The organism is Pseudomonas sp. A125 (genome assembly GCF_055409485.1).
This window is the reverse complement of the sequence record NZ_JBUZVP010000023.1, coordinates 55,731-112,530: the sequence shown is the minus strand read 5'-3', so window position 1 is coordinate 112,530 and position 56,800 is coordinate 55,731. Positions and strand designations below refer to the sequence as shown.

Genomic DNA, 56,800 nt, shown 5'->3' with positions numbered 1-56,800 from the left:
AATCGAATGTAGTTCGATAAAAAATACATCCCTATCCCTCCATATCTATCTCGAATCGCAATATACCCGGCGAGGATCCCCTATGTCCGCACAACAGAAGAAACCCCAATTCATCCATGGCCAGCAGAGCATGGGCCTGCCATTCCAGAAAGAGCTGGTGGTGGACCTATTCGCCGGCGGCGGCGGTGCAAGCACCGGTATTGCCCGGGCGTACCGGGAGCCTGACGTGGCAGTGAACCACAATCCAATCGCCCTGGCAGTGCACCGCGCCAATCACCCACAGACGGCGCACTACGTTGCTGACGTGTTCGAAGTGGACCCGGTCATGGCCACCGGCGGGCAGCCCGTCGGCATTCTATGGGCTTCGCCGGACTGCCGCCACCACAGCAAGGCCAAAGGCGGAGCGCCGCGTGACCGTGGAGTGCGCGGGCTGGCCTGGGTCGTTGTTCGCTGGGCGCATGCCATCCGGCCTCGCCTGATGTTCCTGGAGAACGTCGAAGAGTTTTGCGACTGGGGCCCAATCGACGAACACGGCCAGCCGAACAAGGCCGAGCGCGGGCGTACCTTCAAGTCATTCATTGCTGCGCTCAGTACCGGCCTGCCGGCGGATCACCCGGACATGCCGGAGGTTCTGCAATCGATCGGTGATTTCGTGCCGGTGGAAAGCCTGGTCCGGGGCCTGGGATACAACGTCGAATGGCGGGAGCGGATCGCGGCAAACGCCGGCGCTCCAACCATCCGCAAGCGCCTGTACTTGGTGGCTCGCAGCGACGGTCTGCCGATTGTTTGGCCTGAGCCCGTGCGCCACAAGAAACCCACGCCGAAACAGCTGCCGTGGCGCACGGCCGCCGAGTGCATTGACTGGAGCAACCTGGGCAAGACGATCTTCCGGGACAGGCCAATGGCGCTGAACACCCGCCGCCGTGTGGCCAAGGGTATGTGGCGCCACGTCATCACCAGCGAGAAGCCATTCATTGTGCCGATGCGCGGGACGTCGGACGCACACACCAGCACACACGGCGTGGACGAGTCGGTTTCGACCATCAGCGCCGGCGGCACCCATCACGCACTCGTGCAGCCCGTGGCGGCGCCGTTCCTCACCGAATGCGCCAATGGGTCATCGCAGCGTAACTTCGACGTGCAGGAAGCGCTGCACACTCAGGTCGCCCAGGTGAAGGGTGGTCATTTCGCGATGGCGGCGTGTCACCTGACGCACCTCACGCACCACGGAGAGCGCAGCGGCTACTCACCGGACGAGTCGGCGCGCACGGTCACCGGAGCCAATCGCGGCGAGCAAGCGCTGGTTGCCGCGTCGATGGTGACGTTGCGTAAGGGCTCGGTAGGGGCTGACGTTGCTGGACCACTGGCCGTGGTCGCCACCAGCACTGGCCACCACGCGGTGACGGCTGCGTTCTTCAAGCAGGCGTATGGCGGATTTTACAAAGGTGACGGCCGATCGGGATACAAACCGACATCCACCATCTGCCAGTCAGGGGCCAACCAGCGCCTGACCACTGCATACCTGGTGAAGTACTACGGGTGTGACAAAGGCGGTGTTTCGCTGACAGAGCCGATGCACACGCTGCCGACAAAAGACCGCGTTGCCCTGGTCGAAGTGGTGCAGGTGCCGGATACGTTGACGCCAGAGCAAATGGAAGGCGCCCGCCGCTGCGCCGCCTTCATGCATGAGCATCTGCCTGAGCATTTCAAGGAGCCCGCCGAGATCATCATGCTCGGCGGTTATGTGCTGGTCGACATCACCTTGCGAATGCTACAACCGCCAGAGCTGAAAGCAGCACAGGGCTTCGACAAGGACTACATCATTGACCGCGGCCTGTTCGTTGATCCTGCCACCGATGCCGAGCAGTGGTTGCCGATCAACAAGACGAATCAGGTCAGGCTGATCGGGAACAGTGTATGTCCCGACGAGGCCGCAGCCTTGGTCAGCGCAAACGCAGCAGACATCATTGAACTGTACCGACGACTGGCTGCATGAAGCATTTATAGCCTCCGAACCAATTATTTTATAAATCCGTGTTTGTTAACGATGTAAGAATTAGACCTACCCTCTTCGTAGTGAACCAGGCTAAATGTTTGGGTGTTTGCCAGCCCACTTCTCGTCCTATATTCGACAACAACATTCAAGTCTTCCCATTCCGGAAGATTTCTAAATCGGACAAAACTTTTAGACCCATTAATTAATGGATCAATATCACTACGCCTAATTCCGCCACTTTGCGAATAAAGCTTAATGCATACTGACTCACAGTACTCACCTGAATTAACAACATCAAAATCAATACAAAACTCCTCCCCAATCAAACCAGCATAACCTACATCCAAGTGCAACAAGGGCTCAAGAGACCGCTCGTAATTTCTCAAACTTTCCCGTTGAGCTAAAACAAGCTCACCTTGTTGAGTTACTGAATTACTAAGTTCTTTTGCCTGAAGTCTCAGAGCATCAGTTCCTTGGCGAAGCTCAATTCCTTGTTGAAAAAAACCTAGTACAAGCCAGAGTATCGTGACCGGCCCAAACGCACCCGCTAAAAAATCACCAACCTCGTTCAAATTCATGGTTTGGAGCTCCTGGATTCGATCTCCCATAAGCCACCAAGCAAACCATGCGTACATCAAAGTAAGAGCAATCCCAATAACTGCTAACACCCGGCCCATAACCAACTCCTTCCGTTGAATAACGCCTAAGCTTACTTGGAACACCGGACGCCTGAAATTCTGCTCTGATTGACCGCATCAACGCAATGCTCCGCAGATAACCTCCCTCCCACTTCACAGTCAGCCGCTATAGCGGCAAGGACGAAGTCATGCCTGAAGAAATTGCAATCAGCCTCAATCGCGCGGCGCGGGATGTAGTCGTCGAGCGCCAACGCCAGGTTTCAGCCGAAGGCTATTCGCTGTATCGCGATGACCTCTACGTAAAGGGCGAGCTCGCAGAAGCCGGCGCGACCTACGCAAACCTTGCCGGAAGGCCAACCACTCGGAGTACGGCATGGCCATGGGGATGGGATACGTTCAAGCCAAGCTCGGATCGTCGTCGCGACATGGTCAAGGCGGCGGCTCTACTGCTGGCAGAGATTGAGCGCCTGGATCGTGTCGGCCTGATAAAACACTGGCCGGTGAGGAGGGACGAACACGGAATGTTCCAGCACCCCGACATGCCGGACTTCGAAGAGGGTGATAACGACAAGTGCAAGGCTTGGATCGCCGAGCAGGGCCTGACAGTTCAAATGGTCAGCCTTGAATATGCAGACGAAGCGATCGCCGACCGCTACTTCGAGTCTCACGACCCTGATTGCAGCTACTGGGAGCCAGATCGCCCAGAAGGTGAGGGCTGGTTTTGCCTGGCCATCCACGACACCGACGACGGTCCAGTCTGCTGGTGGGCACGCCGCGAGGTGACGCCATGATCGCCACCCTCTGGTTCGCCTACGTCTTCATCTACAAGGGGCCGAGGCCATGAATGCCAACGGCAAATAGTCGGGAAACCGTCAGTTCGACACGTTGAACATACGGGCTCATCACAATAGGAGTACATCATGAAAAACTTTGCAGAAGCAGTCATCGCCATTGCCCCTGTGGCCAGCCGCAAGTCTAGAAATCGCTTCCTCCGCGACTACGACAGATGGACTAACCGCCTGCTTATGCGGCGCCTCATCAACCTTCACGAGCGTCAGGATCTGCGTAAGCAAATCGCAGAGGCCTATTTAGCCTCCTTGATGTAACAACCCCTCCTACATCCTGCCGCCTAGCGGCAGGCCCACCTTCTGCCGCCCCGCGCGGCAAGGAAACACCATGTACTCAATAAAACTCACCCTGACCATGCTGGGCGTATTGCTGTACGTCTCAGTCACCGCCTGCTGGTTCTTCTGGCTTGCCCCGTGCCTGCTCATGGACGGCGAAACGGCCGACATCCTCTACACGTTCACCGGCACTTGCGCCTGGGCGTTGATCACCTTCGGCCTGGTCATTCACATCATCAAGACAGCGCGGCCCACTGCGGCCGACGGGAGGTAAACATGGAAGCAGAGATCCTGTCGGATGACGAGCTCGCCGACCTGACTGGTTACAAGCACCGTTCGCACCAGCGCAAATGGTTGAAAGACCGGAACTGGGTATTCATCGAGAGCCGTGGCGGCCGCCCTCTGGTGGGCCGGATGTTCGCGCGAATGAAGCTGGGCATGGTGAACGCCACAATCGCAGACCCAAACCCGCCGCCGGCGCGCCCGGCTTGGACGCCTGACTTCTCCAGAGTGAACTGATATGCGCCCCCGTAATACTGAATACCGCCACCTCCCGCCGCGCATGTACCAGCGCACCAGGAAGCGTAAGAACGGCACTACCTGGACCGCGTTCTACTACAGGGATGCCACCGGCAAAGACATCCCCCTTGGTAAGGACCTGGACAAGGCTCGACTCAAATGGGCAGAACTGGAGGCTAAAGATAAGCCTGGCGACCTAACGATCATGAAGGGAATTTTTGACCGCTATGTTCGGGACGTCATTCCGAAAAAGGGCGCTCGGACACAGACCGATAACCTGGCAGAGCTCAAACAACTCAGGCCGACGTTCGATAGCGCGCCCATCGACTCGATCACGCCAGCTAACATCGCCGGCTATCGCGATGCCCGAACGGCCAAGGTTCGAGCCAACAGGGAGATCGCCCTTCTGTCACATGTGTTCAATATGGCTCGCGAGTGGGGGCTCACCGAGCGGGAGAACCCTTGCCAGGGCGTAAGGAAAAATAAAGAAGTCCCACGCGACTACTACGCCAACGCGGTGGTTTGGGATGCGGTTTACGGGATGGCAGAGCCTGAACTGAAGGAAGCTATGGATCTTGGCTACTTAACCGGCCAGCGGCCAGCTGACGTGATCATCATGCGCAGCGATGACACTGAGGGTGATTACTTTCTGGTCACGCAAGGGAAAACCGGGCAGAAGCTGAGGATCCTGATGCGCACAGAATCGGGGGAGAACAGTCTTGGGAAATTGGTCAGGGAGATAACTGAAAGAAATGTCGGACATCCATCCAAGTACCTGCTGATCAACAGACATGGAAAGCGGATGACGAAAGGGATGTTGCGCTTGCGCTGGGACAAGGCAAGGGAGAAGGCTCGACTGAAGGCAATCGACCAGGGCGACCCACTGCTTGCAGCCAAGATCGCCGGATTTCAGTTTCGGGATATTCGGCCTAAAGCGGCGTCGGAAATCCTCGATATCGGAGACGCAAGCCTGCTGCTGGGGCACAGCAAGCAGGAAATCACGAAGAGGGTTTACAGGAGGGTCGGCGCGACCGCGAAGCCGTCAAAGTAGGAAAGTTATGGAACACTCCCACAATAGTAATGGAACGCCTGCGGAAACCGTCGACGAAATCCCCGTACCCCGGAAACGCAAAAGCCCCGCTTTCGCGGGGCTCTCGTGTGAATCTTGGCGGGAAACCAGGGATTCGAACCCTGGGAACGCTATTAACGTTCGCCGGTTTTCAAGACCGGTGCATTCAACCACTCTGCCAATTTCCCTTGTGCAACACAGGATTAGCGTAGCCCATCGTGTGTCAGCGGGCGCCATAATACCCGAATGAAACACACTGTCAAACTCTCGCCATAGCTTGTTACAGAGCGTCTGTTATGATCCTTGCGACTGAATGTTTCAAAACTGAAGGAGTGTCGCCATGCGCGAACAGAATTACGCAGTGAATGGAAACGCGCAGGCAGAGCAGCTAGAGGTTAGCCGCGTCCTGCGCAATACATACGGCTTACTCGCTCTCACCCTCGCTTTCAGCGGCGTGATGGCCTTCGTAGCCCAGCAGATGCGCGTCGGCTACCCGAATATCTTTGTGGTGCTGATCGGCTTCTACGGTCTTTTCTTCCTGACCAACAAACTGCGCGACTCGGCCTGGGGCCTGGTGTCGGCGTTTGCCTTGACCGGTTTCATGGGCTTTATCCTCGGCCCGATCCTTAACCGTTACCTGGGCATGGCCGGCGGCGCGGAAGTGGTCAGCTCGGCATTTGCCATGACCGCCCTGGTGTTTGGCGGCCTGTCGGCCTACGTGCTGATCTCCCGCAAGGACATGAGCTTCCTGGGCGGTTTCATCACCGCTGGTTTCTTCGTGTTGCTGGCTGCCGTGCTGGCAGGCATGTTCTTCCAGATCAGCGGCCTGCAACTGGCGATCAGCGCCGGTTTCGTGCTGTTCTCGTCGGCCTGCATCCTGTTCCAAACCAGCGCGATCATCCAGGGTGGCGAACGTAACTACATCATGGCGACCATCAGCCTGTATGTATCGATCTACAACCTGTTTATCAGCCTGTTGCAGATCTTCGGCATCATGGGCCGCGACGACTGATCGCAGCCGCATGCAAAAAGCCCGCTTCGGCGGGCTTTTTGTTGCCTGCGGCTTTATCATTGCCCCAGGTTTTGCCTTCAGAGTGTTCCATGAAGTTCGCGATTGCGCTTTTTTCCGCCGCCCATGCGCCCTCCTCGCGCCGTGCCTTGTTGTTCACCCAGGCCGCGCTGGCCGGCGGGCATGAAATTGTGCGGCTGTTTTTTTATCAGGACGGCGTGTACAGCGCGTCCACCAACATTGTTGCGCCGCAGGATGAGCAGGACATTGCCCGCCAGTGGCGCGAGCTGGTCAGTGAGCATCAGCTCGATGGCGTGGTGTGCATTGCCGCGGCCTTGCGCCGTGGGGTGCTGAATGCCGAAGAGGCCAGCCGCTATCAGCGCGGCGCGGTTAACCTGGAAGCGCCGTGGGTGCTGTCCGGGCTTGGGCAGTTGCATGACGCCGCCCAGGCCGCCGACCGTTTGATCTGCTTCGGAGGGCCGTGACATGTCCAAATCCTTGCTGGTGATCAGTCGACAGGCGCCGTGGTCCGGCCCCAGTGCTCGTGAAGCGCTGGATATCGTGTTGGCTGGCGGCGCATTTGATTTACCAATTGGCCTGTTGTTTCTGGATGACGGCGTGTTTCAACTCGCCGCGAGCCAGGACGCCAAGGCTGTGCAACAAAAAGACCTCAGCGCCAACCTTCAAGCCCTGGAGTTGTTTGGCGTTGAAGATGTGTTTGCCTGCAGCCACAGCCTCACCGTGCGCGGCCTGACCGCCTCCGGCAACGCGCAACCGCTGAACAGCGCGCAGATCTCACAGATGATTGACCGTTACGACCAGGTGATTACCCTCTGATGTCGACTTTGCATGTGGTGTCCCACTCCCCGTTTACCGATAGTCGGCTGGACAGCTGCCTGCGCATCTGTGGCGCCCGGGACGCGATCCTGCTGTGCGGCGACGGCGCCTACGCCGTGCAAGCCGCCAGCGCAGCCTGCCAGGCCCTGCAAGCCAAGGGCTTGAAGGTGTTTGTGCTGGCCGAAGACAGCCAGGCGCGCAATATTGCAGTGCCTGGCTGGGCCGCCAGTGTCGATTACCCGGCATTTGTGCAGCTGTCGATCGACTATGACAAGGTCAATACCTGGCTATGAACACCCTGACCGTAGGCGAACGCACCCTCGAACTGGACAAGGACGGCTACCTCATCGACCTGAGCGACTGGTCCAGCGACGTAGCCAACGCCCTCGCCAGCGCAGAAGGCCTGGCCCTGACCCCGGAACACTGGGAAATTCTCGAACTGCTGCGGTGCTTCTACAGCGAATTCCAGCTGTCGCCCGCCACGCGCCCGCTGATCAAGTACACCGCCTTGAAGCTGGGCCCGGAAAAGGGCAACAGCCTGCACCTCAACCGACTGTTCAAAGGCACTCCCGCCAAACTCGCCGCCAAGCTGGCGGGCCTGCCCAGGCCGACGAATTGCTTATGACTGATTTTGCCCCCTTGATCACTGAAACTCCCGCCGAACACCCGTTTGCGCCGTTCGTGCGCATCCTTGGCAAAGGCAAGCGCGGCGCCCGCAACCTCACCCGTGAGGAAGCCCGGGAAGCCATGGGCATGCTGCTGGACGAGAAGGTCGAAGACACCCAGCTTGGCGCTTTCCTGATGCTCTTGCGGCACAAGGAAGAAAGCCCGGAAGAACTCGCGGGTTTTACCGAAGCCGTACGCGAGCGCTTGAATGCACCGTCACTCAAAGTGGACATCGACTGGCCTACCTACGCCGGTAAAAAACGCCACCTGCCGTGGTACCTGCTGGCCGCCAAGTGCCTGGCACAGAACGGCGTGCGCATCTTGATGCACGGCGGCGGCGCGCACACGGCGGGCCGGCTCTATACCGAGCAACTGCTGGAAGGCCTGCATATTCCGTTGTGCCGCAACTGGCAACAGGTCGAGGCCGCGCTTGAACAGGGAAACCTGGCGTTTATCCCGCTGGGTGACTGGGCGCCGCAACTGCAGCGCATGATCGACCTGCGCAACACGTTGGGCCTGCGTTCGCCGATCCACTCCCTGGCGCGCATCCTCAACCCGCTGAGTGCCCGTTGCGGCTTGCAAAGCATCTTCCACCCGGGCTACCAGGGCGTGCATCGTGATGCCAGCGGCCTGCTTGGCGACAACGCCATCGTGGTCAAGGGCGACGGCGGCGAGATCGAGATCAACCCCGACACCATCAGCCATCTGTATGGCACCACCGGCGGCGAAAGCTGGGATGAAGAATGGCCTGCCCTTTCCGCCCAGCGCCACGTCAAGCCCGCCGCGCTTGAGCCCGAACATCTGAAGGCGCTGTGGCGCGGCGACGTGCAGGACAGCTACCCGCAACTGGCGCTGATCGCCACCATGGCCCTGGCCTTGCGCGGCCTCGGCAACCCGCGTGAGCAGGCGTTTGAATTGGCCCAGCAATACTGGGACGCCCGGGACAAATCGATTTAGTCGATCATTAACCCCCAGCCTTTGCGCTTTTTGTTCGAACTCAGACCTTTAGACTGCACTCCAACGCTTATTAGCCAAGGAGTCAGTCATGGGTTTGCTGATCGAAGGACGCTGGCATGACCAGTGGTACGAAAGTAGCGCAGACGGCGCCTTCCAACGGGAACAGGCGCAACGCCGCAACTGGGTAACCGCCGATGGCGAGCCCGGCCCAACCGGAGAAGGCGGTTTCAAGGCCGAAGCCGGCCGCTATCACCTGTACGTCTCCCTCGCCTGTCCCTGGGCACACCGCACATTGATCCTGCGCAAGCTCAAAGGCCTGGAAAGTCTGATCGATGTGTCTGTTGTCAGCTGGTTGATGCTGGAAAACGGCTGGACGTTCGACAAGGCCCATGGCTCCAGCGGCGACAAACTCGACGATTTCACCTACATGCACCAGCGCTATACCGCCGATACCGCCAGCTACACCGGCCGCGTCACGGTGCCGGTGCTGTGGGACAAGAAGCTCAAGCGGATTGTCAGCAATGAGTCGGCAGAGATTATCCGCATGTTCAACAGCGCGTTTAATGAACTGACCGGCAATCAGCTGGATTTCTATCCCGAAGCACTGCGCTCGAGCATCGACGCATTGAACGACCGGATCTATCCCGCCGTGAACAACGGCGTGTACCGCGCAGGCTTTGCGACCTCGCAAAAGGCTTATGAAGCGGCTTTTGACGACGTGTTTGCCGAACTGGATCACCTTGAGCAGCACTTGGGTGAGCATCGCTATTTAGCGGGGGAATACCTGACGGAAGCCGATGTAAGGCTTTTCACCACGGCGATCCGCTTTGATGCTGTGTACTACAGCCACTTCAAATGCAACCTGCGGCGGATTGCGGATTATCCGAATTTGTCGAATTGGCTGAGGGAGCTGTACCAGTGGCCGGGGATTGCCGAGACGGTGGATTTTGCCCACATCAAGGGACACTACTACGCCAGTCACCGTACGATTAACCCGACGGGGATCGTGCCGAAGGGGCCTTTGCAGACGTTTGAGGCGGAGCATGACCGCGCGAGACTGAGCGGAAAAGGCATCTTGAGCTGACAAACCCTGTGGCGAGGGAGCTTGCTCCCGCTGGGCTGCGCAGCGGCCCCAAAATCCTGGGAGCGCTTCGCACTCCAGCGGGAGCAAGCTCCCTCGCCACAGCAAGCTCCCTCGCCACAGGAACAGTCTTGCCACAGGAGAGGTGTCAGACTTCGGACTGAGCGCCTTCAAACCACTTCAGCTTCTCACGCAACTGCACCACTTCTCCCACAATCACCAGTGTCGGTGCATGAACTTCATGCTCCGCCACCATGCGCGGCAGGTCAGCCAACGTGCCGGTAAACACCCGCTGGTTGGACGTAGTGCCTTGCTGGATCAACGCCGCCGGCGTATCCGCCGAACGACCATGCTTGATCAGCTGTTCACAGATGATCGGTAACCCGATCAACCCCATGTAGAACACCAGGGTTTGCGAAGGCCCCACCAGGTCACTCCACGGCAGGTCCGACGTCCCGTCCTTCAAGTGCCCGGTAATGAAGCGAACCGATTGCGCATAGTCGCGGTGGGTCAGCGGAATACCGGCATACGCCGCGCAACCACTGGCCGCCGTAATACCCGGCACCACCTGGAACGGGATGCCATGGGCCGCCAGCTCTTCGATCTCTTCACCACCACGCCCAAAGATGAACGGATCGCCACCCTTGAGCCGCAATACACGCTTGCCTTGCTTGGCCAGGTCCACCAGTTGTTGGTTGATCTGGTCTTGCGGCACGGCATGGTCGGCGCGACGCTTGCCAACATACACACGCTCGGCATCACGACGGCACAGCTCAAGAATCGCCGGTGCCACCAGGCGGTCGTAGAGCACCACATCCGCCTGTTGCATCAAGCGTAAAGCGCGGAAGGTCAGCAGGTCGGGATCACCCGGGCCTGCACCCACCAAATAGACCTCGCCCGGTGCATGCGGCGGCGCGCCGTTGATTTTCTCGACCAGCAAACGCTCGGCTTCATCGCCCTGCCCGGCCAATTGCCGATCAGCAATCGGGCCTTGAAACACTTCTTCCCAGAATGCACGGCGCTGCTGCACCTGCGGGAACAAGCCTTTGACCTGGCTACGAAAGCGCGCTGCCAACCCGGCCAGTTGGCCGTAGGTCGACGGAATCCAGGTTTCCAGCTTGGCGCGGATCAAGCGTGCCAGCACCGGCGCATCGCCGCCGCTGGACACTGCGATGACCAACGGCGAACGGTCGACAATCGCCGGGAAGATCACGCTGCACAAGGCCGGCGCATCCACCACATTGACCGGCACGCAACGGCGCCGCGCATCACTGGACACTTGGGCGTTCAGTGGCTCGTCGTCGGTTGCGGCGATGATCAGGGTGCAACCGTCGAGGTCGGCCTCCTGATAACCGCGCAAAATCAGTTCACCGCCACTGCCCTGTACCAGTTCACGCAACTGGTCTTCAACCTGGGGAGCAACCACCCGCAACAACGCGCCGGCGTCGGCCAGCAGCCGGGATTTGCGCAAGGCAATCTCCCCGCCACCGACGACCAACACACGACTGCCGCGCAGGTTATGAAACAGCGGCAGAAATTCCATTTAGCCGATGACCTCAACGCCCGCCATGTACGGCTTGAGCACGTCAGGTACGCGGATCGAGCCGTCAGCCTGCTGGTAGTTTTCCAGCACGGCCACCAGGGTGCGACCTACCGCCAGGCCCGAACCGTTGAGGGTGTGGACCAGCTCAGGCTTACCGGTTTCCGGGTTACGGAAACGCGCCTGCATGCGGCGGGCCTGGAAATCACCGCAGTTGGAGCACGACGAAATTTCGCGGTATTTGTCCTGGCTCGGCACCCACACTTCCAGGTCGTAGGTCTTCACGGCGCTGAACCCCATGTCGCCGGTGCACAGCGCCAGGACGCGGTACGGCAGCTCCAGCAATTGCAGGACGCGTTCGGCGTTGGCGGTCAGGCCTTCGAGCGCTTCCATCGACGTCGACGGCTCGACAACCTGCACCATCTCGACCTTGTCGAACTGGTGCTGGCGGATCATGCCGCGGGTATCGCGACCCGATGCACCAGCTTCACTGCGAAAGCACGGCGAGTGGGCGACAAACTTGATCGGCAGTTGCTTGGCATCGAGGATTTCCCCGGCCACGATGTTGGTCAGTGACACTTCGGCGGTCGGGATCAGGTACAGATCGGCTTCGCCATCGCGGCTGATCTTGAACAGGTCTTCCTCGAACTTCGGCAACTGGCTGGTGCCCATCAACGCCGGCGCCTGAACCAGGTACGGGGTGTAGGCCTCTTCGTAACCGTGCTCGCCGGTGTGCAGGTTGATCATGAACTGCGCCAGGGCGCGGTGCATGCGTGCGATCGGGCCACGCAGCAAGGCAAAGCGCGCGCCGGACATCTTGGCGGCCGTTTCAAAATCCAGGCCGCCGGTCAATTCGCCCAGGGCAACGTGGTCCTTGATCTCGAAATCAAAGGCTTTTGGCGTGCCCCAACGACGGACTTCGACGTTGCCGTCTTCGTCTTCGCCGATCGGTACAGATTCGTGCGGCAGGTTCGGGATACCCAGCAGGATCGAATCCAGTTCGGTCTGGATCGCGTCCAGCTCGACTTTGCCGGAAGCCAGCTCACCCGCCATACGCTCGACGTCCGCCATCAACGGCGCGATGTCTTCGCCGCGCTGCTTGGCCTGACCGATGGATTTGGAACGCGCATTACGTTCAGCCTGCAGTGCTTCGGTGCGGGTCTGGACGGTCTTGCGCTGTTCTTCCAGCGCTTCGATGCGCGCAACATCCAGGCTGAAGCCTCGGGATGCCAGGCGGTCCGCTACGTCCTGAAGGTTGCTACGTAACAGTTTGGAATCGAGCATGTCGGTCTCTCGTTTATCAAAGTTTGGTCAAGGACAGGCCAGCCCAGGTGGCGAGCAGCCCGCCGAACACGCTGATGGCCAGGTACCCGAAGGCGACCGGTGCCTGCCCGCTTTCGAGCAGGCGTAGCGTGTCCAGTGAAAAGGATGAAAAGGTTGTCAGACCGCCTACAAAGCCGACAATCAAGCCGGCACGAATCTCAATCGGTACTTCCGGGCGAATCAGAAACCAGCCGTACAACAAGCCGATAATCAAACACCCCACCAGATTGACTGCCAGGGTCGCCGCATAAAAATGCTTCGGCCAGTTGGCGCTGACCCAGGTGCTGGTGGCGAAACGCAATAATGTACCAGCGATGCCGGCCACGGACACGGCAAGAATCGTTCTAAGCACTACTTTCTCCGCTGTTTCGGGCTGAGCCGATCAAGTTGGGCGAGGTGATTCAGCTTTTCGCCGATCTTCAGCTCCAGGCCGCGGGGCACCGGCTGGTAGAACGGCTGCGGCTCAAGGTCATCCGGGAAGTAATCTTCGCCAGCGGCATAGGCGTCTGGCTCATCGTGGGCGTAGCGGTATTCATCGCCATAGCCGAGCTGCTTCATCAGCTTGGTAGGCGCATTGCGCAGGTGCAGCGGCACTTCCAGCGAACCATGCTCGGCGGCGGCACGCAGGGCGGACTTAAAGCCCATGTACACCGCGTTGCTCTTCGGCGCGCAGGCCAGGTACGTGATGGCCTGGGCCACCGCCAACTCGCCTTCCGGGCTGCCCAGGCGTTCCTGCACGTCCCAGGCGGCCAGGCACAGGCTCAATGCGCGCGGGTCGGCGTTGCCGATGTCTTCGCTGGCCATACGCACCACGCGCCGGGCCAGGTACAGCGGGTCGCAACCACCGTCGATCATGCGTGCAAACCAGTACAGCGCGCCGTCGGGGTTGGAGCCGCGCACCGACTTGTGCAGCGCGGAAATCTGGTCATAGAACGCCTCGCCGCCCTTGTCGAAACGCCGGCGGGTGTCGCCCAGCAGGCTTTGCAGCAAATCGACACCGATCTCGCTGCCGTCTTCTGCCAGGTCAGAAGCGTTCTCCAGCAGGTTGAGGAAACGTCGACCATCACCGTCGGCAGCGGTTAGAAGAATCTTGAAACCTTCCTCGCTGACGCTCAACTGGCGCTTACCCAAACCCTTGTCTTCGCTCAACGCGCGCTGCAACAGCTTTTGCATCGCCGCTTCATCAAGGCTTTTGAGCACATAGACACGCGCCCGGGACAGCAAGGCGTTGTTCAGTTCAAAGGACGGGTTTTCGGTGGTAGCGCCAATAAAGATCAGCGTGCCGTCTTCGACATACGGCAAAAACGCATCCTGCTGCGACTTGTTGAAGCGATGCACTTCGTCGACAAACAAGATGGTGCGCTTGCCGTATTGCCCAGCCTGCTGCTTGGCGATTTCTACCGCCTGGCGGATCTCCTTGACCCCGGCCAGCACCGCAGAAACCGTTTCGAAGTGTGCATCCGAGACTTTCGCCAGCAGCCGCGCCAGGGTAGTTTTACCCACCCCCGGCGGCCCCCAGAAAATCATCGAGTGCAGCGCACCCTGCTCCAGGGCTTCGCGCAAAGGCTTGCCGCGAGCGAGCAGGTGTTCCTGCCCGACGTACTCGTCCAGGTTGGTCGAGCGCAGGCGCGCCGCCAGAGGCTGAGCAATCGGGTCACTTCGAAACAGGTCCATGGGCAGCGTTTGAAACCTCTGGGCAGTTTATTCCTGGATCACGTCGGCACCCTTGGGGATGTCGAACTTGAACTTGGACGCCGGCACCGGCTGGTTGGCCTTGACCCCGGAGAACAGGATGTCGGTACGCTGGCCGACACTGTCGATCAGGCGCATGTTGTTGATCACACCGTTGCCAAACGATAGGTTCAGGCTGTCAAACAGCGTGTCCTTGGACTTCGGCTTGAGCGTGAACTCGATCACATTGCTGGTCTGCTTGGAGGTGATTTCGAAGCTGTCGTTGATTTTTGACACGTCGCCCGACAGCAGCAATGCCGGCGTCTGGTTCAGGCGCGGATCCAGCTTCTTGATCGTGGCCTGCTCCAGGTCCGGGTCCCACAGGGTGACTTTCTGGCCGTCGGATACGATGGTCTGCTCGGCCTTCCCTTCCGTGTGCCAATAGAACAGCCCCGGGCGCTGTACGGCCATTTCACCTTCGGTCTGCTGCAACTGGGTGCCGCCGGCATCCAGGGTCAACTGGGAGAAGCGCGCGGTCAGGGTCTTGGATTTGTCCAGCAGGTTGGTCAGGCTCGCAACGGAAGCCGGGTCAGCGTGAGCCGAAACAGCAGTCAGGGCCAGTGCCGGCAACAACAGCATGCGGATAAGACGCATGGGAGTCCTCTTAGATTCGTTTGCAAGGCGTGCCGCGTGTTGCCACGCGGCACGTAATCAGTCACGCATCTGCGCAGGCGCTATGACTTCGCGCGAGCCGTTGGTGTTCATCGAGGTGACCACGCCGGCCATTTCCATGGCTTCGATCATGCGCGCGGCACGGTTGTAGCCAATCTTCAGCTTGCGCTGTACAGCGGAGATCGAGGCGCGGCGGCTCTCAAGCACGAACTGCACCGCTTCGTCGTAGAGCGCATCGGTCTCGGCATCATCGTCGCCACCGCCGCTGCCACCGTCGAAGCCGCTGCCGGCCTCTTCGACGCCTGCAAGGATGTCGTCGTTGTATTCCGGGGCGCCGCGCAGTTTCCAGGCTTCCACCACACGGTGCACTTCATCGTCGGAGACGAAGGCGCCGTGAACACGGATCGGCAGGCTGGTACCCGGCGGCATGTAGAGCATGTCACCATGGCCCAGCAGTTGCTCGGCACCGCCCTGGTCGATGATGGTACGGGAGTCGATCTTGCTCGACACCTGGAACGCCATACGGGTGGGGATGTTGGCCTTGATCAGGCCGGTGATCACGTCCACCGATGGGCGCTGGGTAGCCAGGATCAAGTGGATACCGGCGGCCCGTGCCTTCTGGGCGATACGGGCGATCAGCTCTTCGACCTTCTTGCCGACGATCATCATCATGTCGGCAAACTCGTCGACCACCACCACGATGGTCGGCAGCTTGGTCAACAGCGGCGCTTCGTCGTGAATGCTTTCGCGCTTGTACAGCGGGTCGGTCAGCGGTGTGCCGGCGTCCTGGGCTTCCTTGACCTTGGCGTTAAAGCCCGACAGGTTACGTACGCCCATCTTCGCCATCAATTTGTAGCGCCGTTCCATCTCGGCCACGCTCCAGCGCAGCGCGTTGGCGGCGTCCTTCATGTCGGTCACCACCGGGCACAGCAGGTGCGGGATGCCTTCGTAGATCGACAGCTCAAGCATTTTCGGGTCGATCATGATCAGCTTGGCGTCTTCCGGCCCCGACTTGAACAGGATCGACAGGATCATTGCGTTCACGCCCACCGACTTACCGGAACCGGTGGTACCGGCAACCAGCAAGTGCGGCATTTTCGCCAGGTCTGTGATGACCGGCTTGCCGCCGATGTCGTGGCCCAGGGCCAAGGTGACCGGCGATTTGAAGTTGTCGTATTCCGGGGTCGACAGCACTTCGGAGAAGCGCACGATCTGCCGGTCTTCGTTGGGAATCTCGATACCGACGGTGGTCTTGCCCGGAATCACTTCCACCACCCGCACACTGGTCACTGCCAGTGAACGCGCCAAGTCCTTGGCCAGGTTGGAGATGCGGCTGACCTTGACGCCCGCAGCCGGCTGGATTTCGTAGCGGGTAATCACCGGGCCTGGGTGAATCGAGTCCACCGAAACTTCGACGCCAAATTCCTTGAGCTTGATTTCCAGCAGGTGGCCGACGGCCGCCAGGGACTCCGGGGAATAATTGAGCTGTTTCTTTTCCGCAGGATCAAGAATCGAGATCGGCGGCAAGGTGCCTTCCACGGCGCTGTCGACAAACAGTGGCGCCTGCTTCTCTTTCTGCACGCGGTGGCTCGGCTCGGGTGCCTTGGGCGGCGCAGGCGCGATCACCGGCGGTACCTGCTTCTCGCGGTCCGACATGTGTTTGGTCAGGGCCTGTTCGCGTTCGATCAGGCGCTCCTTGACCTTGGCTTGCTCGCGCCGGTCCGGCGTGCTCGGGGCCACCACTTCGTTGACGCGGGTGTCGACCTCGCGCAGTTGCGCAACCATGCGTTTGCGATCCACCCGGGCAGACCACCAGCGATTGGCGGCGCCCTGGAACAGTTCGAGCAGGTCGAGGGTGATCTTGCCGGTTACGTCCATCACCTTGAACCACGACAGGTCGGTGAACACGGTGAGGCCGAACAGGAACAGCGCGATGAACATCAAGGTACTGCCCTGGATGTTCAGGGTTCTGCGGGCCAGGTCGCCGAGGCTTTCGCCCAACGCGCCGCCGGCACCGGCCGGCAAACCGGTGGGTGCGTGGAAGTGGATATGCGCCAGCGCCGCGCCGGACAGCACCAGGAACACCAGGCCGATCAGGCGCCAGGAAAACAGCCAGCCGCTCCACTGCCACGGCTCATGGCGCTGGCGGAATATCTGCCAGGTCTTGATGGCCAGCAGCAACGGGAAGATATACGCGAAGTAACCCAGCACCATGAACAGGATATCGGCGCTGTAGGAGCCGGCCGGGCCACCGAAGTTCTGCACGTCTTCGATTTTGCTGTTATGGCTCCAGCCCGGATCGTCCTTGCCATAGGTCAGCAAGGCCATCATCAGGAACAGGCACAGGGCGCCAATGGCGATCAGTGCACCTTCCTTGAGTCGGTAGTGCAGGTGCTGGCGCCAGGCGGGCACGACTGCGGCTTTAGGTGTTGCGGCGGATTTCTTCAAAACGGGTCTTTTCCTGCGCCTTTAGCGCGTCCATCTATTGAATGACTGCAAAATACTGCCCAATCCGGGCAGGTAAAAAATGAACGAGTGCCGGTGAAGCTACTTTTAACACTCTGCAACTGATTCATGAAACGGCGATAACGCCCCAATGGCCGCATTGTACGGGTTTGTGTGCGCTATGCCACGCACTTGGCCCCACGTTACACAGCATAGCCAATGTTCAGTTTCATAACGTTCAATTTGAGCATGCATTGTCTTTACTGACAAAGGCTTATGAGCTGTTTTTGCCAATCCAGGCAAGCTTGCCGACCGACGTACGCGATTACGACCACGGCCCCGGCATAGAGTTGCAGAAACACCCGTTCATGCTTATCTGTACCGATCCCATGTTCGGGGTAGCCCCAGAGCGTTTCGTCGACAATAATCACAGCTCTCGCAACGGGCACCATCGCCGTTACCGCCCTCCCCTTCCGTAAGCCTGGATGCCATGCTGACCTGGTTACAACGCAATACCCTGACGTTTCCACCGCTGGCCAAGGCCATGCGCGAACCCAATGGCCTGCTCGCCGCCGGTGGCGACCTTTCGGCCGACCGCTTGATCCACGCCTACCGCCATGGCTGCTTTCCCTGGTTTTCGGAAGGCCAGCCAATCCTCTGGTGGTCGCCCGACCCGCGCACCGTGCTGTTCCCTGACGAACTGCATGTTTCCCGCAGCCTGGGCAAATTGTTGCGCCAGCAGCGCTACACCGTCACCTTCGACCAGGATTTCGCCGCCGTCATCCAGGCCTGCGCCGCGCCGCGCAGTTATGCCGACGGCACCTGGATCACCGAGGCCATGCAGAGCGCCTACCTGCAGCTGCACCAGCGCGGCTATGCGCACTCGGTAGAGGTCTGGGACGAGGGAGAACTGGTCGGCGGCCTGTATGGCCTGGCGATGGGCCAGTTGTTCTTCGGCGAATCCATGTTCAGCCGTGCCGACAACGCCTCGAAGTACGGCTTTGCCACCCTGGTCAGGCAATTGCAGGCCTGGGGCTTTGTGCTGATCGACTGCCAGATGCCCACCGATCACCTGCACAGCCTCGGCGCCCGCGCCATCCCCCGCAGCGATTTTGCGAACTTCCTGCGCGACCATCTGGACCAACCCAGCGATGCCCCGTGGGTTTCCTAGGCGACTTTCCCACACCTGGCTTACACTTATTTCAAAGCTTATCCGAGGGTTGATCATGACCGAGCTGGCGCGTTTGAAGTTTTATGCCACTCAACCCCACTCTTGCAGCTATCTGCCCGATGAGCAGGCCACCACGCTGTTCCTCGACCCCAGCCAGCCGATGGACGTGCATGTGTATGCCGATTTATCGGAAATGGGCTTCCGGCGCAGCGGCGACCACCTCTATCGGCCCCACTGCCAGAACTGCAACGCCTGCGTACCGGCGCGCATCCCGGTGGCGCAGTTCCTGGCGGACCGCAATCAGAAGCGCATCCTCAAGCGCAATGCCGACTTGACCGTCACTGCCGCCAAACCGGCTTTCAGTGAAGAATACTTCGACCTTTACCAACGTTACATCGAGCAGCGCCACGCCGACGGCGACATGTTCCCGCCCAGCCGCGACCAGTTTTCCACGTTCCTGGTGCGCGACCTGCCGTTCTCGCGCTTCTACGAGTTCCGCCTTGAAGGACGCCTGGTGGCGGTCGCCGTCACCGACCTGCTGCCCAATGGCCTGTCGGCGGTCTACACCTTTTATGAGCCCGCCGAGGAACGTCGCAGCCTGGGACGCTTCGCGATTTTGTGGCAGATCGGCGAAGCCTTGCGCCTGGAATTGGAGGCGGTGTACCTCGGATACTGGATCAAAAACTGCAAAAAAATGAACTACAAGACCCAATATCGGCCCATTGAGCTGCTAATTAACCAAAGATGGGTCACCTTGAACTAGAACCTCTTGGCTTAAACACCCTTTTTCGGGCACAATGCACGCCGCTTTTGCCTGGCGCAGTTGCACCGGGCCATTCACTGGATACCGAGGGCTTTACTGCATGTCGAAAGAAGACAGCTTCGAAATGGAAGGCACTGTCGTCGACACCCTGCCCAACACCATGTTTCGTGTGGAGTTGGAAAATGGGCACGTCGTAACCGCGCATATCTCCGGCAAGATGCGCAAGAACTACATTCGTATTCTTACCGGTGACAAAGTGCGCGTCGAACTGACGCCCTATGACTTGAGCAAAGGGCGCATCACTTACCGCGCTCGTTAATCAAGTCAATACAAAACGCCCGGTTATGCCGGGCGTTTTTGTGTGCGCGCAATTATTTGAACACCACACACCCTTGTGGGAGCTGGCTTGCCTGCGATGGCGGCCGTCAGCAAGCGCATCAACCGCTGACCCTCCGCTATCGCAGGCAAGCCAGCTCCCATAGTTGATCTCCAGCGGGCTCCAGGCAGCAAAAAGGCGCCTCTCGGCGCCTTTTGGCTTTGTTACAGTCAGCTATCAGGCCATTTCAGCCGTGGTTTCGAACTCAAAGGTCAGCTCGCCGTCCTTCAGGTCGATATGCACCACGCCACCATGGTCCGCCAGTTCGCCGAACAGGATCTCTTCCGCCAATGGGCGCTTGATCTTGTCCTGGATCAGGCGAGCCATTGGTCGAGCGCCCATAGCCGCGTCGTAGCCACCTTCTGCCAGCCAGTTGCGCGCCGCATCCGTGACTTCCAGCTGCACGCGCTTGTCTTCCAACTGCGCCTGAAGCTCGGTGAGGAACTTGTCCACCACGCTTTTGATAACCTCATGGCTGAGGCGACCAAACTGGATAATGGTGTCCAGGCGGTTGCGGAATTCCGGCGTGAAACTCTTCTTGATCACTTCCATGGCGTCGGAAGAGTGGTCTTGATGAGTAAAGCCAATGGAAGCCCGCGCGGCCGTTTCGGCACCGGCGTTGGTGGTCATGATCACGATCACGTTACGGAAGTCCGCCTTGCGCCCGTTGTTGTCGGTCAGGGTGCCGTGGTCCATCACCTGCAACAGCAGGTTGAAGACTTCCGGGTGCGCCTTCTCGATTTCATCGAGCAGCAGTACGCAATGTGGCTGCTTGGTGATCGCCTCGGTCAACAGGCCGCCCTGGTCGAAGCCGACATAGCCCGGAGGCGCACCGATCAGGCGCGACACTGTGTGACGCTCCATGTACTCGGACATGTCGAAACGCACCAGCTCGATACCCATGGCCTTGGCCAGTTGCCGCGCCGCTTCGGTCTTGCCGACGCCGGTAGGCCCGGCGAACAGGAACGAACCCACCGGTTTGTCTGGCGACTTGAGGCCCGCACGCGACAGCTTGATCGCGGTGGACAACGAATCGATGGCCGCATCCTGACCAAACACGGTCAGCTTGAGGTCACGCTCCAGGTTACGCAGCAGCTCCCGGTCGGAGGTGTTGACGTGTTTTGGCGGAATCCGCGCGATCTTCGCCACGATGTCCTCGACCTGAGGCACGTCGATGCGTTTCACGCGTTTCTCAACCGGCTGCAGGCGCTGGTAGGCACCCGCCTCGTCGATCACGTCGATGGCCTTGTCCGGCATGTGCCGGTCGTTGATATAGCGCGACGCCAGCTCGGCAGCTGCACGCAGCGCCTCATCGGTGTACTCGATACCATGGTGCGCTTCGAAACGCCCCTTGAGCCCGCGCAGGATGCCGATGGTGTCTTCAACCGAAGGCTCGGACACGTCGACTTTCTGGAAACGGCGCGCCAGGGCACGGTCTTTTTCGAAGATCCCGCGAAATTCCTGGAACGTGGTCGAACCGATGCAACGGATATCGCCCGAAGACAGCAACGGCTTGAGCAGGTTCGAAGCATCCATCACGCCACCGGAAGCTGCACCGGCACCGATGATGGTGTGGATCTCGTCAATAAACAGGATCGCCTGCGGGCGTTTCTTCAGTTCGCCGAGCAGCGCCTTGAAGCGCTTCTCGAAGTCGCCACGGTACTTGGTCCCGGCGAGCAACGCGCCCAGGTCAAGGGAGTAGACGACGCTGTTGGCCAGCAGGTCTGGTACCTGGTTATCAACAATGCGCTTGGCCAGGCCTTCGGCAATCGCGGTTTTACCCACGCCTGCTTCGCCCACCAACAGCGGGTTGTTCTTGCGCCGACGCGCCAGGATCTGCGCCACGCGCTCGACTTCCAGCTCACGCCCTACCAGCGGATCGATCCGCCCCTGGCGCGCCAGTTCGTTGAGGTTGCTGGCATAGGCGTCCAGCGGATTGCTCGAAGAAGAAGACTCACCGCCCTCGTCATCCTGCATATCCTGCTCACCTTCAGAGTGATCGCCATGCCCCGGCACTTTGGAAATGCCATGGGCGATGTAGTTGACGACGTCAATACGGGCAACGCTTTGCTGCTTGAGCAGGAATACGGCCTGGCTTTCCTGCTCGCTGAAGATCGCCACGAGCACATTGGCCCCTGTGACTTCGCGCTTGCCGGAGCTCTGTACGTGGAAAACGGCACGCTGCAGTACCCGCTGGAAGCCCAGGGTTGGCTGGGTCTCGCGGTCCTCGTCATGAACGGGGATCAACGGCGTGGTGGAGTCGATAAACTCCTGCAGGTCATGCTTGAGTTTGTCGAGATTGGCACCACACGCACGCAGTACGGTGGCGGCAGCTTCGTTATCCAAAAGTGCCAAAAGCAGGTGCTCGACGGTCATGAATTCATGACGCTTCGAACGGGCCACCTTGAAGGCAAGATTGAGGGTGACTTCGAGCTCGCGGTTTAACATAGCTTCACCTCATACCCAAGTGGTCGGCGTTAACCGTCCTTCTCGATTTCACAGAGTAGCGGATGCTGGCTTTCCCTGGCGTACTGGTTGACCTGCATGGCCTTTGTCTCGGCGATGTCGCGGGTAAACACTCCACATACTGCCCGTCCTTCTGTGTGAACGGCCAGCATTACCTTGGTCGCCAACTCGCGGTTCAGGTTAAAAAACACCTCGAGCACTTCGACGACGAAATCCATCGGTGTGTAGTCATCATTGAACAAAACCACCTTGTACATCGGCGGCGCCTGTAAAGCAGGCTTGGCCTCCTGAACAGCAATGCCTGCAGAACCGTCGTCGTCCTCTTGACCATCCGGATGATCCTTATGGAGAGTCGGGCGATCCTGATTGAATGTTAGTCGAATCTGGCTGATTGCATGCATGGAAAGAAAGGTTCGTCAGTGGTTCAAATACAGTGGTGGGGGCGACCTGTCAGTTTTTCAACTCTGACCGACTGGTCGCCTTGACTATCGGCAAATCAGTGTTACAACCAATAGAACCCACAGTGGGTAAAAAAGGTCCGCGCAGTCAACCTTATTTATTCGGGTTAGGACGGATAAACTGGATGATACTCCAGTGATGGAGTCTGGTGCAGAGGGATATGGGCATGGCAAGCGGTAAGGTCAAGTGGTTCAACAATGCCAAGGGTTACGGCTTCATTAACGAAGACGGCAAGGAAGAAGACCTTTTTGCGCATTACTCGGCTATCCGGATGGATGGCTACAAGACACTGAAAGCAGGGCAAGAGGTTTCCTTTGAGATTATTCAGGGACCCAAAGGTCTGCATGCGGTGAATATCGGCGCGCCAGTCGGCGCCAGCAACACCACGGAAGGCGTCGCTCAAGAATCAAAAAAACAGCCGGCCTGATCAGCCGATGGGCAAACGCTCTAAAAAAAACCGGCCACCAGGGCCGGTTTTTCGTTGCCGATCAGCTTACATATGCGAGATCAGCGCATCGCCGAACGCAGACGAAGACAGCAACTTGGCGCCCTCCATCAAGCGATGGAAGTCGTAGGTCACGGTCTTGGCCGAAATCGCGCCATTGGTGCCCTTGATGATCAGGTCAGCCGCTTCGGTCCAGCCCATATGGCGCAGCATCATTTCTGCCGACAGGATCAGCGAGCCGGGGTTGACCTGGTCCTTGCCGGCATATTTCGGCGCGGTGCCATGGGTGGCTTCGAACATCGCCACGGTGTCGGACAGGTTGGCGCCGGGCGCAATGCCGATGCCGCCCACTTCCGCCGCCAGGGCGTCAGACAAATAGTCACCATTGAGGTTAAGGGTGGCGATCACGTCATATTCCGCCGGGCGCAGCAGGATCTGCTGGAGCATGGCGTCGGCAATGGCGTCCTTGACCACTACATTCTTGCCGGTGCGCGGGTTCTTGAATTGCATCCACGGCCCGCCATCCAGCAGGGTCGCGCCGAACTCTTCGGCCGCCACTTCGTAGGCCCATTCCTTGAAGGCCCCTTCGGTGAACTTCATGATGTTGCCTTTGTGCACGATGGTCAGCGAGTCGCGGTCGTTATCCACTACATATTGCAGGGCCTTGCGCGCCAGGCGCTTGGTGCCTTCCAAAGACACCGGCTTGACGCCGATCCCGCAGTTCTGGTCAAAACGAATCTTGGTGACGCCCATCTCTTCCTTCAGGAACTTGATGACCTTGATCGCTTCCGGGGAGCCGGCTTTCCACTCGATGCCGGCGTAAATGTCCTCGGAGTTCTCACGGAAGATGGTCATGTCCACATCGCCGGGCTTCTTGACCGGGCTTGGCACGCCTTCAAACCAGCGCACCGGGCGCAGGCACACATAAAGGTCGAGTTGTTGGCGCAGGGCCACGTTCAGCGAACGGATGCCGCCACCTACCGGAGTGGTCAGCGGGCCCTTGATGGACACTACGTAATCCTTGACCGCATCCAGGGTTTCCTGGGGCAGCCAGGTGTCCTGGTCGTAAACCTGAGTGGCCTTTTCGCCGGCATACACCTCCATCCAGGAGATTTTGCGCTTGCCGCCATACGCCTTGTTAACAGCTGCATCAACAACCTTGATCATCACGGGGCTGATGTCGACGCCAATACCGTCACCTTCAATGAAGGGGATGATCGGGTTGTCAGGAACATTGAGAGAATGGTCTGCATTGACGGTGATTTTGTCGCCGACTGCCGGAACCTGAATCTTCTTGTATCCCATGCTGAACTCCATCTATGGATTGAACATCTGGCTGCGTTCGAGCCTACTCCAGATAAATGAGGACTGAAACCTCAGGCCCTGCACATTTGCGTCGAAAACAGCACATTTAGCGGCCTACAAGCTTGAAAGCAAAGGGAAAAGCGCCAATCTTGAGCACATCATGCGACTTTGGGCGCAACCCGGTGCCTGCGACCTTTAGACCAATGGACGACACACCTTTTGTATGAAGGCTCGGCGTAAGCATAGCGACCTATGTATAATGCCGCCGCTGACCAAAGAGTCACGACGGCCGACCGCTCTACATTGACGCCCTCCGCCCGAAAAAGCCGGACTATTACAATAGTCCACCCGCTTGACGCTCGACTGATGCAACCCAACATCACCGCGAAGAAACTTCGACATTTCGCTCATGGATGACTTTGAACGAACGCGCTTTACCCGGCGCATCTCGAGTTTCTGCGCATGCTTTCAGCAAAGAAGAGAGTTAATCCGAATATGCCCACCCGCTCGAAGATCATCTACACCTTCACCGACGAAGCCCCAGCCCTCGCCACCTATTCACTGCTGCCTATCGTAGAGGCCTTCACCGCTTCCGCTGATATTGCCGTGGAAACCCGCGACATTTCCCTGGCCGCGCGCATCCTCGCAAGCTTCCCCGAGCAACTGGGCGCCAAGGCCGTGCCGGACCACCTCGCCGAACTGGGCGACCTGGCCGTTACCCCTGAAGCCAACATCATCAAGCTGCCGAACATCAGCGCTTCGACCCCACAGCTGCAGGCCGCCATCAAGGAACTGCAAGCCCAGGGCTTCGACCTGCCGGACTACCCGGAAACCGTAACCACCGACGCGGAAAAAGAAACCCGTGCACGTTACGACAAGGTCAAGGGCAGCGCCGTGAACCCGGTACTGCGCGAAGGCAACTCCGATCGCCGCGCTCCGCTGTCGGTCAAGAACTACGCACGCAAGCACCCGCACAAAATGGGCGCCTGGGCTGCCGACTCCAAGTCCCACGTTGCCCACATGAGCAACGGCGACTTCTACGGCAGCGAGAAAGCCGTACAGATCGAAGCCGCTGACGCCGTCAAGATCGAACTGATCGCCAAGGACGGTACCGCTACCGTCCTGAAAGAAAAAACCAGCGTTCAGGCTGGCGAGATCATCGACACCGCCGTGTTGAGCAAGAAAGCCCTGCGCAGTTTCATCGCCGCTGAAATCGAAGACGCCAAGAAACAAGGCGTACTGCTGTCGGTTCACCTCAAAGCCACCATGATGAAGGTTTCCGACCCGATCATGTTCGGCCAGATCGTTGCCGAGTTCTATAAAGACGCCTTGGCCAAGCACGCTGTGGTGCTGGAGCAGATCGGCTTTAACCTGAACAACGGCATCGGCGACCTGTACGCCCGCATCAAGGCCCTGCCGGCCGATCAGCAAGCGCAGATCGAAGCCGACATCCAGGCGGTATACGCTGCTCGCCCTTCCCTGGCGATGGTCAACTCCGACAAAGGCATCACCAACCTGCACGTACCGAGCGACGTCATCGTTGACGCCTCGATGCCTGCGATGATCCGTGACTCCGGCAAAATGTGGGGCACCGACGGCCAACTGCACGACACCAAGGCCGTGATCCCGGATCGCTGCTACGCCACGATCTACCAGGCGGTGATCGAAGAGTGCAAGGCAAACGGCGCTTTCGACCCCACCACCATGGGCAGCGTGCCGAACGTTGGCCTGATGGCGAAAAAAGCCGAAGAGTACGGCTCCCACGACAAGACCTTCCAGATCAAGGCTGACGGCGTGGTTCGCGTCACCGACAGCAAGGGCAACCTGCTGATGGAACAGGCTGTTGAAGCCGGCGACATCTTCCGCATGTGCCAGACCAAAGACGCGCCGATCCAGGACTGGGTCAAACTGGCCGTCAACCGTGCCCGCGCCAGCAACACCCCGGCCATCTTCTGGCTGGACCCACAGCGCGCGCACGACGGCGTCGTGGTCGAGAAAGTTCAGGCTTACCTGAAAGACCACAACACCGAAGGCCTGGACATCCGCATCATGTCGCCGGTCGACGCGATGAAGTTCACCCTGGAGCGTACCCGCAAGGGCCTGGACACCATTTCGGTGACCGGCAACGTACTGCGCGACTACCTGACCGACCTGTTCCCGATCATGGAACTGGGCACCAGCGCCAAGATGCTGTCGATCGTGCCGCTGATGAACGGTGGCGGCCTGTTCGAAACCGGCGCTGGCGGTTCGGCTCCCAAGCACGTGCAGCAACTGGTTGAAGAGAACTTCCTGCGCTGGGATTCCCTGGGCGAGTTCCTGGCCCTGGCCGCTTCCCTTGAGCATTTGGGTGTGACTTACAACAACCCGAAAGCCCTGGTGCTGTCCAAGACCCTGGACCAGGCCACTGGCCAGTTCCTCGACAACAACAAATCGCCATCGCGCAAAGTCGGCAACATCGACAACCGCGGCAGCCACTTCTACCTGGCGCTGTACTGGGCTCAAGCCCTGGCTGCCCAGACCGAAGACACTGCACTGCAAGCGCAGTTTGGCGAACTGGCCAAGACCCTGACCGCGAACGAGGCAACCATCGTTGCCGAGCTCAACGCCGTCCAGGGCAAGCCAGTGGACATCGGCGGCTACTACGCGCCGAACGCCGAGCTGACCAGTAAGGCCATGCGCCCAAGCAACACCCTCAACGCGGCGATTGCCAAGTTGAAGTAAGGTTGTAAGGATGCAAAGAAGCCCCGGCCCTGTGCCGGGGTTTCTGTTTCTACCACCCAACTGCACGCCCCCCACTTACAGGAGCAGGCTTGCCAGCGATAAGGCCCTTAAGCCTGCAACAATCTCTTGGACGCCATCGCCGGCAAGCCGTCTCCTACAAATGACCGTGTCAACCCGAGGTATCGAATGACCTGGCTACCCCACATCACCGTTGCCACGATCGTCGAAGACAACGGCCGCTTCCTGATGGTCGAAGAACTCAAGGGCGGGCGCGCCGTGCTCAACCAGCCCGCCGGCCACCTCGACCCGAACGAGACTCTGACCGAGGCCGCCGTGCGCGAAACCCTCGAAGAAACCGGCTGGGACGTCGAAGCCACCGCAATTGTCGGGATTTACCTGTACACCGCCCCCAGCAACGGCGTGACCTATCAGCGCGTTTGCTTCATCGCCAAAGCCCTGAAACACCACCCGGATTATCAACTGGATGACGGCATCGTGCGCGCCCGCTGGCTGACCCGCGACGAATTAATGGGCCTGCGGGAGGACTGGCGCAGCGAGTTGATTATCCGCTGCATCGACGATTATCTGGCCGGCCAAAGCCACAGTCTCGAATTGATCCGCCCTTCTCTTTAGCCTTGCAGACGCGAGCCTGCTAGAATCGCGTCCTTTTTAAAGACACCCGTTGAAATCCTATGCGTGATCCAGCCCCTTCTGACACACAAAAGAAGCGCGTCATCGTCGGCATGTCCGGCGGCGTGGATTCTTCCGTTTCCGCCGTTCTGCTCATGGAGCAGGGTTATGAGGTGGAAGGCCTGTTCATGAAGAACTGGGAAGAAGACGATGGAACGGAATATTGCACCGCCATGGACGACCTGGCAGATGCCCAGGCCGTCTGCGACAAAATCGGCATCAAGCTGCACACCGCCAACTTCGCCGCCGAGTACTGGGACAACGTGTTCGAGCACTTCCTGGCCGAATACAAGGCCGGTCGCACGCCGAACCCCGACATCCTGTGTAACCGCGAGATCAAGTTCAAGGCGTTCCTCGACTACGCGATGATCCTCGGCGCCGACCTGATTGCCACTGGCCACTACGTGCGTCGCCGCGACATCGATGGCCGCACCGAACTGCTCAAGGGCCTGGACGCCAACAAGGACCAGAGTTACTTCCTGCACGCCGTCGGCGGCGAACAGATCGCCAAGACCCTGTTCCCGGTGGGCGAGCTGGAAAAACCCGCAGTGCGCGCGATTGCCGAGAAACACGGCCTGGCCACCGCCAAGAAGAAGGATTCCACCGGGATCTGCTTTATCGGCGAGCGCCGTTTCAGTGACTTCCTCAAGCAGTACCTCCCGGCGCAACCGGGCGAGATCAAGACCACCGAAGGCGAAATCATCGGCCGTCACCACGGCCTGATGTACCACACCATCGGCCAGCGCCAGGGCCTGGGCATCGGCGGCTTGAAAGACGCCGGCGAAGAGCCGTGGTACGTGCTGGTCAAGGACCTGGAACACAACGAGCTGATTGTGGGCCAGGGCAATGACCATCCGTGGTTGTTCTCCCGCGCCCTGCTCGCCTCGGACATTTACTGGGTCAACCCGGTCGACCTGAGCAGCCCGCGCCGCCTGACCGCCAAGGTGCGCTATCGCCAGAGCGACCAGCCCTGCACCCTGAAAAAGACTGCAACGGGCTATCGCGCCACCTTCGACGACCCGCAACGCGCCGTAACGCCGGGCCAGTCGGTCGTGTTCTATGACGGCGAAATTTGCCTGGGGGGCGGCGTGATTGAAATCGCCGAGCCTTGGAGCAGCAAGGCATGAGCCCTACCCAGGAGCAATTGACGGCACTGGGCGGCGTGTTTCTCGCCGCGGTGCTGGTGGACAAGATCGCCAAGACCGGCCAGGTCACCGAGGCCGGCCTGACCTGCATGCTCGGCAGCCTGCTGATCCGCGACCCCAAGGACACCCTGGAAGTATACGGCGGCGACGACCTGGCCCTGCGCGAAGGTTATCGTGCGCTGGTCGGTGCCCTGGAGCGCGACCCGAGCACCTTGCAGCGCGAGCCGCTGCGTTATGCTCTTTCAATGCTCGGCCTGGAGCGTCAATTGGCCAAGCGCGACGACTTGCTGGAAACCATCGGCAAACGCCTGCCGCAGATTCAGTCCCAGGTTGAACACTTCGGCCCAGCCCACGAAAACGTGATCGCAGCCTGTGGCGCGCTGTACCAGGACACTTTGAGCACCCTGCGCCAGCGGATCCAGGTGCACGGCGACATGCGCAACCTGCAACAACCCAACAACGCCTCGAAAATCCGCGCCCTGCTGTTGGCCGGTATTCGCTCGGCGCGGCTGTGGCGCCAGTTGGGTGGTCATCGCTGGCAGTTGGTGATCAGCCGTCGCAAATTGCTTAAAGAGCTTTACCCGTTGATGCGCAACGAATAAGTCGCAGCAACCAACCTTTTTCATAGCCCCACGCGTAATACGCCGGTCAGTTGGCAACGGACCGGCGGATTTTTTCATGTATGATACGCGCCCCATTTCGTTGCCCGACTGTCCGAGAACACCCCATGCAGCTTTCTTCGCTCACTGCGGTTTCCCCTGTTGACGGCCGCTACGCCGGCAAAACCCAGGCCCTGCGCCCTATTTTCAGCGAATACGGTTTGATCCGTGCTCGTGTTCTGGTTGAAGTGCGCTGGCTCCAGCGCCTGGCCGCGCACCCTGGCATCAGCGAAGTGCCGGCGTTCTCCGCCGAAGCCAACGCGGTGCTGAACACCCTGGCGGAAAACTTCGCCCTGGAGCACGCCGAGCGTGTGAAAGAGATCGAGCGCACCACCAACCACGACGTAAAAGCCATCGAGTACCTGCTCAAAGAGCAAGCGGCCAAGCTGCCGGAACTGGCCAAGGTCAGCGAATTCATCCACTTTGCCTGCACCAGCGAGGACATCAACAACCTGTCCCACGCCCTGATGCTGCGCGAAGGCCGTGATGACGTAATGCTGCCACTGATGCGCCAGACCGCCGACGCGATCCGCGAACTGGCAATCCGTTTCGCCGACGTGCCGATGCTGTCGCGCACCCACGGCCAGCCGGCTTCGCCGACCACCCTGGGTAAAGAACTGGCCAACGTGGTGTACCGCCTGGAGCGCCAGATCGCTCAAGTGGCCGCCGTGCCGCTGCTGGGCAAGATCAACGGCGCTGTAGGCAACTACAATGCACACCTCTCTGCCTACCCTGAGATCGACTGGGAAGAAAACGCCCGCGCCTTCATCGAAGACGAACTGGGCCTGGGTTTCAACCCGTACACCACGCAGATCGAACCGCACGACTACATCGCCGAGCTGTTCGACGCGATTGCGCGCTTCAACACCATCCTGATCGACTTCGATCGCGATATCTGGGGCTACATCTCCCTGGGCTACTTCAAGCAGCGCACCATTGCCGGTGAAATCGGTTCGTCGACCATGCCGCACAAGGTCAACCCGATCGACTTCGAAAACTCCGAAGGCAACCTCGGCATCGCCAACGCCCTGTTCCAGCACCTGGCCAGCAAGTTGCCAATCTCTCGCTGGCAGCGCGACCTGACCGACTCCACCGTACTGCGCAACCTCGGCGTGGGCTTCGCTCACAGCGTGATCGCGTACGAAGCCAGCCTCAAAGGCATCAGCAAACTGGAACTCAATGCGCAGAAAATCGCCGCTGACCTGGACGCTTGCTGGGAAGTCCTGGCCGAGCCGATCCAGACCGTGATGCGCCGCTACAATATTGAAAACCCGTACGAGAAGCTCAAAGAACTGACCCGCGGCAAGGGCATCACCGCTGAAGCCCTGCAAACGTTCATCGACGGCCTGGACATGCCAGCCGCCGCCAAGGCTGAACTGAAACTGCTCACCCCGGCTAACTACATCGGCAACGCTGTGGCCCAAGCCAAACGCATTTGATCGCTGCTTGACCCTTTGAGACGCCCGGCAGCGCCGGGCGTTTTTATTCCCGTCTGAAAAGTGCTTTTTTTCAATAGGTTACACATGAATCCTGATATTCCTCTTCAACTTCTGGGCGGCATCACGGCACGCGAGTTCCTGCGCGACTACTGGCAGAAAAAACCGCTGCTGATCCGCCAGGCCATTCCTGATTTCGAAAGCCCGATTGACGCCGACGAACTGGCCGGCCTGGCGCTGGAAGAAGAAGTCGAGTCGCGCCTGATCATCGAACACGGCGAACGTCCGTGGGAGTTGCGTCGCGGCCCATTCGCCGAAGATGCCTTCAGCGCCCTGCCCGAGCGTGAGTGGACCCTGCTGGTGCAGGCCGTCGACCAGTTCGTACCGGAAGTGGCCGAACTGCTGGAAAACTTCCGCTTCCTGCCAAGCTGGCGCATCGACGATGTGATGATCAGCTACGCCGCCCCGGGTGGCAGCGTGGGCCCGCACTTCGACAACTACGACGTGTTCCTGCTGCAAGGCTCCGGCAAGCGCAACTGGAAAATCGGCCAGATGTGCAACTCCGAAAGCCCGCTGCTGCAGCACGCGGACCTGCGCATCCTCGCCGAATTCGAAGAGACCGCCGAATGGGTGCTGGAACCGGGCGACATGCTCTACCTGCCGCCACGCCTGGCCCACTGCGGCGTTGCCGTGGATGACTGCATGACCTACTCCGTAGGCTTCCGCGCCCCGAGCGCGGCCGAAGTGCTGACCCACTTCACCGACTTCCTCAGCCAGTACCTGACTGACGAAGAGCGCTACACCGACGCCGATGCCCAGCCAGTCAGCGACCCGCACCAGATCCAGGGCGACGCCCTCGACCGCCTGAAGAGCCTGCTGGCCGAGCACATGAGCGACGAGCGCATGCTGCTGACCTGGTTCGGCCAGTTCATGACCGAGCCGCGCTACCCGGAACTGGTTGCCGGCCCGGAAGTGGAAGAAGAAGACCTGCTGGGCAGCCTGCAAGACGGCGCCGTGCTGATCCGCAACCCGAGCGCCCGCCTGGCCTGGTCCGAGGTGGACGACGACCTGCTGCTGTTCGCCAGCGGCCAGAGCCGCCTGTTGCCGGGCAAGCTGCGCGAACTGCTGAAATTGGTCTGCGCCGCTGACGCACTGCACATCGACAACCTCGGCCCATGGCTGGCGGATGAAGATGGCTGCGCCCTGCTGTGGGAACTGGTCAAGCAAGGAAGCCTGGGGTTCGCCGATGAATAAGATTCACGTAAGTGTCGCGGACTGGCAAAAGGATATCGCCGAGATACGGCGCATTCGTGAAGCGGTTTTTATCGCTGAACAATCGGTTCCACCGGAACTGGAATGGGACGCTGACGACGCGGATGCCGTGCACTTCCTCGCGTTCGAAGGCGACTTTCCCATAGGCACCGCCCGCCTGCTGCCTAGCGGCGAGATCGGGCGCGTGTCGGTCCTCAAGGACTGGCGCGGGCTGAAGGTGGGCGACAAGCTGATGGAAGCGGTGATCGGTGAAGCCGAGAAACGCGGCCAGACCCGGCAGATCCTTAGTGCACAGGTCCATGCGGCGCCGTTTTACGAGCGCCTGGGCTTCAAGATTGTCAGCGAAGAGTTCCTGGAAGTCGGGATTCCTCACGTTGATATGGTGCGCGAGGTCTGACTTCAGACCGAGTCGCTCCCATCGCAGGCAAGCCAGCTCCCACAGGAGAATGCATTCCAAATGTGGGAGCTGGCTTGCCTGCGATAGCGGTATTAGCAACACCCCAAAAGGCCCTGCCATCCACCGATGCCGGGGCCTTTTGCCGTCCAGGATTCAACTTGCACCCCGCCAGGCCGACAAACTGGCACTATCCAGCCTAAATGACTCGCAGAGATAACGGACATGTCCCTACGCACCCTGCTCACCACATTACTGTTAGCCACCAGTTTCTCGGTGATCGCCGCCACCGAAGTCGTGCCCTTGAGCAACCGCACCAGCGCCGACCTGTTGCCGGTGGCGCAGAATTTTATCGGCAAGGACGGCACCGTCAGCGCCTACGGCAACCAACTGATCGTGAACGCCGAGCCGGACAAGATCCAGGGCCTGCGCGCCCTGCTCTCGCAACTGGACACGCCTTCCAGGCGCCTGCTGATCACCGTCGACACCAACGAGAACAATCAGCAAAGTAACGGCAACAACCAAACCCAGGTCATCACCTACAGCACCGAAAGCCGCGACGGCGGGATCCAGCAGATCCAGGCCAGCGAAGGCGTGCCCGCGCTGATCCAGGTTGGCCAAAGCGTACCGCTCACCACCACTCAGCCTGATGCTTACGGTCGCCCACAGAACCAGACCCAGTATCGCAATGTGACCCAGGGCTTCTACGTGACTGCCAGCGTCACCGGCGAGACCGTTCACCTGAGCATCAGTACCAATCGTGACCGCATGAGCCAGGAACGTCCTGATGTAGTGAACGTGCAAAGTACCGACACAACTGTCAGCGGGCGCCTGGGCGAGTGGATCACCCTGGCCGGGGTCAATCGCCAGACTCAGGCCGACAAAAGCACTACAACCCGCAGCTACTCTACTCAGGGGCGTGATGACCTGACCTTGCGGGTCAAAGTCGACACCCTGAACTGAAGCACCAAAAACTGACTGACGAGTCGTATTAGACTAAAGATGTAGTGCCTGAAAAAAAGCACTACAAAACATTTGACGATCCAAAAAAGCATGGGCATGATGGCCTCGCTCCCGCTAATCAGGGGCCCTGGCAAGGGCCTTCGGATCGTCGCTCTAAGTTACTCACCTGAGCCGATTCGTGTCTGTACCGCCCACAAGGTGTGTTTGACGAGGTTGCGACTGGAACGAAGTTGTCCTGAGGGACGGAAGCTAACCAGGTAACCCGGCACTACACTGATGGATCGTACAAAGGCCCACGACGCCCGAAGACTGTTCGCAGTTCGCCCTTACCTGCCCAACTCCCCCCTCTCGCTGCTCGTTCATCCCGTCGCCTCCCCCGCCGAACCTGACTTGACCGCCTAAGCTTCTGATCAGCGAGCAGCCATTCCGACGCAACGATTGCGCGGCTGGCAAATGGAATTCTCCACCCAGACCTATGCGACGAGGTTTTTCCCCATGGCACTGACACGCGAACAGCAAATTGCAGCCCTTGAAAAAGACTGGGCCGAAAACCCACGCTGGAAAGGCGTGACACGCGCTTATTCCGCTGCTGACGTCGTCCGCCTGCGTGGCTCGGTTCAACCTGAGCACACTTTTGCAAAACTCGGCGCCGAGAAGCTGTGGAAGTTGGTCACCCAGGGTGCCAAGCCGTCCTTTCGCCCAGAGAAAGATTTCGTCAACTGCATGGGCGCCCTGACTGGCGGCCAGGCTGTGCAGCAAGTCAAGGCCGGTATCCAGGCGATCTACCTGTCGGGCTGGCAAGTGGCTGCGGACAACAACTCCGCCGAATCCATGTACCCGGACCAGTCGCTGTACCCGGTGGACTCGGTGCCAACCGTGGTCAAGCGCATCAACAACTCGTTCCGCCGCGCCGACCAGATCCAGTGGAAAGCCGGTAAAGGCCCGGGTGACGAAGGCTACATCGACTACTTCGCGCCGATCGTTGCCGACGCTGAAGCCGGTTTCGGCGGCGTACTGAACGCCTATGAACTGATGAAAAGCATGATCGAGGCAGGCGCTGCCGGCGTTCACTTTGAAGACCAGCTGGCGTCGGTGAAAAAATGCGGCCACATGGGCGGCAAGGTACTGGTTCCAACCCAGGAAGCTGTTCAAAAGCTGACGGCTGCTCGTCTGGCGGCTGACGTTGCTGGCACGCCGACCATCATCCTGGCACGTACCGACGCCAACGCGGCTGACTTGCTGACCTCGGATTGCGATCCGTATGACCTGCCGTTCGTTACCGGTGAACGCACCCAGGAAGGCTTCTATAAAGTACGCGCCGGTCTTGACCAGGCGATCGCCCGTGGCCTGGCTTACGCGCCGTACGCCGACCTGATCTGGTGCGAGACTGCCAAGCCGGACCTGGACGAAGCGCGTCGCTTTGCTGAAGCGATCAAGAAGGAATACCCGGACCAACTGCTGTCCTACAACTGCTCGCCTTCCTTCAACTGGAAGAAAAACCTGGACGACGCGACCATCGCCAAGTTCCAGCGTGAATTGTCGGCCATGGGCTACAAGCACCAGTTCATCACCCTGGCGGGCATTCACAACATGTGGCACAGCATGTTCAACCTGGCGCACGACTACGCCCGCAACGACATGACTGCGTACGTGAAGCTGCAGGAGCAGGAATTTGCTGATGCTGCCAAGGGTTACACCTTTGTGGCGCACCAGCAGGAAGTGGGCACTGGCTACTTTGACGACATGACCACCGTGATCCAGGGCGGCACTTCGTCCGTGACTGCGCTGACAGGGTCGACTGAAGAAGAGCAGTTTCACTGAGTGACTGACTGAGTACACGGCCATTGCGGCCCCATGGAAGACCTAACCGCAGTGCCGCACGATCTGACGCCCCGACTGGTTCGGGGCGTTTTTTTGCGCTGTTTTTAAAGCAGCGTGGGTGTAGGTGGGTTGTGTACATATCCGGTTTTTTTGTTAGGGCTGGTATGGGTTCCGCCCTTACGGCGGGTCACTTTTGAAAGGAGCCCAAAAGTAACCAAAAGGCTCTTGCCCCACCACTCGGCACCTCGCTTAGGCTCGGTGTGCCCTCACGCAAGCTTTGGAGCGTGGGCCGCCGCGATGGGCCATCCTTGGCCCAGCGCGGCTAACCCGGCGTCCTGCCGGGTTACCCACGCTCCAAAGCCTGCGTTCGGCCAGCGTGGTTGACGGGGCGCCTAAGATCAAGATCACAAGCAGATCAACAGCACAGCGGCCTACAGGCCGGCTTGAGTGTTAAAAGCAACAGCAAAATCAAAGGCCGGTACGGTTCCAATGTGGGAGCTGGCTTGCCTGCGATGGCATCGCCCCGGTGTACCTGCAAGACCGAGTTGTCTGCATCGCCGGCAAGCCAGCTCCTACAGAAAAAGCAGCTCTGCTTTCGCTCTGGTTTTTGATCTGGCTTCTAAGCACTCACGCCGGCTTGAGTGTTAAAAGCAACAGCAAAATCAAAGGCCGGCACGGTTCAAATGTAGGAGCTGGCTTGCCTGCGATGGCATCGCCGCGGCGTGTCTGAAAAACCGAGTCGCCTGCATCGCAGGCAAGCCAGCTCCTACGCCTTGCTTTTGCTTCTAACACTCAGGTCGGCTTTCAGGCCGCCGTGCTCTTGCTGTTGACCTTGATCTGCAGGCCCCGTCAACCACGATGGCCGCAAGCAGGCACGGTGGAGCGGGTAAATCGGCAAGGATGCCGATTTAGCCGCGCCGGGCCATGGATGGCCCGTCGCGGCGGCCCGCGGAACCGTGCCGGAGTGCGGGCATGCCGAGCCTAAGCGAGGCACCGAGTGGTGGGGCAAAGACCTTTTGGTTACTTTTGGGGCGTTTGCCAAAAGTGACCCGCTGTAAGAGCGGAACCATAAGAAGCCGTTACCGCAGCAACGGATATGTACACCATCAACCCGCCCCCCCAATCCAAAATTCCGACCAAAACATTGATCCAGAGCGGCATCCCCACCCACAAACTCAGTTAAAAGATCCGCTTTACCAACTAGCACCACAGGCACAAGTAACAGCAACTTCCCGCGCCAAACCCCGAACAGCTGTTTAAAACCCACGCAAACAATATTCATTATCATTTAGAGCATGAAAACTTCTTTACAGCTTAAACAAAACATAATTGGTGAAAAGCCCGCTAATGCCCGCCCCACAAGGCCTACAGCCCCAAGAAGGTGCACTATGTCCTTATTCCATCGAATAATTTCGCTATAGGAATTTTACTTGCCCGGTGTTTAGCCATAAAATCACCGCGATTGATTGCGCTGCGACATATCGTCACTGCATCGTTACTTTTTCAAGCTCAGAGACCTTTGCTCTCTGTTAAGGATTTCCAGCATGACCGAAGCGACAGGACTCATGGCCCACAACTGGGGCTTTGCCATTTTCCTTCTCGGTGTTGTCGGCCTCTGCGCCTTCATGCTCGGCGTCTCCAGCCTCCTCGGGTCAAAAGCCTGGGGCCGCAGCAAAAATGAACCGTTCGAATCCGGCATGCTGCCTACAGGTGGCGCCCGCTTGCGGCTCTCAGCCAAATTCTATCTGGTCGCGATGCTCTTCGTGATCTTCGACATCGAAGCCCTTTTTCTCTTTGCCTGGTCTGTGTCCGTCCGCGAAAGCGGCTGGACCGGATTCGTCGAAGCCCTCGTTTTCATAGCAATTCTGTTGGCAGGCCTTGTCTACCTATTTCGAGTGGGCGCCCTTGACTGGGCTCCGGAAGCTCGTCGCAAGCGGCAAGCGAAGCTGAAACAATGAGGCTTTGGCGATGCAATACAATCTCACCAGGATCGACCCGGATGCTCCTAACGAGCAATACCCAATCGGCGAACGCGAAACCGTTTCCGACCCGTTAGAAGACCAAGTCCACAAAAACATCTACATGGGCAAGCTCGAAGACGTGCTGAACGGCGCGGTCAACTGGGGGCGTAAAAACTCCCTGTGGCCGTACAACTTCGGCCTGTCCTGCTGCTACGTGGAAATGACCACCGCCTTCACGGCGCCCCACGACATCGCGCGCTTTGGCGCCGAAGTTATCCGGGCATCGCCGCGTCAGGCGGATTTCATGGTTATCGCCGGAACCTGCTTTATCAAGATGGCGCCGATCATTCAGCGTCTCTACGAGCAAATGCTCGAACCAAAGTGGGTTATCTCCATGGGTTCGTGCGCCAACTCCGGTGGCATGTATGACATCTACTCCGTGGTTCAGGGGGTGGACAAGTTCCTGCCCGTGGACGTCTACGTGCCTGGCTGCCCGCCCCGCCCTGAAGCATTTCTGCAAGGCTTGATGCTGTTGCAGGAATCGATTGGCAAGGAGCGTCGCCCTCTGTCCTGGGTCGTCGGCGATCAAGGCGTATACCGCGCCGAGATGCCTTCGCAAAAGGAACAGCGCCGCGAACAGCGAATCGCAGTCACCAACCTGCGCAGCCCCGACGAAGTCTGATCCAGAACCGCTTCTTTTATAGAACGAAAACCTGGCTTCATTCTTTACGTTGACCCAAAGCGATAAAAAACCATGACTACAGGCAGTGCTCGACGCATCCCGCCTTATAAGGCAGACGACCAGGATGTGGTCGTCGAACTCAATAACCGTTTTGGCCCTGACGCCTTCACCGCCCAGGCCACACGCACCGGTATGCCGGTGCTGTGGGTGGCGCGTGCCAGGCTCGTCGAAGTCCTGAGCTTCCTGCGCAACCTGCCCAAGCCGTACGTCATGCTCTATGACCTGCATGGCGTGGACGAGCGCCTGCGCACCAAGCGCCAAGGACTGCCGAGCGGCGCCGATTTCACCGTGTTCTACCACCTGATGTCGCTGGAACGTAACAGCGACGTGATGATCAAGGTGGCCCTCTCCGAGAGCGACCTGAGCGTTCCGACCGTGACCGGTATCTGGCCAAACGCCAACTGGTACGAGCGTGAAGTGTGGGACATGTTCGGCATCGACTTCCCCGGCCACCCGCACCTGACGCGCATCATGATGCCGCCAACGTGGGAAGGTCACCCGCTGCGCAAGGACTTCCCTGCCCGCGCCACCGAATTCGATCCCTTCAGCCTGACCCTCGCCAAGCAACAGCTTGAAGAAGAGGCTGCGCGCTTCCGTCCGGAAGACTGGGGCATGAAGCGTTCCGGCACCAACGAGGACTACATGTTCCTCAACCTGGGCCCGAACCACCCTTCGGCTCACGGTGCCTTCCGCATCATCCTGCAACTGGACGGCGAAGAAATCGTCGACTGCGTGCCCGACGTCGGCTACCACCACCGTGGTGCCGAGAAGATGGCCGAGCGTCAGTCGTGGCACAGTTTCATCCCGTACACCGACCGTATCGACTACCTCGGCGGCGTGATGAACAACCTGCCGTACGTGCTCTCGGTCGAGAAGCTGGCCGGCATCAAGGTACCGGACAAGGTCGACACCATCCGCATCATGATGGCCGAGTTCTTCCGGATCACCAGCCACCTGCTGTTCCTGGGTACTTACATCCAGGACGTCGGCGCCATGACCCCGGTGTTCTTCACGTTCACCGACCGTCAGCGCGCCTACAAGGTCATCGAGGCCATCACCGGTTTCCGCCTGCACCCGGCCTGGTACCGCATCGGCGGTGTTGCCCATGACCTGCCGCGCGGCTGGGAACGTCTGGTCAAGGAATTCATCGACTGGATGCCCAAGCGTCTGGACGAGTACCAGAAAGCCGCCCTGGACAACAGCATCCTCAAGGGTCGGACCATCGGCGTCGCTGCCTACAACACCAAAGAGGCCCTGGAATGGGGCGTCACCGGTGCCGGCCTGCGTTCAACCGGTTGCGATTTCGACCTGCGTAAAGCGCGCCCGTACTCCGGCTACCAGAACTTCGAGTTCGAAGTACCGCTGGCGGCCAACGGCGATGCCTACGACCGCTGCATCGTGCGCGTCGAAGAAATGCGCCAGAGCCTGAAGATCATCGAACAGTGCATGCGCAACATGCCGGAAGGCCCGTACAAGGCGGATCACCCGCTGACCACGCCGCCGCCCAAAGAGCGCACGCTGCAACACATCGAAACCCTGATCACGCACTTCCTGCAAGTTTCGTGGGGCCCGGTAATGCCGGCCAACGAGTCCTTCCAGATGATCGAAGCGACCAAGGGTATCAACAGTTATTACCTGACGAGCGATGGCGGCACCATGAGCTACCGCACCCGGATTCGTACTCCAAGCTTCCCGCACCTGCAGCAGATCCCTTCGGTGATCAAGGGTGAAATGGTCGCGGACTTGATTGCGTACCTGGGTAGTATCGATTTCGTTATGGCCGACGTGGACCGCTAAGCATGAACAGCACGCTTATCCAGACAGACCGTTTCACCTTGAGTGAAACCGAGCGCTCGGCCATCGAGCACGAGCTGCATCACTACGAAGACCCGCGCGCGGCGTCGATCGAAGCCTTGAAGATCGTCCAGAAGGAACGTGGCTGGGTGCCGGACGGCGCCCTCTACGCCATCGGCGAGATCCTCGGCATCCCGGCCAGCGACGTTGAAGGCGTGGCGACGTTCTACAGCCAGATCTTCCGCCAGCCGGTTGGCCGCCACATCATTCGCGTTTGCGACAGCATGGTCTGCTACATCGGTGGCCACGAGTCCGTGGTCAGCGAGATCCAGAGCAAGCTGGGCATCGGCCTGGGCCAAACCACTCCGGACGGGCGCTTCACGCTGCTGCCGGTGTGCTGCCTGGGCAACTGTGACAAGGCGCCGGCGTTGATGATCGACGACGACACATTCGGCGACGTACAGCCTGCTGGCGTCACCCAATTGCTCGAGGGCTACCCATGACCCTGACTTCCTTCGGCCCGGCCAACCTGATCAAGCGTTCGCCCGAGACCCACCCACTGACCTGGCGCCTGCGTGACGACGGCGAAGCCGTTTGGCTCGACGAATACCAGGCCAAGAACGGTTACGCGGCCGCGCGCAAAGCCTTTGCCGACATGGCCCAGGACGACATCGTCCAGACCGTGAAAGACGCAGGCCTTAAAGGCCGCGGCGGCGCAGGCTTCCCCACGGGCGTCAAGTGGGGCCTGATGCCCAAAGACGAATCCATCAACATCCGCTACCTGCTGTGCAACGCGGATGAAATGGAGCCGAACACCTGGAAAGACCGCATGCTGATGGAGCAACTGCCCCATCTGCTGATCGAAGGCATGCTGATCAGCGCCCGCGCGCTGAAAACCTACCGTGGCTACATCTTCCTGCGTGGCGAGTACACCACCGCCGCCAAGCACCTGAACCGTGCCGTGGAAGAAGCCAAGGCAGCCGGGCTTTTGGGCAAGAACATCCTCGGTTCGGGTTTTGACTTCGAGCTGTTCGTGCACACCGGCGCCGGGCGTTACATCTGCGGTGAAGAAACCGCACTGATCAACTCCCTCGAAGGCCGCCGCGCCAACCCGCGTTCCAAACCGCCCTTCCCTGCCGCCGTTGGCGTGTGGGGCAAGCCGACGTGCGTGAACAACGTTGAAACCCTGTGCAACGTGCCGGCAATCATCGGCGACGGCGTGGAGTGGTACAAATCGTTGGCCCGCGAAGGCAGCGAAGACATGGGCACCAAGCTCATGGGCTTCTCCGGCAAGGTCAAGAACCCGGGCCTGTGGGAACTGCCTTTCGGCGTGACCGCACGCGAGCTGTTCGAGGACTACGCCGGCGGCATGCGCGACGGCTACACCCTCAAGGCCTGGCAGCCGGGCGGCGCCGGTACCGGCTTCCTGTTGCCAGAACACCTGGACGCACAAATGTACGCCGGCGGCATCGGCAAGGTGGGCACCCGTATGGGCACCGGCCTGGCCATGGCCGTGGACAACACTGTGAACATGGTGTCGTTGCTGCGCAACATGGAGCAGTTCTTCTCCCGCGAATCCTGTGGTTTCTGCACGCCGTGCCGCGATGGTTTGCCATGGAGCGTCAAGCTCCTGATGGCCATCGAGAACGGCGAAGGCCAGCCCGGCGATATCGAGACCCTGCTGGGTCTGGTCGGTTTCCTCGGCCCAGGCAAGACCTTCTGTGCTCACGCACCGGGCGCCGTGGAGCCATTGGGCAGCGCGATCAAATACTTCCGCTCTGAATTCGAGGCTGGCATCGCACCTGCGCGCGCCGGTGACCTGAATCAGGTGGTAACACCGACCATGGTCGGTGCGTAACGCTTAAAAAGGCGAAGGGTCCGTGCCCTTCGCTTTCTCATGTGCTGACGCCTTGATGGCTGTGTTGATGCACATGAATAACAAGATTCCATTAGCCACGCCCGCTGACACCGGGCCAACGAAGAACTTTGAACCATGGCCACTATCCACGTAGACGGCAAAGAGCTCGAAGTCGATGGGGCAGACAACCTGTTACAGGCGTGTCTGTCGCTAGGCCTCGACATTCCATATTTCTGCTGGCACCCCGCCCTTGGCAGCGTTGGCGCTTGCCGCCAGTGCGCGGTCAAGCAGTACACCGACGAGAACGACACCCGTGGTCGTATCGTGATGTCCTGCATGACCCCTGCCACCGACGGCAGCTGGATTTCCATCGAAGACGAAGAAGCGAAAGTGTTTCGCGCCAGCGTCGTCGAATGGCTGATGACCAACCACCCGCACGACTGCCCAGTGTGTGAGGAAGGCGGCCATTGCCACCTGCAAGACATGACCGTGATGACCGGCCACAACGAGCGCCGGTATCGCTTCACCAAGCGTACTCACCAGAACCAGCAACTGGGCCCGTTCATTTCCCACGAGATGAACCGCTGCATCGCTTGCTACCGCTGCGTGCGCTTCTATAAGGACTACGCCGGCGGCACCGACCTCGGTGTATTCGGCGCCCACGACAACGTGTACTTCGGTCGCGTTGAAGACGGCACCCTCGAAAGCGAGTTCTCCGGCAACCTCACCGAGGTCTGCCCGACCGGTGTGTTCACCGACAAGACTCACTCCGAGCGCTACAACCGTAAGTGGGACATGCAGTTCTCGCCGAGCATCTGCCATGGCTGCTCCAGCGGTTGCAACATCTCCCCGGGCGAGCGCTACGGCGAACTGCGTCGGATCGAAAACCGCTTCAACGGTTCGGTCAACCAGTACTTCCTGTGCGACCGTGGCCGTTTCGGCTATGGCTACGTCAACCGCGAAGACCGCCCGCGTCAGCCACTGCTGGCCGATGGCGCCAAGTTGAGCCTGGACGCGGCGCTGGATAAAGCCGCTGACTTGCTGCGCGGTCGCAACATCGTCGGTATCGGTTCGCCCCGCGCCAGCCTTGAAAGCAACTATGCGTTGCGCGAGCTGGTAGGTGCCGAGCACTTCTACTCGGGTATCGAAGCCGGTGAACTGGAGCGCATCCGCCTGGTGCTGCAAGTTTTGAACGACAGCCCGCTGCCGGTTCCGAACATGCGCGACATCGAAGACCACGACGCGATTTTCGTCCTCGGTGAAGACCTGACCCAAACCGCCGCCCGTGTTGCCCTGTCCCTGCGCCAGTCGGTGAAAGGCAAGGCTGAAGACATGGCCGACGCCATGCGCGTGCAGCCATGGCTCGACGCTGCGGTGAAGAACATCGGCCAGCACGCGCTGAACCCGCTGTTTATCGCCAGCCTGACCGCCACCAAGCTCGACGACATCGCTGAAGAATGCGTACACGCCGCGCCCGACGACCTGGCTCGCATCGGTTTCGCCGTGGCCCACGCCATCGACGCCAGCGCACCGGCCGTTGAAGGCCTGGACGCTGAAGCCGTTGAACTGGCCAAGCGCATCGCCGACGCCCTGCTGGCCGCCAAGCGTCCATTGATCATTGCCGGTACCTCGCTGGGTTCCAAGGCGCTGATCGAAGCTGCTGCCAACATTGCCAAAGCCTTGAAGCTGCGCGAAAAGAACGGCTCCATCAGCCTGATCGTGCCGGAAGCCAACAGCCTCGGCCTGGCCATGCTCGGTGGCGAGTCCCTGGACGCTGCGTTGCAAGCCGTGACCGACGGCAATGCCGATGCGATCGTGGTACTGGAAAACGACCTGTACACCCGCACTGATTCGGCCAAGGTCGACGCAGCGCTGAACGCGGCCAAAGTGGTGATCGTTGCCGACCACCAGAAAACCGCCACCAGCGACCGCGCCCACCTGGTACTGCCGGCCGCCAGCTTTGCTGAAGGCGACGGCACCCTGGTCAGCCAGGAAGGCCGCGCCCAGCGCTTCTTCCAGGTGTTCGATCCGAAGTACATGGACGCCAGCATCCTGGTTCACGAAGGCTGGCGCTGGCTGCATGCCCTGCGCGCTACCCTGCTGAACCAGCCGATCGACTGGACCCAGCTCGACCACGTGACTGCCGCCGCCGCAGCAGCCGCACCGCAACTGGCACGCATCGTCGATGCGGCGCCGTCTGCCTCGTTCCGCATCAAGGGCATGAAACTCGCCCGTGAACCGCTGCGTTACTCCGGCCGTACGGCCATGCGGGCTGACATCAGCGTGCATGAGCCACGTACCCCGCAAGACAACGACACCGCGTTTGCCTTCTCCATGGAAGGTTACTCGGGTTCGGTCGAGCCTCGTCAGCAGGTGCCGTTTGCCTGGTCGCCGGGCTGGAACTCGCCGCAAGCCTGGAACAAGTTCCAGGACGAAGTCGGTGGTCACATTCGTGCTGGCGACCCGGGCACCCGCCTGATCGAAAGCACCGGTGACTCGCTGAACTGGTTCGCCAGCGTTCCGCGTCCATTCAACCCGGCCCAGGGTACCTGGCAGGTTGTGCCGTTCTTCCACCTGTTCGGCAGCGAAGAAACCTCTTCCAAAGCCGCCCCGGTACAAGAGCGCATTCCAGCCGCCTACGTATCCGTAGCCAAGTCCGAAGCCGACCGCCTGGGCGTCCACGACGGTGCCCTGCTCAGCTTGAACGTAGCCGGCAAGACCCTGCGTCTGCCACTGCGTATCGACGAAGAGTTGGGTGCTGGCCTGGTTGCATTGCCAAAAGGCCTCGCCGGGATTCCTCCCGCGATCTTCGGCCTTACCGTTGACGGTCTGCAGGAGGCAGCTCAATGACTTGGTTCACCCCTGAAGTGATCGACGTGATCATCGCGGTGGTCAAGGCCATCGTGATCCTGTTGGCCGTGGTCGTGGCGGGCGCCCTGCTCAGCTTCGTCGAACGTCGCCTGCTGGGCTGGTGGCAGGACCGTTACGGTCCGAACCGCGTTGGCCCGTTTGGTATGTTCCAGATCGCCGCCGACATGCTGAAAATGTTCTTCAAGGAAGACTGGACCCCGCCGTTTGCCGACAAGGTGATCTTCACCCTGGCACCGGTCGTGGCCATGAGCGCCTTGTTGATTGCCTTCGCAGTCATCCCGATCACCCCGACCTGGGGCGTGGCGGACCTGAACATCGGCTTGCTGTTCTTCTTCGCCATGGCCGGCTTGTCGGTCTACGCGGTGCTGTTCGCCGGTTGGGCCAGTAACAACAAGTTCGCCCTGCTGGGCAGCTTGCGGGCTTCGGCCCAGACCGTGTCCTACGAAGTGTTCATGGGCCTCGCGCTGATGGGCATCGTGGTGCAGGTGGGCTCGTTCAACATGCGCGACATCGTCGAGTACCAGGCGCAGAACCTGTGGTTCATCATTCCGCAGTTCTTCGGCTTCTGTACCTTCTTCATTGCTGGCGTGGCCGTGACTCACCGTCACCCGTTCGACCAACCGGAAGCGGAACAGGAACTGGCCGACGGTTACCACATTGAATATGCCGGCATGAAATGGGGCATGTTCTTCGTAGGTGAGTACATCGGCATCATCTTGATCTCGGCCCTGTTGGTCACGCTGTTCTTCGGCGGCTGGCACGGTCCGTTCGGCATCCTGCCGCAGCTGGCGTTCTTCTGGTTCTTCCTGAAGACCGCGTTCTTCATCATGCTGTTCATCCTGCTGCGCGCTTCCATCCCGCGTCCACGGTATGACCAGGTGATGGATTTCAGCTGGCGATTCTGCCTGCCGCTGACCCTGATCAATTTGCTGGTGACTGCTGCCGTTGTGTTGTTGAACACGCCAGCGGGCGCGGTTCAGTGAGGATTTGACCCATGTTCAAATATATTGGCGACATCGTTAAGGGTACCGGTACCCAGTTGCGAAGCCTGGTGATGGTGTTCGGTCACGGCTTTCGCAAACGCGACACCCTGCAATACCCGGAAGAAGCGGTGTACCTGCCGCCGCGTTATCGTGGCCGCATTGTCCTGACCCGCGACCCCGACGGCGAAGAGCGCTGCGTGGCCTGCAACCTGTGCGCCGTGGCGTGCCCGGTGGGTTGCATCTCGCTGCAGAAAGCTGAAACCGAAGACGGTCGCTGGTACCCGGACTTCTTCCGCATCAACTTCTCGCGCTGCATTTTCTGCGGCCTCTGCGAGGAAGCTTGCCCGACCACCGCGATCCAGCTGACACCGGATTTCGAGATGGCCGAGTTCAAACGTCAGGACCTGGTGTACGAGAAAGAAGATCTGCTGATCTCTGGTCCCGGTAAAAACCCTGATTACAACTTCTATCGTGTTGCAGGTATGGCCGTTGCCGGTAAGCCCAAAGGCGCCGCACAAAACGAAGCCGAGCCGATCAACGTGAAGAGCTTGCTGCCTTAAGGAAGAAAGATGGAATTCGCTTTCTATTTCGCATCGGGTATTGCAGTGGTGTCCACGCTTCGCGTGATCACCAACACTAACCCCGTGCACGCCCTGCTCTACCTGATCATTTCGCTGATCGCCGTGGCCATGACCTTCTTCAGCCTCGGCGCACCGTTCGCCGGTGTGCTGGAAGTGATCGCCTACGCCGGCGCCATCATGGTGCTGTTCGTGTTTGTGGTGATGATGCTCAACCTGGGGCCGGCTTCGGTCGCCCAGGAGCGCGTCTGGCTCAAGCCCGGCATCTGGCTCGGCCCGGTGATCCTGGCAGCCCTGCTGCTGGGTGAACTGCTGTATGTGCTGTTCGCTCACCAGAGCGGCCAGGCCATCGGCCACACCACCGTAGACGCGAAAGCCGTGGGCATCAGCCTGTTCGGCCCGTACCTGCTGGTGGTCGAACTGGCTTCGATGCTGCTGCTCGCTGCAGCCATCACCGCCTTCCACTTGGGCCGCAACGAAGCCAAGGAGCAATGACGATGCCTGCTATCCCTTTGGAGCATGGTCTGGCGGTCGCCGGCATCCTGTTCTGCCTTGGCCTGGTCGGCCTGATGGTTCGCCGCAACATTCTGTTCGTGTTGATGAGCCTGGAAATCATGATGAACGCCGCGGCACTCGCGTTCATCGTGGCCGGTAGCCGTTGGGGCCAGCCGGATGGACAAGTGATGTTCATCCTGGTGATCAGCCTGGCAGCCGCCGAGGCCAGTATTGGCCTGGCGATCCTGCTGCAACTGTATCGTCGCTTCCACACGCTTGATATCGACGCTGCCAGTGAGATGCGCGGATGAACATGATCTTTCTGACTTTCGTATTTCCCCTGATCGGTTTCCTGCTGCTGTCGTTCTCCCGTGGACGCTGGTCGGAAAACCTCTCGGCCTTGATCGGCGTGGGTTCCATTGGCCTGTCGGCGATTGTCGCCGCCTACGTCATCTGGCAATTCAATGTCGCACCGCCTGAAGGCGGTCACTACACCCTGGTGCTGTGGCAGTGGATGTCGGTGGAGGGCTTCAAGCCCAACTTCGCCCTCTACGTCGACGGCCTGTCGATCACCATGCTGGGCGTGGTGGTGGGTGTAGGCTTCCTGATCCACCTGTTCGCGTCCTGGTACATGCGCGGTGAGGCGGGTTACTCGCGCTTCTTCGCCTACACCAACCTGTTTATCGCCAGCATGCTGTTCCTGGTGCTCGGCGATAACCTGTTGTTCCTGTACTTCGGCTGGGAAGGCGTGGGCCTGTGCTCGTACCTGTTGATCGGTTTCTACTACAGCAACCGCAACAACGGTAACGCAGCCCTCAAAGCCTTTATCGTGACCCGGATCGGCGACGTGTTCATGGCCATCGGCCTGTTCATCCTGTTCCAACAAGTGGGCACGCTGAACATCCAGGAACTGCTGGTGCTGGCACCGCAGAAATTCCAGGTCGGCGACTTCTGGATCACGCTGGCGACCCTGATGCTGCTGGGTGGCGCTGTCGGTAAATCGGCACAACTGCCGCTGCAAACCTGGCTGGCGGATGCGATGGCCGGTCCTACCCCGGTGTCGGCACTGATCCACGCCGCCACCATGGTGACCGCCGGTGTCTACCTGATCGCCCGTACCCACGGCCTGTTCACCCTGGCGCCGGAGATTCTGCACCTGGTGGGCCTGGTGGGTGGCGTGACCCTGGTACTGGCAGGTTTTGCGGCCCTGGTTCAGACCGACATCAAGCGTATCCTCGCCTACTCGACCATGAGCCAGATCGGCTACATGTTCCTGGCCCTGGGCGTTGGTGCCTGGGACGGCGCGATCTTCCACCTGATGACCCACGCCTTCTTCAAGGCCCTGCTGTTCCTTGCTTCCGGTGCGGTGATCGTTGCCTGCCACCACGAGCAGAACATCTTCAAGATGGGCGGCCTGTGGAAAAAACTGCCGTTGGCCTACGCCAGCTTCGTCGTCGGCGGCGCGGCGTTGTCGGCCCTGCCACTGGTGACCGCAGGTTTCTACTCCAAGGACGAAATCCTCTGGGAAGCCTTTGCCAGCGGTAACCACGGCCTGCTGTACGCCGGCCTGGTAGGTGCGTTCATGACCTCGCTGTACACTTTCCGCCTGATCTTCATCACGTTCCACGGTGAAGCCAAGACTGAAGCGCATGCAGGCCATGGCATTTCCCACTGGCTGCCGCTGTCGGTGCTGATCGTCCTGTCGACCTTCGTCGGCGCCATTATCACCCCACCGCTGGCCGGTGTACTGCCAGAAAGCGCCGGCCATGCCGGCGGCGCTGCCAAGCACAGCCTGGAAATCGCCTCGGGCGCCATCGCCATCGCCGGTATCCTGCTGGCGGCACTGTTGTTCCTTGGCAAGCGTCGCTTCGTGACGGCCGTGGCCAACAGCGGCATTGGTCGCTTCCTGTCGGCCTGGTGGTTCGCCGCGTGGGGCTTCGACTGGATCTACGACAAACTGTTCGTCAAGCCCTACCTCGCCATCAGCCACGTACTGCGCAAAGACCCGCTCGACCAGACCATCGGTTTGATCCCGCGTGCCGCCAAGGCCGGTCACACCGCCCTGAGCCGCAGCGAGACCGGCCAATTGCGCTGGTACGCGGCTTCCATGGCGGCGGGTGCCGTGCTGGTGATCGGCGCCATCGTTGTGGTAGCGGTCTGACTATGAACATTGCGTACTTTGCGAACTTGCGAAAGGAAACGAGCCCGTCATGATTCTGCCCTGGCTAATCCTGATCCCCTTTATCGGCGGCCTGCTCTGCTGGATGGGTGAACGCTTCGGCGCCACCCTGCCCCGCTGGATTGCGTTGCTGACCATGTCCCTGGAACTCGCACTCGGCCTCTGGCTGTGGGCCCATGGCGACTATTCATTTGCTCCGGCACCGGGTGTCGATCCAACTTTCGCGCTTGAATTCAAGCACGTGTGGATCCAGCGCTTCGGCATCAACGTGCACCTGGCCCTCGACGGCCTGTCGCTGTTGATGATCCTGCTGACCGGCCTGCTGGGTATCCTCTCGGTACTCTGCTCCTGGAAAGAAATTCAGCGTCACGTGGGTTTCTTCCACTTGAACCTGATGTGGATCTTGGGCGGTGTTGTCGGCGTGTTCCTTGCGCTGGACCTGTTCATGTTCTTCTTCTTCTGGGAAATGATGCTGGTGCCGATGTACTTCCTCATCGCGCTCTGGGGTCACAGTTCTTCGGACGGCAAGAAAACCCGGATCTACGCGGCGACCAAGTTCTTCATCTTCACCCAGGCTTCCGGCCTGATCATGTTGGTGGCGATCCTGGGTCTGGTACTGGTCAACTTCAACAGCACGGGCGTGATCACGTTCAACTACGCCGACCTGTTGAAAACCAAGATGTCCCTGACCACCGAGTACATCCTGATGCTGGGCTTCTTCATCGCGTTCGCGGTGAAGCTGCCGGTGGTGCCGTTCCACTCCTGGTTGCCTGACGCTCACGCCCAGGCGCCGACCGCTGGTTCCGTTGACCTGGCCGGTATCCTGTTGAAGACGGCGGCCTACGGCCTGCTGCGTTTTGCCCTGCCGCTGTTCCCGAATGCCTCGGCCGAGTTTGCGCCGATCGCCATGACCCTCGGTCTGATCGGGATCTTCTACGGTGCGTTCCTGGCCTTTGCCCAAACCGATATCAAGCGTCTGATTGCCTTCTCGTCCGTTTCCCACATGGGTTTCGTCCTGATCGGCATCTACTCCGGTAGCCAACTGGCGCTGCAAGGCGCGGTGATCCAGATGCTGGCTCACGGTGTGTCGGCAGCAGCACTGTTTATCCTCAGTGGCCAGCTGTACGAGCGCCTGCACACTCGTGACATGCGTGAGATGGGTGGCGTGTGGTCGCGTATTGCCTACTTGCCGGCCATCAGCCTGTTCTTCGCCGCCGCATCGCTGGGCTTGCCGGGTACCGGTAACTTCATCGGCGAGTTCCTGATCCTGATGGGTGCCTTCGTGCATACACCGTGGATCAGTGCGATCGCGACTTCAGGCCTGGTGTTCGGTTCGGTCTACTCGCTGATCATGATCCACCGTGCGTACTTCGGCCCGGCCAAGTCCGACACCGTGTTGCACGGCATGGACGGTCGCGAACTGATCATGGTGCTCGGCCTGGCGGTACTGCTGGTGTTCATCGGCGTGTACCCGCAACCGTTCCTGGATACCTCTGCCGCAACGATGCATGGCGTGCAGCAATGGTTCAGCACCGCCTTCACTCAACTCGCTTCGGCCCGGTAAGAGCGCTATGGAATTCACGATCCAACACTTTATCGCGCTTGCGCCGCTGCTGATCTCCAGCCTCACCGTTGTGGTGGTGATGCTGGCGATCGCATGGCGGCGCAACCACTCCCAGACCTTCCTGATTTCCGTGGCAGGTTTGAACCTGGCCTTGCTGTCGATTATCCCGGCACTCAAGGTCGCACCGCTGGCGGTGACGCCGCTGTTGATGGTCGATGACTTCGCGCTGCTGTATATCGCGCTGATCCTCGTGGCAACCCTGGCCTGCGTTACCCTCGCCCACGCCTACCTCGGCGAAGGCGGCACCGGTTACCCAGGCAACAAGGAAGAGCTGTACCTGCTGATCCTGCTGGCTGCGACCGGCGGTATCGTGCTGGTCAGCGCCCAGCACCTGGCCGGCTTGTTCATCGGCCTGGAACTGCTGTCGATCCCGGTCTACGGCCTGGTGGCGTATGCCTTCTTCAACAAGCGCTCCCTGGAAGCCGGCATCAAATACATGGTGCTGTCGGCTGCAGGTTCAGCGTTCCTGTTGTTCGGTATGGCCCTGCTCTACGCAGAAGCCGGCAGCCTGAGCTTCAGCGGTATCGGTCACGCCCTGGCAGCCTCCGGCAGCCCTGCGCCAATCGCCCAATTGGGCCTGGCCATGATGCTGATCGGCCTGGCGTTCAAGCTGTCGCTGGTGCCGTTCCACCTGTGGACCCCGGACGTGTACGAAGGCGCCCCGGCGCCGGTGGCCGCGTTCCTGGCTACCGCGTCGAAAGTCGCCGTGTTTGCCGTGATGGTGCGTCTGTTCCAGATCTCGCCGGCGGCCAACACCGGTGTACTCAGCAACGTGCTGACCATCATCGCGATCGCCTCGATCCTGTTCGGTAACCTGCTGGCGCTGACGCAGAACAACCTCAAGCGTCTGCTGGGTTATTCGTCGATCGCACACTTTGGCTACCTGCTGATCGCCCTGGTGGCGAGCAAGGGCCTGGCGATGGAAGCCATCGGCGTGTACCTGGTCACCTACGTCATCACCAGCCTGGGTGCATTCGGTGTGATCACACTGATGTCCTCGCCTTACAAAGGCCGTGACGCCGACGCCCTGTACGAATACCGCGGCCTGTTCTGGCGCCGTCCGTACCTGACCGCCGTACTGACCGTGATGATGCTGTCCCTGGCCGGTATCCCGCTGACCGCCGGCTTCATCGGCAAGTTCTACATCGTGGCAACCGGTGTCGAGGCTCACGAATGGTGGTTGGTGGCTTCCCTGGTACTGGGCAGCGCCATCGGCGTTTTCTACTACCTGCGCGTGATGGTCACCTTGTACCTGATCGAGCCAAACCTGCGCCGTGTGGACGCCGAGTTGCACTGGGAACAGAAAGCAGGCGGCGTGATGCTGCTGGCAATCGCCCTGCTGGCGTTCTTCCTGGGTGTTTACCCACAACCGTTGCTCACCCTGGTGCAGCATGCGGTGATGGCGGGTTGATCGCTTAGTCAAACGCAGCAAGCAAAACGGCGCCTTAGGGCGCCGTTTTGCGTTTCTGGAGAAGGTAATCTTGTCAGGTTGAAGAAGCCTGCCTCCCGTAGCAGCTGTCGAGCTCAAGCGAGGCTGCGTCGGCCACGCCGTCGTTATAGAGCCAGGCACAAGATCAAGTTGAGCCGACGCAGCCTCGCTTGAGCTCGACAGCTGCTACGACAGCTCCAGCAGTGGCGGTAAATCCGCAATCAAATCCTGAACTGCCCCACCAACTGCCCCAACCGCTGCCCCAGGTCTGCCAGGCTGCGGGAGGTCTGGGCGCCCTGTTGGGTTTCATCCGCCACGCTGTCCACCGCCACCGCGATCTGATGCACGCTGCGGTTGATCTCTTCGGCCACGGCGGTTTGTTCTTCGGCGGCGCTGGCGATTTGCGCGTTCATCGAGTTGATGGTGCCGATCAACTGCGCGATGGTGTCCAGGGACGCACCCGCTTCATTGGCCTGGGCGGACGTGCCGTCGCCGGCATCACTGGAGCGGCGCATGGATTCCACGGCGGCTTCGGTGCCTTTTTGCAGGCGGTCGATCATGCCTTGGATTTCCTGGGTGCTTTGCTGGGTACGGCTGGCCAAAGCCCGTACTTCGTCAGCAACTACGGCAAAACCACGGCCGGCCTCCCCTGCCCGCGCGGCTTCAATGGCGGCGTTGAGGGCAAGCAAGTTGGTCTGCTCGGCGATCGAGCGGATCACCCCCAACACGCTGACAATCGATGACACGTCCTGCTGCAAGCTGTCCAGGGACACACCGCTGCTACGAATGTCGTTCACCAGCGCATGAATCTGCGCGATGCTGGCGTCCACGACTTTTTTCGCGGCCTGACCTTCGGCGTCGGTCTGTTGCGCCGCCACCGCCGCGCCTTGGGCACTGCGCGCCACTTCGTGGGCAGCAGAAGACATTTCGTTGATCGCGGTCGCCACCTGGTCCGTCTCGTGACGCTGGCGCTCCATGGCTTTTTCCGAGCGATTGGCTTGCTCGGCGACCTGGCTTACGAGGCCGGTAAGCTGGGAGGTCATTTCGGTAATCTGGCGCACCAGGCCGTGGATCTTGTCGACAAACCGGTTGAACGAGCCCGCCAGTTCGCCCAGTTCATCCTGGCTGGTAATGGCCAGGCGGCGGGTAAGGTCGCCCTCACCGGCAGCGATGTCGTCCAGATTGACCTTCATCAGCTGCAACGGCCGCAGGATGGTATTGGCCACGAGCATGCCCACGGCGGCAATCACCAACAGCACCACCACGGCAATCCCGATGATGCTCAACAGCACACCTTCCATGCGCTTTTCCACCTTGGCCTGAACCTCGGCGACCTGGGCGTCGATGCCATCCAGGTTCACCGACGTACCGATCACCATGTCCCACTTGGGCAGGTATTCGGTGTAGCCAAGCTTGGGTACCAACTCGGTTTGGCCGGGCTGCGTCGAGCTGTATTGCAAGTAATGAGTGCCATCCTTGCCGACCTTCACCAGGTCGCGGTTGACGTAGACGCCATTCGGGTCGCGGTTATCCTTGAAGCTTTTGCCAACGCCGTCCGGGCTGTTGCCCTTGAACAGGCGAATGGTCTCGGAGTCATAGCCGAAGAAATAACCGTCCTTGCCGTAGCTGGTGTTGGACAGCAGCTTGACCACCTGCGCCCGCACAGCTGTGTCGCCCGGGGCGGCAGCGTCGTACAGCGGCTTGATGGTGGTCATGGCCACCTCGACGTAGCCGCGCAAGGTGGCCTTGGCGTCGTTGAGCAGGTTCTGACGGGTTTCTTCGACCTCGTTACGGGCCTGCTCCTGGAGGATCCAGACCGTCGTCAGGCTGATAATCAGGGCAAACAACAGTACGGGCAGTACGGCGAGGGACAGGACTTTGGCCTTCAGGCTAAGGCGCATGGCTTTTCTCTCTTATTCAAGGAAGACTTGAGAGGTTAACGGCCAGGCGCCCCGATTCTGTAGGACAACCCTGTCAGAGGGTCATTGCGGCAAACCAGCCAAACGCCAGCAGCGGAATGTTGTAATGCAGGAAGGTGGGCACCACGGTGTCCCAAATATGATGGTGTTGGCCGTCGATGTTCAAACCCGAGGTCGGGCCCAAAGTGGAGTCCGACGCTGGTGAGCCGGCATCGCCCAGCGCCCCGGCGGTGCCGACGATGCACACGATAGCCAGCGGGCTGAAGCCCAGCTGCACGCACAGCGGCACAAAGATCGCCGCCAGGATCGGCACCGTGGAAAACGACGAGCCGATGCCCATGGTCACCAGCAAACCCACCAGCAGCATCAGCAACGCGCCCACGCCGCGGCTATGGCCGATAAACGCCGCCGAAGCTTGCACGAGTGTCTGCACTTCGCCGGTGTCCTTGAGCACTTCGGCAAAACCCGACGAGGCGATCATGATGAAGCCAATCATCGCCATCATCTTCATGCCTTCGGTGAACAGGTCATCGGTGTCGCGCCAGCGCACGATGCCCGACACCGAAAAGATCAGGAACCCGGCCAGGGCGCCGATGATCATCGAGTCCAGCCACAGCTGGATGATGAACGCCGAGGCAATCGCCAGGCCGGCCACCAGCAATGTGAGCGGGTTGTATTGCACCGCCACCTGCTCGACCCGCTCGATCTTCTCCAGGTCGTAGACACGCTTCTTGCGGTAGCTGATAAACACCGCCACCAGCAGGCCGACCACCATGCCCAGCGCCGGGAGGCCCATGGCATGGGTGACGTTGACCTGGCTGATGTCGACCCCGCTCTTGGCCACGTTGGCCAGCAGGATCTGGTTCAGGAAGATGTTGCCGAAGCCCACCGGCAGAAACATGTAGGGCGTGATCAGGCCGAAGGTCATGACGCAGGCTATCAACCGGCGGTCCAGTTGCAGCTTGGTCAGCACGTATAAAAGTGGCGGTACCAACAATGGGATAAACGCAATGTGGATAGGCAGGATGTTCTGCGAGGCGATTGCGACCACCCAGAGCAAGCCGATCAACAGCCACTTGACGTGGCTGCCGCCCGTGGCTTCCTGGCGATCTACCAGCAGCAGGGCTTTGTCCGCCAGCGCATGGGCCAGGCCGGACTTGGCAATCGCCACGGCGAAGGCGCCGAGCAGCGCATAGGACAACGCCACCGTGGCACCGCCTCCCAGGCCGCTGTTGAACGCCTTGAGCGTTGCGTCGATGCCCAGGCCGCCGGTCAGGCCACCCACCAGGGCGCCGACAATGATCGCGATCACCACATGCACGCGGGACAGACTGAGCACCAGCATGGTGCCGACCGCGGCGATTACTGCATTAATCATCGTTACCTCAAGCCAGAAAACGTAAAAAAGCACGCACCTGCCCGGGCGGCTGTCGGGAACGGCTGCCGCAAATCAGGTTTTAAAGGTGTTTTATTAGAGGGCGCGCACTTTGCAGCACCCGGCCTGGCTTGTCAAAACTGTGGGGAGGGGTGCCAAGCCCCCTCACCACAAAGCCCCCTCACCACACAAACAGGTTTAAATTGAACGTTTGAATAAAGAAAACTCCTGCGCGGCCGATACAAGCAGATCGTCTCTGTCGTATCGAAAAGTTAAGGAAGGCTCCATGTCGCTCAGACAGCTGTCCATTCAATGGAAAATTACCCTGCTGGCCGGTCTTTGCCTGCTGGGCATCGTGACCTTGCTGGTCGGTCTATCGCTGTACCGCATGGCGCAGAGCTCCGAGCTGGTCAAGGCTTCCAGTATGGAGATGCTCGACGAAGCCGCTCAGGCGCGCATCGAAGCCCAAGGTGACGTCCAGGCACTGGGCATCCGCCAGCAGTTCATGGACGCCTATCAGTACGGCCACGGTTTTTCCCGACAGGTATTGTTCCTGCGCGAACAGGCCGAAAAACGCTTCCTGGATGCCTTCGACCTGCGTGAAGACCTGACCCGCCAGGTCAAGGCCGCGCTGCAAGCCAACCCGGACCTGCTGGGACTGTCCCTGGTGTTCGAGGCCAACGCACTGGATGGCAAGGACGAGTTGTTCGCCAATCAGCACGAACTGGGCAGCAACGACAAGGGCCGCTTTGCGCTGTATTGGTCCCAGCCTACCGCAGGCAAGCTGACTTCAATGTCACTGCCCGAAAGCGACATGTCCGACACCAGCGTCGGACCCAGTGGCGAAAAAGCCAACGCCTGGTTCACTTGCCCGCGCACCACCCTCAAGCCGTGTGTGATCGAACCCTACTTCTATGTGATCGACGGGCAAAAGGTGCTGATGACCAGCATCGTGTTCCCACTGATAGTCAACGGCAAAGTCATCGCCTCGCTGTCGGTGGACATCAACCTCAACAGCCTGCAGGCGGTCAGCCAACACGCCAGCCAGAAACTCTATGACGGCCAGACCAGCGTCAGCATCATCAGCCCGGTGGGCCTGCTGGCCGGCTACAGCCCGGACGCCGGCAAACTCAGCCAGCGCCTGGACACCGTCGACACCGTCAACGGCGCACAGTTGATCAGCTCGCTGGCGACCAGCACCCAGACTCGCAGCGTGCGTACCGATCATCAACTCAAGGTACTGGCACCGTTCCTGCCAATTCCCGACGGCAAACCATGGGGCGTTCTGCTGGATGTGCCGGAAAAGGTCCTGGTCGCTCCGGCTGAAGCCCTCAAGGCCGAACTGGATGCTGACAACGC

Annotated in this window: 53 protein-coding genes, 1 tRNA gene and 1 pseudogene (2 of these 55 only partly in view); 40 read left to right on the top strand and 15 right to left on the bottom strand. The window is 59.9% G+C overall.

All coding sequences use genetic code 11. The annotated features are described in order from the left end of the window. On the bottom strand, window positions 1-29 hold the start of the coding sequence (locus tag ACZRN6_RS26365) for a hypothetical protein (RefSeq protein ID WP_464009203.1). Its footprint begins 406 nt before the window's first position; 29 of the gene's 435 nt are visible here — the first part of the coding sequence; its start codon is at window positions 27-29; its stop codon lies off the left edge, out of view. A gap of 53 nt (window positions 30-82) precedes the next feature. On the opposite strand from ACZRN6_RS26365, the gene ACZRN6_RS26360 reads away from it, so the two are divergent. Next, entirely contained in the window at window positions 83-1,996 is a 1,914-nt protein-coding gene (locus ACZRN6_RS26360; RefSeq protein WP_464009202.1) for a DNA cytosine methyltransferase, read from the top strand. 23 nt (window positions 1,997-2,019) lie between these two features. Here ACZRN6_RS26360 and ACZRN6_RS26355 read toward each other — a convergent pair whose 3' ends face one another. Beyond that, a complete protein-coding gene (locus ACZRN6_RS26355) occupies window positions 2,020-2,673 on the bottom strand; it encodes a hypothetical protein (RefSeq protein ID WP_464009201.1) in 654 nt (217 codons plus the stop codon). Window positions 2,674-3,155: 482 nt separating this feature from the next. Here ACZRN6_RS26355 and ACZRN6_RS26350 point away from each other — a divergent pair, with 482 nt between their 5' ends. From ACZRN6_RS26350 to ACZRN6_RS26330, 5 genes are all read left to right on the top strand, one after another. After that, window positions 3,156-3,425 carry a hypothetical protein gene (locus ACZRN6_RS26350; RefSeq protein ID WP_464009213.1) on the top strand — a complete coding sequence of 90 codons (270 nt, stop codon included), beginning with the start codon at window positions 3,156-3,158 and terminating at the stop codon, window positions 3,423-3,425. A gap of 129 nt (window positions 3,426-3,554) precedes the next feature. Then, window positions 3,555-3,740: a hypothetical protein gene (locus ACZRN6_RS26345; protein ID WP_464009200.1), complete on the top strand. Its 186-nt coding sequence runs from the start codon at window positions 3,555-3,557 to the stop codon at window positions 3,738-3,740. A gap of 70 nt (window positions 3,741-3,810) precedes the next feature. After that, a complete protein-coding gene (locus ACZRN6_RS26340) occupies window positions 3,811-4,032 on the top strand; it encodes a hypothetical protein (RefSeq protein WP_464009199.1) in 222 nt (73 codons plus the stop codon). A gap of 2 nt (window positions 4,033-4,034) precedes the next feature. Beyond that, window positions 4,035-4,277 (top strand): DUF4224 domain-containing protein, encoded by a 243-nt coding sequence (locus tag ACZRN6_RS26335; protein ID WP_457339805.1) that lies wholly within the window; start codon window positions 4,035-4,037, stop codon window positions 4,275-4,277. 1 nt (window position 4,278) lies between these two features. Beyond that, a complete protein-coding gene (locus ACZRN6_RS26330) occupies window positions 4,279-5,328 on the top strand; it encodes a tyrosine-type recombinase/integrase (RefSeq protein ID WP_464009198.1) in 1,050 nt (349 codons plus the stop codon). 115 nt (window positions 5,329-5,443) lie between these two features. Here ACZRN6_RS26330 and ACZRN6_RS26325 read toward each other — a convergent pair. Next, window positions 5,444-5,534, bottom strand: a tRNA-Ser gene (locus tag ACZRN6_RS26325). A gap of 152 nt (window positions 5,535-5,686) precedes the next feature. Between ACZRN6_RS26325 and ACZRN6_RS26320 the strand changes: the two genes are divergently transcribed. The 7 genes from ACZRN6_RS26320 (at window position 5,687) to ACZRN6_RS26290 (ending at window position 9,899) form a co-directional block, all read left to right on the top strand. Then, entirely contained in the window at window positions 5,687-6,358 is a 672-nt protein-coding gene (locus ACZRN6_RS26320) for a Bax inhibitor-1/YccA family protein (RefSeq protein ID WP_003219636.1), read from the top strand. A gap of 89 nt (window positions 6,359-6,447) precedes the next feature. Next, window positions 6,448-6,840: a sulfurtransferase complex subunit TusD gene (gene tusD / locus ACZRN6_RS26315; RefSeq protein ID WP_322145905.1), complete on the top strand. Its 393-nt coding sequence runs from the start codon at window positions 6,448-6,450 to the stop codon at window positions 6,838-6,840. Between the two features lies 1 nt (window position 6,841). Further along, entirely contained in the window at window positions 6,842-7,192 is a 351-nt protein-coding gene (tusC, locus tag ACZRN6_RS26310; RefSeq protein ID WP_464009197.1) for a sulfurtransferase complex subunit TusC, read from the top strand. After that, window positions 7,192-7,485: a sulfurtransferase complex subunit TusB gene (tusB, locus tag ACZRN6_RS26305; protein ID WP_464009196.1), complete on the top strand. Its 294-nt coding sequence runs from the start codon at window positions 7,192-7,194 to the stop codon at window positions 7,483-7,485. The genes tusC and tusB overlap by 1 nt, the downstream gene beginning before the upstream one ends. Continuing rightward, entirely contained in the window at window positions 7,482-7,817 is a 336-nt protein-coding gene (locus tag ACZRN6_RS26300) for a TusE/DsrC/DsvC family sulfur relay protein (protein ID WP_322145908.1), read from the top strand. Before tusB ends, ACZRN6_RS26300 begins: the two co-directional genes overlap by 4 nt. After that, window positions 7,814-8,815 (top strand): glycosyl transferase family protein, encoded by a 1,002-nt coding sequence (locus ACZRN6_RS26295; RefSeq protein ID WP_464009195.1) that lies wholly within the window; start codon window positions 7,814-7,816, stop codon window positions 8,813-8,815. The genes ACZRN6_RS26300 and ACZRN6_RS26295 overlap by 4 nt, the downstream gene beginning before the upstream one ends. A gap of 88 nt (window positions 8,816-8,903) precedes the next feature. After that, the gene (locus tag ACZRN6_RS26290) at window positions 8,904-9,899 is read left to right on the top strand and encodes a glutathione S-transferase family protein (RefSeq protein ID WP_322145910.1); all 996 of its coding nucleotides are present in this window, start codon (window positions 8,904-8,906) and stop codon (window positions 9,897-9,899) included. A 145-nt stretch (window positions 9,900-10,044) separates the two neighbouring features. Here the strand turns inward: ACZRN6_RS26290 and cysG are convergent, their stop codons facing one another. Genes cysG through ftsK form a run of 6 tightly spaced genes read right to left on the bottom strand, consistent with a single transcriptional unit; the run spans window position 10,045 to window position 17,550 of the window. Continuing rightward, window positions 10,045-11,439 (bottom strand): siroheme synthase CysG, encoded by a 1,395-nt coding sequence (gene cysG / locus ACZRN6_RS26285; RefSeq protein ID WP_322145911.1) that lies wholly within the window; start codon window positions 11,437-11,439, stop codon window positions 10,045-10,047. Next, window positions 11,440-12,720 carry a serine--tRNA ligase gene (gene serS / locus ACZRN6_RS26280; protein ID WP_177026318.1) on the bottom strand — a complete coding sequence of 427 codons (1,281 nt, stop codon included), beginning with the start codon at window positions 12,718-12,720 and terminating at the stop codon, window positions 11,440-11,442. It lies immediately after the preceding gene. 16 nt (window positions 12,721-12,736) lie between these two features. Beyond that, window positions 12,737-13,111: a fluoride efflux transporter CrcB gene (gene crcB / locus ACZRN6_RS26275; RefSeq protein WP_010172479.1), complete on the bottom strand. Its 375-nt coding sequence runs from the start codon at window positions 13,109-13,111 to the stop codon at window positions 12,737-12,739. Then, the gene (locus ACZRN6_RS26270; protein ID WP_322145912.1) at window positions 13,111-14,433 is read right to left on the bottom strand and encodes a replication-associated recombination protein A; all 1,323 of its coding nucleotides are present in this window, start codon (window positions 14,431-14,433) and stop codon (window positions 13,111-13,113) included. Before ACZRN6_RS26270 ends, crcB begins: the two co-directional genes overlap by 1 nt. A gap of 27 nt (window positions 14,434-14,460) precedes the next feature. Further along, window positions 14,461-15,084, bottom strand: a complete 624-nt coding sequence (lolA, locus tag ACZRN6_RS26265) for an outer membrane lipoprotein periplasmic chaperone LolA (RefSeq protein ID WP_322145913.1) — start codon at window positions 15,082-15,084, stop codon at window positions 14,461-14,463. A 57-nt stretch (window positions 15,085-15,141) separates the two neighbouring features. Beyond that, on the bottom strand, window positions 15,142-17,550 hold the full coding sequence (ftsK, locus tag ACZRN6_RS26260) for a DNA translocase FtsK (protein WP_177026320.1): 2,409 nt from the start codon (window positions 17,548-17,550) through the stop codon (window positions 15,142-15,144). Between the two features lie 487 nt (window positions 17,551-18,037). Between ftsK and aat the strand changes: the two genes are divergently transcribed. From aat to infA, 3 genes are all read left to right on the top strand, one after another. Next, window positions 18,038-18,718: a leucyl/phenylalanyl-tRNA--protein transferase gene (gene aat / locus ACZRN6_RS26255; protein ID WP_322145914.1), complete on the top strand. Its 681-nt coding sequence runs from the start codon at window positions 18,038-18,040 to the stop codon at window positions 18,716-18,718. A 55-nt stretch (window positions 18,719-18,773) separates the two neighbouring features. After that, window positions 18,774-19,481 (top strand): arginyltransferase, encoded by a 708-nt coding sequence (locus tag ACZRN6_RS26250; protein ID WP_322145915.1) that lies wholly within the window; start codon window positions 18,774-18,776, stop codon window positions 19,479-19,481. A gap of 100 nt (window positions 19,482-19,581) precedes the next feature. After that, complete coding sequence (gene infA, locus ACZRN6_RS26245; protein ID WP_002553999.1) at window positions 19,582-19,800, top strand: translation initiation factor IF-1; 219 nt, start codon at window positions 19,582-19,584, stop codon at window positions 19,798-19,800. 234 nt (window positions 19,801-20,034) lie between these two features. Here infA and clpA read toward each other — a convergent pair whose 3' ends face one another. Further along, complete coding sequence (clpA, locus tag ACZRN6_RS26240) at window positions 20,035-22,305, bottom strand: ATP-dependent Clp protease ATP-binding subunit ClpA (RefSeq protein ID WP_464009194.1); 2,271 nt, start codon at window positions 22,303-22,305, stop codon at window positions 20,035-20,037. Between the two features lie 29 nt (window positions 22,306-22,334). Next, the gene (clpS, locus tag ACZRN6_RS26235; protein ID WP_177048401.1) at window positions 22,335-22,724 is read right to left on the bottom strand and encodes an ATP-dependent Clp protease adapter ClpS; all 390 of its coding nucleotides are present in this window, start codon (window positions 22,722-22,724) and stop codon (window positions 22,335-22,337) included. Between the two features lie 218 nt (window positions 22,725-22,942). Between clpS and cspD the strand changes: the two genes are divergently transcribed. Then, window positions 22,943-23,209, top strand: coding sequence for a cold shock domain-containing protein CspD (cspD, locus tag ACZRN6_RS26230; protein ID WP_322145917.1), 267 nt, complete (start codon window positions 22,943-22,945; stop codon window positions 23,207-23,209). 66 nt (window positions 23,210-23,275) lie between these two features. On the opposite strand, the gene icd is transcribed toward cspD, so the two are convergent. Then, complete coding sequence (gene icd / locus ACZRN6_RS26225; RefSeq protein ID WP_177090041.1) at window positions 23,276-24,532, bottom strand: NADP-dependent isocitrate dehydrogenase; 1,257 nt, start codon at window positions 24,530-24,532, stop codon at window positions 23,276-23,278. A 495-nt stretch (window positions 24,533-25,027) separates the two neighbouring features. Between icd and ACZRN6_RS26220 the strand changes: the two genes are divergently transcribed. The 22 genes from ACZRN6_RS26220 to nuoN all read left to right on the top strand — a co-directional run bounded on the left by ACZRN6_RS26220 (window position 25,028) and on the right by nuoN (window position 52,129). Next, window positions 25,028-27,253 carry an NADP-dependent isocitrate dehydrogenase gene (locus tag ACZRN6_RS26220; RefSeq protein WP_464009193.1) on the top strand — a complete coding sequence of 742 codons (2,226 nt, stop codon included), beginning with the start codon at window positions 25,028-25,030 and terminating at the stop codon, window positions 27,251-27,253. Window positions 27,254-27,439: 186 nt separating this feature from the next. Beyond that, window positions 27,440-27,886: an NUDIX hydrolase gene (locus ACZRN6_RS26215; RefSeq protein ID WP_322145920.1), complete on the top strand. Its 447-nt coding sequence runs from the start codon at window positions 27,440-27,442 to the stop codon at window positions 27,884-27,886. Between the two features lie 59 nt (window positions 27,887-27,945). Beyond that, window positions 27,946-29,070, top strand: coding sequence for a tRNA 2-thiouridine(34) synthase MnmA (gene mnmA / locus ACZRN6_RS26210; RefSeq protein ID WP_464009192.1), 1,125 nt, complete (start codon window positions 27,946-27,948; stop codon window positions 29,068-29,070). Then, on the top strand, window positions 29,067-29,690 hold the full coding sequence (hflD, locus tag ACZRN6_RS26205) for a high frequency lysogenization protein HflD (RefSeq protein ID WP_010172715.1): 624 nt from the start codon (window positions 29,067-29,069) through the stop codon (window positions 29,688-29,690). The genes mnmA and hflD overlap by 4 nt, the downstream gene beginning before the upstream one ends. A 125-nt stretch (window positions 29,691-29,815) precedes the next feature. Beyond that, window positions 29,816-31,186 carry an adenylosuccinate lyase gene (gene purB, locus ACZRN6_RS26200; RefSeq protein ID WP_322145922.1) on the top strand — a complete coding sequence of 457 codons (1,371 nt, stop codon included), beginning with the start codon at window positions 29,816-29,818 and terminating at the stop codon, window positions 31,184-31,186. Window positions 31,187-31,270: 84 nt separating this feature from the next. Continuing rightward, window positions 31,271-32,437, top strand: coding sequence for a ribosomal protein uL16 3-hydroxylase (locus ACZRN6_RS26195; protein WP_322145923.1), 1,167 nt, complete (start codon window positions 31,271-31,273; stop codon window positions 32,435-32,437). Further along, window positions 32,430-32,852: a GNAT family N-acetyltransferase gene (locus tag ACZRN6_RS26190; protein ID WP_464009191.1), complete on the top strand. Its 423-nt coding sequence runs from the start codon at window positions 32,430-32,432 to the stop codon at window positions 32,850-32,852. Before ACZRN6_RS26195 ends, ACZRN6_RS26190 begins: the two co-directional genes overlap by 8 nt. Before the next feature lie 222 nt (window positions 32,853-33,074). After that, the gene (locus ACZRN6_RS26185) at window positions 33,075-33,812 is read left to right on the top strand and encodes a secretin N-terminal domain-containing protein (protein ID WP_464009190.1); all 738 of its coding nucleotides are present in this window, start codon (window positions 33,075-33,077) and stop codon (window positions 33,810-33,812) included. 495 nt (window positions 33,813-34,307) lie between these two features. Beyond that, window positions 34,308-35,633: an isocitrate lyase gene (gene aceA / locus ACZRN6_RS26180; protein ID WP_088426863.1), complete on the top strand. Its 1,326-nt coding sequence runs from the start codon at window positions 34,308-34,310 to the stop codon at window positions 35,631-35,633. A gap of 1,544 nt (window positions 35,634-37,177) precedes the next feature. Continuing rightward, complete coding sequence (locus ACZRN6_RS26175; protein WP_003219575.1) at window positions 37,178-37,591, top strand: NADH-quinone oxidoreductase subunit A; 414 nt, start codon at window positions 37,178-37,180, stop codon at window positions 37,589-37,591. 10 nt (window positions 37,592-37,601) lie between these two features. Continuing rightward, window positions 37,602-38,276, top strand: coding sequence for a NuoB/complex I 20 kDa subunit family protein (locus ACZRN6_RS26170; RefSeq protein WP_155583991.1), 675 nt, complete (start codon window positions 37,602-37,604; stop codon window positions 38,274-38,276). 72 nt (window positions 38,277-38,348) lie between these two features. Further along, window positions 38,349-40,133, top strand: coding sequence for an NADH-quinone oxidoreductase subunit C/D (gene nuoC / locus ACZRN6_RS26165; protein WP_088426357.1), 1,785 nt, complete (start codon window positions 38,349-38,351; stop codon window positions 40,131-40,133). 2 nt (window positions 40,134-40,135) lie between these two features. Further along, entirely contained in the window at window positions 40,136-40,633 is a 498-nt protein-coding gene (gene nuoE, locus ACZRN6_RS26160) for an NADH-quinone oxidoreductase subunit NuoE (protein ID WP_003219568.1), read from the top strand. Continuing rightward, complete coding sequence (gene nuoF / locus ACZRN6_RS26155; RefSeq protein WP_076016757.1) at window positions 40,630-41,988, top strand: NADH-quinone oxidoreductase subunit NuoF; 1,359 nt, start codon at window positions 40,630-40,632, stop codon at window positions 41,986-41,988. The genes nuoE and nuoF overlap by 4 nt, the downstream gene beginning before the upstream one ends. Window positions 41,989-42,123: 135 nt before the next feature. Next, window positions 42,124-44,838 carry an NADH-quinone oxidoreductase subunit NuoG gene (gene nuoG, locus ACZRN6_RS26150; RefSeq protein ID WP_464009189.1) on the top strand — a complete coding sequence of 905 codons (2,715 nt, stop codon included), beginning with the start codon at window positions 42,124-42,126 and terminating at the stop codon, window positions 44,836-44,838. Next, a complete protein-coding gene (gene nuoH / locus ACZRN6_RS26145) occupies window positions 44,835-45,842 on the top strand; it encodes an NADH-quinone oxidoreductase subunit NuoH (protein ID WP_088426354.1) in 1,008 nt (335 codons plus the stop codon). Before nuoG ends, nuoH begins: the two co-directional genes overlap by 4 nt. Window positions 45,843-45,853: 11 nt before the next feature. Further along, entirely contained in the window at window positions 45,854-46,402 is a 549-nt protein-coding gene (gene nuoI, locus ACZRN6_RS26140) for an NADH-quinone oxidoreductase subunit NuoI (RefSeq protein WP_003174725.1), read from the top strand. A 9-nt stretch (window positions 46,403-46,411) separates the two neighbouring features. Next, a complete protein-coding gene (gene nuoJ, locus ACZRN6_RS26135) occupies window positions 46,412-46,915 on the top strand; it encodes an NADH-quinone oxidoreductase subunit J (protein ID WP_003219561.1) in 504 nt (167 codons plus the stop codon). Window positions 46,916-46,917: 2 nt separating this feature from the next. Next, a complete protein-coding gene (gene nuoK / locus ACZRN6_RS26130) occupies window positions 46,918-47,226 on the top strand; it encodes an NADH-quinone oxidoreductase subunit NuoK (protein WP_003219560.1) in 309 nt (102 codons plus the stop codon). Continuing rightward, window positions 47,223-49,076, top strand: a complete 1,854-nt coding sequence (nuoL, locus tag ACZRN6_RS26125) for an NADH-quinone oxidoreductase subunit L (protein ID WP_464009188.1) — start codon at window positions 47,223-47,225, stop codon at window positions 49,074-49,076. Before nuoK ends, nuoL begins: the two co-directional genes overlap by 4 nt. Before the next feature lie 49 nt (window positions 49,077-49,125). Continuing rightward, window positions 49,126-50,658 (top strand): NADH-quinone oxidoreductase subunit M, encoded by a 1,533-nt coding sequence (gene nuoM, locus ACZRN6_RS26120; protein ID WP_017476147.1) that lies wholly within the window; start codon window positions 49,126-49,128, stop codon window positions 50,656-50,658. 7 nt (window positions 50,659-50,665) lie between these two features. After that, the gene (nuoN, locus tag ACZRN6_RS26115; RefSeq protein ID WP_088426352.1) at window positions 50,666-52,129 is read left to right on the top strand and encodes an NADH-quinone oxidoreductase subunit NuoN; all 1,464 of its coding nucleotides are present in this window, start codon (window positions 50,666-50,668) and stop codon (window positions 52,127-52,129) included. A gap of 239 nt (window positions 52,130-52,368) precedes the next feature. Here nuoN and ACZRN6_RS26110 read toward each other — a convergent pair whose 3' ends face one another. The 3 genes and pseudogenes from ACZRN6_RS26110 to ACZRN6_RS26100 form a co-directional block, all read right to left on the bottom strand. Then, the gene (locus tag ACZRN6_RS26110; RefSeq protein ID WP_416350689.1) at window positions 52,369-53,124 is read right to left on the bottom strand and encodes a methyl-accepting chemotaxis protein; all 756 of its coding nucleotides are present in this window, start codon (window positions 53,122-53,124) and stop codon (window positions 52,369-52,371) included. Between the two features lie 102 nt (window positions 53,125-53,226). Further along, window positions 53,227-54,048, bottom strand: a pseudogene (locus ACZRN6_RS26105) (cache domain-containing protein); the annotation flags it as partial. Window positions 54,049-54,121: 73 nt separating this feature from the next. Then, window positions 54,122-55,441 (bottom strand): Na+/H+ antiporter family protein, encoded by a 1,320-nt coding sequence (locus ACZRN6_RS26100; RefSeq protein WP_464009212.1) that lies wholly within the window; start codon window positions 55,439-55,441, stop codon window positions 54,122-54,124. Window positions 55,442-55,727: 286 nt separating this feature from the next. Between ACZRN6_RS26100 and ACZRN6_RS26095 the strand changes: the two genes are divergently transcribed. After that, window positions 55,728-56,800, top strand: the 5' end (the start) of a protein-coding gene (locus tag ACZRN6_RS26095; RefSeq protein ID WP_464009187.1) for a methyl-accepting chemotaxis protein. 1,075 nt of this gene lie beyond the right edge of the window; 1,073 of the gene's 2,148 nt are visible here — the first part of the coding sequence; its start codon is at window positions 55,728-55,730; its stop codon lies off the right edge, out of view.

Bases quoted from the DNA above. Each gene is read 5' to 3' on its own strand.
- ACZRN6_RS26360 (WP_464009202.1), top strand. From the start codon at position 83: ATGTCCGCACAACAGAAGAAACCCCAATTCATCCATGGCCAGCAGAGC.
- ACZRN6_RS26355 (WP_464009201.1), bottom strand. From the start codon at position 2,673: ATGGGCCGGGTGTTAGCAGTTATTGGGATTGCTCTTACTTTGATGTAC.
- ACZRN6_RS26350 (WP_464009213.1), top strand. From the start codon at position 3,156: ATGTTCCAGCACCCCGACATGCCGGACTTCGAAGAGGGTGATAACGAC.
- ACZRN6_RS26345 (WP_464009200.1), top strand. From the start codon at position 3,555: ATGAAAAACTTTGCAGAAGCAGTCATCGCCATTGCCCCTGTGGCCAGC.
- ACZRN6_RS26340 (WP_464009199.1), top strand. From the start codon at position 3,811: ATGTACTCAATAAAACTCACCCTGACCATGCTGGGCGTATTGCTGTAC.
- ACZRN6_RS26335 (WP_457339805.1), top strand. From the start codon at position 4,035: ATGGAAGCAGAGATCCTGTCGGATGACGAGCTCGCCGACCTGACTGGT.
- ACZRN6_RS26330 (WP_464009198.1), top strand. From the start codon at position 4,279: ATGCGCCCCCGTAATACTGAATACCGCCACCTCCCGCCGCGCATGTAC.
- ACZRN6_RS26320 (WP_003219636.1), top strand. From the start codon at position 5,687: ATGCGCGAACAGAATTACGCAGTGAATGGAAACGCGCAGGCAGAGCAG.
- tusD (WP_322145905.1), top strand. From the start codon at position 6,448: ATGAAGTTCGCGATTGCGCTTTTTTCCGCCGCCCATGCGCCCTCCTCG.
- tusC (WP_464009197.1), top strand. From the start codon at position 6,842: ATGTCCAAATCCTTGCTGGTGATCAGTCGACAGGCGCCGTGGTCCGGC.
- tusB (WP_464009196.1), top strand. From the start codon at position 7,192: ATGTCGACTTTGCATGTGGTGTCCCACTCCCCGTTTACCGATAGTCGG.
- ACZRN6_RS26300 (WP_322145908.1), top strand. From the start codon at position 7,482: ATGAACACCCTGACCGTAGGCGAACGCACCCTCGAACTGGACAAGGAC.
- ACZRN6_RS26295 (WP_464009195.1), top strand. From the start codon at position 7,814: ATGACTGATTTTGCCCCCTTGATCACTGAAACTCCCGCCGAACACCCG.
- ACZRN6_RS26290 (WP_322145910.1), top strand. From the start codon at position 8,904: ATGGGTTTGCTGATCGAAGGACGCTGGCATGACCAGTGGTACGAAAGT.
- cysG (WP_322145911.1), bottom strand. From the start codon at position 11,439: ATGGAATTTCTGCCGCTGTTTCATAACCTGCGCGGCAGTCGTGTGTTG.
- serS (WP_177026318.1), bottom strand. From the start codon at position 12,720: ATGCTCGATTCCAAACTGTTACGTAGCAACCTTCAGGACGTAGCGGAC.
- ACZRN6_RS26270 (WP_322145912.1), bottom strand. From the start codon at position 14,433: ATGGACCTGTTTCGAAGTGACCCGATTGCTCAGCCTCTGGCGGCGCGC.
- lolA (WP_322145913.1), bottom strand. From the start codon at position 15,084: ATGCGTCTTATCCGCATGCTGTTGTTGCCGGCACTGGCCCTGACTGCT.
- aat (WP_322145914.1), top strand. From the start codon at position 18,038: ATGCTGACCTGGTTACAACGCAATACCCTGACGTTTCCACCGCTGGCC.
- ACZRN6_RS26250 (WP_322145915.1), top strand. From the start codon at position 18,774: ATGACCGAGCTGGCGCGTTTGAAGTTTTATGCCACTCAACCCCACTCT.
- infA (WP_002553999.1), top strand. From the start codon at position 19,582: ATGTCGAAAGAAGACAGCTTCGAAATGGAAGGCACTGTCGTCGACACC.
- clpA (WP_464009194.1), bottom strand. From the start codon at position 22,305: ATGTTAAACCGCGAGCTCGAAGTCACCCTCAATCTTGCCTTCAAGGTG.
- clpS (WP_177048401.1), bottom strand. From the start codon at position 22,724: ATGCATGCAATCAGCCAGATTCGACTAACATTCAATCAGGATCGCCCG.
- cspD (WP_322145917.1), top strand. From the start codon at position 22,943: ATGGGCATGGCAAGCGGTAAGGTCAAGTGGTTCAACAATGCCAAGGGT.
- icd (WP_177090041.1), bottom strand. From the start codon at position 24,532: ATGGGATACAAGAAGATTCAGGTTCCGGCAGTCGGCGACAAAATCACC.
- ACZRN6_RS26220 (WP_464009193.1), top strand. From the start codon at position 25,028: ATGCCCACCCGCTCGAAGATCATCTACACCTTCACCGACGAAGCCCCA.
- ACZRN6_RS26215 (WP_322145920.1), top strand. From the start codon at position 27,440: ATGACCTGGCTACCCCACATCACCGTTGCCACGATCGTCGAAGACAAC.
- mnmA (WP_464009192.1), top strand. From the start codon at position 27,946: ATGCGTGATCCAGCCCCTTCTGACACACAAAAGAAGCGCGTCATCGTC.
- hflD (WP_010172715.1), top strand. From the start codon at position 29,067: ATGAGCCCTACCCAGGAGCAATTGACGGCACTGGGCGGCGTGTTTCTC.
- purB (WP_322145922.1), top strand. From the start codon at position 29,816: ATGCAGCTTTCTTCGCTCACTGCGGTTTCCCCTGTTGACGGCCGCTAC.
- ACZRN6_RS26195 (WP_322145923.1), top strand. From the start codon at position 31,271: ATGAATCCTGATATTCCTCTTCAACTTCTGGGCGGCATCACGGCACGC.
- ACZRN6_RS26190 (WP_464009191.1), top strand. From the start codon at position 32,430: ATGAATAAGATTCACGTAAGTGTCGCGGACTGGCAAAAGGATATCGCC.
- ACZRN6_RS26185 (WP_464009190.1), top strand. From the start codon at position 33,075: ATGTCCCTACGCACCCTGCTCACCACATTACTGTTAGCCACCAGTTTC.
- aceA (WP_088426863.1), top strand. From the start codon at position 34,308: ATGGCACTGACACGCGAACAGCAAATTGCAGCCCTTGAAAAAGACTGG.
- ACZRN6_RS26175 (WP_003219575.1), top strand. From the start codon at position 37,178: ATGACCGAAGCGACAGGACTCATGGCCCACAACTGGGGCTTTGCCATT.
- ACZRN6_RS26170 (WP_155583991.1), top strand. From the start codon at position 37,602: ATGCAATACAATCTCACCAGGATCGACCCGGATGCTCCTAACGAGCAA.
- nuoC (WP_088426357.1), top strand. From the start codon at position 38,349: ATGACTACAGGCAGTGCTCGACGCATCCCGCCTTATAAGGCAGACGAC.
- nuoE (WP_003219568.1), top strand. From the start codon at position 40,136: ATGAACAGCACGCTTATCCAGACAGACCGTTTCACCTTGAGTGAAACC.
- nuoF (WP_076016757.1), top strand. From the start codon at position 40,630: ATGACCCTGACTTCCTTCGGCCCGGCCAACCTGATCAAGCGTTCGCCC.
- nuoG (WP_464009189.1), top strand. From the start codon at position 42,124: ATGGCCACTATCCACGTAGACGGCAAAGAGCTCGAAGTCGATGGGGCA.
- nuoH (WP_088426354.1), top strand. From the start codon at position 44,835: ATGACTTGGTTCACCCCTGAAGTGATCGACGTGATCATCGCGGTGGTC.
- nuoI (WP_003174725.1), top strand. From the start codon at position 45,854: ATGTTCAAATATATTGGCGACATCGTTAAGGGTACCGGTACCCAGTTG.
- nuoJ (WP_003219561.1), top strand. From the start codon at position 46,412: ATGGAATTCGCTTTCTATTTCGCATCGGGTATTGCAGTGGTGTCCACG.
- nuoK (WP_003219560.1), top strand. From the start codon at position 46,918: ATGCCTGCTATCCCTTTGGAGCATGGTCTGGCGGTCGCCGGCATCCTG.
- nuoL (WP_464009188.1), top strand. From the start codon at position 47,223: ATGAACATGATCTTTCTGACTTTCGTATTTCCCCTGATCGGTTTCCTG.
- nuoM (WP_017476147.1), top strand. From the start codon at position 49,126: ATGATTCTGCCCTGGCTAATCCTGATCCCCTTTATCGGCGGCCTGCTC.
- nuoN (WP_088426352.1), top strand. From the start codon at position 50,666: ATGGAATTCACGATCCAACACTTTATCGCGCTTGCGCCGCTGCTGATC.
- ACZRN6_RS26110 (WP_416350689.1), bottom strand. From the start codon at position 53,124: ATGGAGCGCCAGCGTCACGAGACGGACCAGGTGGCGACCGCGATCAAC.